The following is a 41,631-nucleotide window of genomic DNA, read 5'->3' as shown; positions in this document are numbered from 1 at the left end:
GGGCGCATCGACATGGCGGTGCTGCACGCCGGGCGGGTGTTCCTGTTCGAGTTCAAGGTCGTCGACCGCCAGGCGACGGGCGAGGCGCTGCGGCAGATCAAGGAGCGTGGCTACGCGGACAAGTACCGCGCCCGCGGCGAGCCGATCCACCTGGTAGGTATCGAATTCGGGCGGGCCGAGCGCAACGTCGTCGGCTTCGAGGTGGAGACGATCTCGGCCGCCTGAGGGGCGATGCAGGCCGCTTCATCCCTGCGGATTCAGGTGAGGTGCGGGGAAGGGTCGGTGACGGGGCGTGGCCTGCGCAAGTGCTTGATCAGACGTGTTTTTTGGTCCAGCCGGTCTCGATGGATCCGGTTTTATCTCAAAAAACACTGTCCATGATAATGAAACTTATCATGATCATGACTTCATCAAATCATCGAAAGATGACCCCCTCGGCATTGGGCTCAGGGCGATGGCCGCCAGCGACGGCGCACCATGGAAAACGCACGGCGCGGCCCCGATCAACGTGATAAGCCCTCTGTCCGACGTGCGTCAGGCATAGGTTTCGTCGGCCGTTTCTGATAGATCTGGCAGATCCTGAACAGGTCCGCTGCCCATGCCCGACATCACCGACTCGCCCCCGCCTGCCGTCGCCCGCGACATCGCCGCCTTGTGCGCCCATCTCGACCAGCGCGTGCCCAAGCGCCTGCCCGGCCAGAACCTGCTGATCGCCACCTGGAACCTGCGCGCCTTCGCCTCCCTGACCCGCGAATGGACCGCCCCCGCCAAGGCTTCCCCGAAACGCGACCTGCGCGCCCTGCTGGCCATCGGCGAGATCATCCGCCGCTTCGACGTGATCGCCCTCCAGGAGGTCAAGGGTGACCTGCGCGCGCTGCGCGATCTGCTGCGCTGGCTCGGCGATGACTGGGCCTTCCTGATGACCGACGTCACCCAGGGCGCCTCGGGTAATGACGAGCGCATGGCCTTCCTCTACGACACCACCCGCCTCAAGCCCTCCGGCCTGGCCTGCGAGCTGGTCGTGCCCCAGGAGTGGCTCCAGCAGGTCGGCCCCGATGCCCTCCAGCGCCAGTTCGCCCGCACGCCCTACGCCGTCAGCTTTCGCGCCGGCGCCACCACCTTCATCCTCGTGACCCTGCATGTGCTGTATGGCAGCTCCAGCACCGAGCGCATCCCCGAGCTCAAGGCCATCGCCCGCTGGATGCGCGACTGGGCCGACCAGACCAGCGACTGGTCGCAGAACCTCATCGTCCTGGGCGACTTCAACATCGATCGCCAGGGCGATCAGCTCTGGCAGGCCTTCACCTCCACCGGCCTGACGGTGCCGGATGCACTCAACAAGGTGCCTCGCACTCTCTTTTCCAACCCCGACAAGCCCGACCAGGGCGCTTTCTACGACCAGATCGCCTGGTTCAAGGACAGCACAGGCCAGCAGCAGATGCACGCACGCCTGCGCCAGGCCGGTCACATCGACTTCACGCCCTTCCTCTATTCCGACCAGAAGATGACCCGGCTGGCGCTCTCCCACCGCGTCTCGGATCACTTTCCTCTCTGGGCCGAGTTCGCACTCTGAGTGCGCCTGCGGGCCGTTTCTCCGCGACCTTATTTGAAAAATAAAATCATCACGGTTATCGTCGCGGAACGACACCGGCATGCTCACGACCTCCGACCACGACCTGTTCCGCCACCTTGGCGCCGACAAGGCTGACCTCTACCGGCGCATCCTGGCCGTGTTCGCCGCCGCCTTGCGCCAGTACCAGCTCCAGCTGCGCCCGGACGAGGTGCTTGCGCAAGGTGAATGGGCTGCGGGGGCGGTGCCGCGCATCGAGGACATCCAGGCGGCGCTGACACAACTGTCGGCCTGGGGAAACCTGGAAGCGCAGCCCGACATGGCCCGCGTGTCCAGCCTGAACGATTACTACCGGGCCCGTTTTCTCTACCGCCTGTCGGCGGGCGGTGAGGCGGTCGAGGCCGCGCTGGACGTGTTCGCTGCCAGCCTGCAGCGCCGGGCGGAGCTGCAGACGGTCGCACTCGAAGACATCACGATGCGGCTGCAGGCGCTGTGCCGGCTCGCGGCCGAAGGACGTGAAGGGGCGGTCCTTGATGCCGCCAAGGTCCACGAGACCCTGCGTGACCTCGCACAGCGTTTCGAGGAGATGACCCGCAACGCGCAGCACTTCATGGCCGGCGTGGCCCGTCAGCTCGACCTGCGCCAGGCGGACGCCACCGCAGTGGTGCAATACAAGCGGCGTCTGATCGACTACCTGGAGCGCTTTCTGGGCGACCTGGTACGGCGCTCGGGCACGATCGCCGCCCACCTGAGTGCGCTGGAGTCGGACATCGATTCGCTGCTGCACGCCGTGGCCACGCGCGAAGCCCGTGACGCCGCGCCCGACGCCACGACCGATCTGGCTGCCGATCGGCTTGCACGTCACCAGGTCTGGCAAGGCCGCTGGCGGGGTCTGCGGAGCTGGTTCCTGCGCCAGGGTGACACGCCGCCTCAGGCGGAACTGCTGCGCGCCCGGGCCCGGTCGGCGATCCCGCAGCTGCTCGGCGCCATCGCTGCCCTCAACGAGCGCCGCAGCGGGCGCAGCGACCGCGCCGCCGACTTCCGCCTGCTGGCCGGCTGGTTCGCCGATTGCGAAGACGACGCCCAGAGCCACCGGCTGGCCCGTGCCGCCTTCGCGCTGCACCCTGCGCGGCATCTGGCGATGACGGTGTCGTTCGATGCGCCGCTGCCCGCCAGCACGCCGTGGCACCAGGCCCCGCCACTGGCCATCCAGCCGCGCCTGCGCGAACTCGGCGAAGCCGCGCCGCGCGGGGTCGCCCCGCCTGTGCACGACCGCGTCGCCGCCCGTGAGCACATCGCCCGGCAACTGGCGGAGGAATCCCGGCAGATCGAAGCGGCCCGCCAGCGCCTGGCCACCGGCCAGGTGCTGCGGCTGTCCGAGCTGTCGGCCGAGCGTCCGCTGGAGGGCGAATCGCTCGACCTGCTGCTGAGCCTGCTCGGTGAAGCCCTGGCGGAGCAGGCCGACCCCGACCAGCCCGTCGAGCGCCTGAGCGGCGACGGCCTGATGCGCATCCGCCTGGAGCCCCTCGCTGCCGACAGCCATGCCGAGATCGTGTCGGCCCGCGGCGTGCTCGGCGGCCGGGACCATCTCGTCACCATCACCCCGGCATGACCCCTCCCCAACGGGCCCATCCCCCCGCGAACGCCCGCCGCCCGGACAGCCTCGCCATCGGGCAGTGGCAGCAGCAGCAACAGCGTGAAGCCTTGCGCACCGCGTTGCGGGCGCTGCTGATGACCCCGCTGATGCCCGCCAGCCACGCCGACTTCGCGGTGGTGCGCCAGCATGCGCAGGCCCTGCGCGAGTGGTTTGCCCGGGAAGCGGGCTGGACGCTGCAGGTCGAGCGCGACGGCGCGCGGCTGTACAAGCGCATGGCCGACACGGGCGACGCCACCCGCGGCCTGCCCGGCTACGACCGCCGCCGCTATGCGTTGCTGTGCCTGGCCTGCGCGGTGCTGGAGCGGGCGGAGCCGCAGATCTCGCTGCGTCAGCTCGGCGAGCGCCTGCTGACGCTGGCCGCCGAGCCGGCGCTGGCCGAGCGCGGCTGGGGGTTCACCCTCGGCACGGCGGGCGAGCGGCGCGAGCTGGTGGCCGTGTGCCGCACCCTGCTCGGGCTGGGCGTGCTGGTGCAGGTGGCCGGCGACGAAGACGGGTTTGTGCGCCATGCCGATCCGACCGACGCCGCCGCAGCAGCCCAGCACGATGTCCTCTACGACGTGCAGCGCCGTGCCCTGGGCGGGGTGTTCGCCGCCGTGCGCGGGCCGTCCACCTGGCCCGCCGGCGAGGCCCCCGACACGCTGGAGGCTCGGCTGCAGGCCCTTGGCGCCGACGTGGTGGCCGGCGGCACCCTCGACAGCGACGAAGCCCGCCGCACCGCCGGGCGCCATCACCTGGCGCGCCGCCTGCTCGACGACCCGGTCGTCTACTTCGACACGCTCGACCCCGACCTGCGCGCCTATGCGGTGCAGCAGCGCGGCCCGATGGCGGCCCGCCTTTCGGAGGCCACGGGCCTGCAGCCCGAGCAGCGGGCCGAAGGGATTGCGCTGGTGGACGAGGACGGCCGCCTCACCGACACCGTGCTGCCCGGCGAAGGCACCGATGCCCACGTCGCCTTGCTGGTGGCGGGTCATCTGGCGTCTCGCGAAGGGGTCCATCGTGACGAGGTGATCGACTTCGTGCGCGGCTGCATGGCCCAGCACGGCCGCTTCTGGCGCAAGTCGGCCCGCGAGCCCGAGGCCGCGCCGGAGCTCGCCGCGCTGGCGCTCGACCGGCTGGAGCGGTTGCACCTGATCACCCGTACCGGCGAGTGGCTGCATCCGCGCCCGGCACTGTCCCGTTTCGCCCCCCCGCTGGCCACCGCGCCGTCCCGTCCGACAGGGACCGACCTGTTCGCCTCGCCGCACACGACATGATGGACTGCCTGTTCGACAGCCCCGCCCCCGCCCGTCCCGCCTTGCCCGAGCCACGGCGCACACGCTGGCAGCCCCTGCGGCTCGGGCTGGTCGAGCTGTTCCGCTACGACAGCGAGGAGTTCTGGTTCCGGGACGGCCACCTGCTGCTGCGGGGCAACAACGGCACCGGCAAGTCCAAGGTGCTGTCGCTGGTGCTGCCCTTCCTGCTGGACGCCCAGATCAAGTCCTCGCGCATCGAGCCCGACGGCGATCCGGGCAAGAAGATGGCGTGGAACCTGCTGCTGGGCACCTACCCGCGCCGCACCGGCTACACCTGGATCGAGTTCGGCCGCCGCGACGCCGACGGCACGCCGCACTACCTGACGCTGGGCGCCGGGCTGCACGCCGTGGATGGCCGCGCCCAGGTCGAGAGCTGGTTCTTCCTGCTCGAAGCGGCGCGCGAGCGCCCCGCTCCGCGCGTCGGTCAGGACCTCTGGCTGGTGAACGCCCGCCGGCAGGTGCTCGCCCGCGACAAGCTGCGCGAGGCCATCGACGGTCGCGGCCAGGTGTTCGAGACCGCGCAGGCCTACCGGCTCGCCGTCGATCAGCGCCTGTTCGGCCTGGACACCGAGCGCTACGGTGCGCTGATGGACACGCTGATCCAGTTGCGCCAGCCCCAGTTGTCCAGAAAGCCGGACGAGGGGGCGCTGTCGAACGCGCTGACCGAAGCCTTGCCGCCCTTGTCGCCCGACCTGCTCGGCGACGTGGCCGAAGCGCTGCAGCGGCTGGAAGAAGATCGCCTGGAACTGGAGGGCCACGAGGCGCTGGAGCGAGCCGTGCGCCAGTTCCAGCGCCGCTACGGCCAGTACGCCGCCACCCTCAGCCGACGCCAGGCCCGGCTGCCGCGGCAGGCGCAGACCGAGTTCGATCAGGCCAGCCGCGCCAGCACCGAAGCCCGCGAGCGCCTGCAGACGGCCCGGCAGCAAGAAGCAGCCGCGGAGGCGGCCTTCGAGCAGACCGAGCTGTCGGTGCATGCCTGCCGGGCGCGGCTGGACACCCTGCGGGCCGACCCGACCCTGCAGGACGCCAACCGGCTGGCCATCGCCGAGCGTGAAGCCCGGGCCCGCGAGCGGGCCGCGCAGGACACCCAGCGCGCCCTGGAGGCCCTCGAACACCGCATGATCCAGGAGGCCAGCGAGACCGAGCGGCTGGCCGGACAGCTGAACGCCCTGCGCCAGGCGTGCGACCAAGCGCGCCGCGAGGCCCTGCATCAGGCGTCTGGGCTGGGCCTGGACGCCGAACACGCCGCTCACCCGCTGTTCATCCTCGACGACGAGGCGCTGGCCACGCTGGCCGCCCCGGCATTCGACGCGGCGTGCGAGCAGCTGCACCAGAGCGTGGCTAACCGCCGTGAAGCCATCGCGCGGTTGATGCAGCACCACGAAGTCCTTCGACAGGCGCAGTGGCAGCAGCAGGAACACCAGCGCCGCCGTGACGAGAGCCAGGCCGAGGCCGACGAGGCGATCGAACGGGCCGCCCGTGCCGACGCGGCGGTCGAGCAGCAGGCGCAGCACCTGACCGAGGCCTGGCACGAGCACCTGCACGGGTTGCAAGCCCTCCCGCTGTCGCCAGACGAGCGCACGAGCGCCTTGACCGCGCTGGCCGACTGGGTGCGCGATCCCCAGGCGCTGGCCCCACCTCGCCGGGCTCTTGAGGACGCGCGTCAGCGGGCGTTGCAGGCGTTGATCGCACAGCAAGCCGCCCTGGACCAGACCGCACGCACCCTGGCCGAGACACGCGACCGGCTCGACCAGGAGCGCCAACGCCTGGCGTCGGGGGAAGAGGTCACACCGCTGGCCCCGGCCTGGCGCGATCCTGCCAGCCGCAGGGACCGCCCGGGGGCGCCGCTGTGGCAGTTGATCGAGTTCAACGACCCCGTGCCCGATGACGCCCGCGCCGGCCTCGAAGCCGCGCTGGAAGCCAGTGGCCTGCTCGACGCCTGGGTCTCGCCCGACGGACAGCTGCAGCACGACCCCCGGCACGACGGCGCGCCTTGGCAGGACACGCAGGTGCGGGTCATGGCGGACGCACCGATGGTGCCGCGCGCGCAGTCATTAGCGGGCTGGGTTCGCGTGGCGCAGGTCGGCGCTGTTGAACCGCCAGTGGCCGCCGCGGTGGTGGAGCGGATCCTCGGCGGCATCGCCTGCGGTGGGGACGATCCGGGGAACGCGGTGGCCTGGGTGTCGCCGCAGGGGTGTTTCAGGCTGGGCGCGCTGGTGGGGGCGCACACCAAGGCCGCCGCCTGCCACCTCGGCTTCGCCGCACGCCTGGCCGCGCGTCAACGCCGTTTGGCCGAGATTGCGGCCGAGCAGCACCAACTGGCCGTGCAGCAGCAGGCCCACGCGCAGCACGTGCAGCAACTGGCCGTGCACCGGGCTCGGGCCGACGGCGAGTGGCGCAGTGCGCCCGCCGACGATGCGCTGCGCCAGGCCCATCTGGAGGCCCAGGCGAGTTCCCGCACCCTGGCGGCGGCTCGCACGCGCCTGCAGGCCGCCGAAGACCGGTGCCGCGCGGCCCGTCAGCAGGTGGACGCGGCCCGACAGGTCTTGCACGACGACGCCACGGACCTGCGGCTGCCCGAGCGCGCCGAGGCCCTCGCCGCCCTGCGCGAGCCGCTGGAGCAGCTCGCCCGGGCGCAGGGTGCGCTGGTGCGCGCACTGCAGGCGGCGCGCCTGCTGCATCCCGAACACCAGCGTCAACAGGCCCGGCAGGCGCGCACCGCCCAGGACCGCGCCGAGCGCCAGACCCAGTGGGACCTGCAGCGGCAGGAGGCCGAGGAAGCCCGTGCGCGCTGGGAGACCTTGCGCGACGCCGTCGGCGCCGAGGTGGACGCCCTGCAGCGCCAGATCGCCCAGGCCGAGCAGCAGGTGCAGGCCCAGGAGCGGGCCCTGCGCGAGGCCAGCCAGTCCCGTCAGCAGGCGGGCGAGGCGCGGGCCGTCGCCGACGCTCGGGCCGAGACCACCGCGCAGGCGTTCGCGCGCAGCACGCAGGCCCGCGCGGCCGCGGTCGCCCAGTTCCAGCGCTTTGCGGACACGGGCCTGCTGGCCGTGGCCCTGCCGGCGCTCCCGCAGCCGGAGGGCCGACAGCCCTGGACCATCGATCCAGCCCTGACGCTGGCCCGCTCGGCCGAGCGTGACCTGAGCGAGGTCCGCGACGACGACGAGACACGTGACCGCCTGCAGCGCCAGATCTCGCAGGATCTGACCGAGCTGCAGGGCGCGCTGACCGCCCTCGGCCACCGGGCGCAGGCTGAATCGAGCGACTTCGGGCTGGTCGTCAGCGTGCTCTACCAGAACCGCGCCGAGCGGCCCGACCAGCTCGCCGCCCGGCTGGCCGACGAGATCGCGCAGCGCCGCGAGCTGCTGACGGCCAACGAGCGCGAGGTGCTCGAAAACCACCTGCAGGCCGAGATCGCCGCCGAGGTGCAGAAGCTGCTGAAGGCCGCCGACCGCCAGGTGGAGGCCATCAACGCCGAGCTGCACAAGCGCCCGACCTCGACCGGCGTGCGCTACCGGCTGCGCTGGGAGCCGCTGGTCGAGGGCAGCGAAGGCGCACCGGTCGGGCTGGAGACGGCGCGGCGCCACCTGCTGCACACCAACGCCGACCTGTGGTCCGCGGCCGACCGGCGCGTCATCGGCACGATGCTGCAGCAGCGCATCCTGGCCGAGCGGGCGCGTGCGGAGGCCGCGGGCACCGGCAGCCTGCGCGAGCAGCTGGCCCGTGCGCTCGACTACCGCCGCTGGCATGTCTTTCGGGTGCAGCGCTGGCAGGACGGCCAGTGGCGCAAGCTCAGCGGACCGGCCTCCAGCGGCGAGCGGGCGCTGGGTCTGACGGTGCCGCTGTTCGCGGCGGTGGCGAGCTTCTACGGCAGCGGCCCGCAGGCGCGTGCGCCCCGCCTGGTGCTGCTCGACGAGGCGTTCGCCGGGATCGACGATGCCGCTCGGGCGCACTGCATGGCCCTGATCCACGAGTTCGACCTCGACTTCGTCATCACCAGCGAACGCGAGTGGGCCTGCTACGCCGAGCTGCCCGGCGTGTCGATCTGCCAGTTGCTGCGTCGCGAAGGGGTGGACGCGGTGCTGGTGTCGCGCTGGAGCTGGGATGGTCGCGCCCGGCGCCGCGAGGACGATCCCGACCGACGCTTCGAGCCGGCCGAGGCATGAGCGCGGACCGGGAGCGGCTGCGCCGGGTGCTGGGCGGCGAGGCGGGATCCGGGCTGCGGCAGCGGCTGCGCCAGCGTTTCGAGCGCAGTCCGGCCGACGCCCCGCCGACGCGGATGCGATTGACCGCCTTGGCGCCGCATGAGCACGAGGTGCTGGTCGGGCTGCTCGGGCAGGCCGCCCGGCACAGCGGGGCGCTGCAGATCGATGTGCTCCGCATCGACGAGGCGCTTCGGCGTGCCGGGCTGGCCGCTTCGCTGCGCGACGCGCTGGAGCAGCTCGACGGGCCGATCGTGGACCGCGCCGCCGAGCAGGCCGACCTCCAGGACCGCTGGAACGGCGTCGTCTCCGGGGTCGCGCCTGGCACCGGGCTGCACCGGCTGCTCCAGCGACCGGAGGGCCGGGGGCTGCTCAAGCGTCTTGCGGGCGCGCAGCCGCAGCGCGCCGAGCGCTTGCTGCAACAGGCCCAGGCCGTGCTGGCGCGTCTGCCCGCGCAGGGCCTGACCCGCGCCCAGCTCGCCGCCGAGACGCTGGGTGATGCCCATGCGCTCGATGACGGACAGCCGCTGGCCACGCTCGTGCTCGCGGGTGCGCCGGAGGCGGAAGACGATCCGGACCACGAAAGCCGGCGGGCACGCTGGGCGCGGTGGGGCGTGCTGGTCAATGAGCTGGCCCGGCCGGTGCTGCACCTGAACCTGCCGACGGCTGTGGCGCCTGACGCCGGGCCCTGCCCCGGCGAGCCCGCCTACACCTCGCTGCGGCAACTGCTGCGGGCGGCACCCGTCTGGGCGGTCGAGCAACGGACGGTATTCGTCTGCGAGAACCCGAATGTCGTGGCCATCGCGGCCGATCGGCTCGGGCGCGACTGCGCGCCGCTGGTCTGCACCGACGGCATGCCCGCGGCCGCGCAACGGGTGCTGCTGAACCAGCTGCGCGACGCCGGCGCATGTCTGCGCTATCACGGCGATTTTGACTGGGCCGGCTTGCGCATCGCTCGGCAGGTGCTGCAGGGACAGGGGGCCGAGCCCTGGCGCTTCGGTTGCGCTGACTATCTGGCCGCCGTGCAGACGCTGCCGCCCCTGGCCCGCGACCACGCGCTCGGGCTGGACGTGGCCGAGGCGCCGTGGGACGAAGCGCTCGCGGCAGCGATGCGGGAACAGGGCTGTGCGGTGGCCGAGGAGGCGGTCGTGGATCTGTTGCTGGACGATCTGCGCGAGGCTGCCTGAATGTCAAGTCCCGCCAGCTCATAAACGCGCTTGCGGAACAGTTCGGGTCGCTGGGCTTGCCACTGCTTGAGCGCCTGGACGGGCGAGCTTACGCTGCGAGGTGTGATCGAATCGCTCCGACATGAGGCCGCCGCATGAGTCAGATCCATCCACAAGCCAGGACCACGCCGCGCACGCGCGCCGAGATCAAGGCCTCGGCGTCGCCGCTGGGCGAACTGGCCGAGCGCTACAACATCACGAAGGCGACCGCACGCAAGTGGAGGTCGCGGGAATCGACCGAGGACCGCTCGCATCGCCCGCACCGGCTGTGCACCACGCTGACGCCGGCCCAGGAGGCGCTCGTGGTCGAGCTGCGCCGCCTGCTGTTGCTGCCGCTCGATGACCTGCTGGTGGTCACTCGGGAGTTCATCAACCCGGCGGTTTCTCGCTCTGGCCTGGACCGCTGTCTGCAGCGCCACGGCGTGGCGCAGCCTGCGCGAACTGCAGGCCGAGGCGGCCGGGGAGACGCAAGCTCCGCCCAAGTCGTTCAAGGACTATGTGCCCGGCTTCGTCCATGTGGACATCAAGTACCTGCCGCAGATGCCCGACGAGACGGCCCGGCGCTACTTGACACTTACGTGGGGGTCATGGTGCCTACTCGTGGGTTTGTGCAACAGAGCCCTGCAGCGACGCAATGAGCAAGACTATTTGCTGGCGACGGCATGGAAGACACGGGTATCACTGCCCTGATCAAGCAGATAGTCGATCCCACCTGTGAGGAAGTAGCGATGAACAGTCCCGCAGCCGCTATCGTCAACTGCATCAAAGGTCAGTTCTCGATCGTGGAAAGTGCGGTTGCGCCCTAGTTCCTTCACAAAAGCCTCGCCCTTCGCAAGTCCAGCCTCATCCAGAACTCGCTCGACTTGATATGCTACCTCTAGGCGATTCGCAACGTAGTCTGTACCGTCGCGCTGGCGCTCCTTGACTTCAGAGCAGTAGACATCCGCCCGCTCAATCTCCGCGACGTGGCTTTTCAGGAACGCCAAGAGCTGCTTCAGTCGTTGGCGATTGCGCTCCGTGCCACAGTAGGGGTCGCGAATGACCAGGCTCTTGACGTGCTGCCCCTTGATGGCTGCGAAGACCTCTGCCAACTGGCGCGGAGCGCCAACGGCGAACTCCCATATGCCCATCTTCTGTCCTTCCGCGAAGTGCTCGGGAGAGTAGAGTGCTGCTGCAGAAGCAGCCGTCTCTACTAACACCCGTGTGCCGGCATCCATCGCGCCAAGTTCAGCTGGTGCAGAAACGATGCCGTCGAGCAGTGCTGGCACAGGAAAGGCCTGCCTAAGAAGCATCGCACCGTCTTCAAGCGAGGCGAAGACTCGCGGAAGCTGACCGGCAATTCGCCCCTCAAGCTCTTGCAGTGCATGGACGCGAAGCTTCCCGGCTTGCATCCAAGGATACAGGTGCCGGTAAAGCATCAGCGTCTGGTAGTCCGCTGGATGCTGAACGAGCTTGTTAGCTACGTACAGACGCACCTCCTTGCCCGATTGGAGCCAAGTCAACAGCTGGTTCAGCTCCGCCTCGCGGTAGCCAGACGCGCCACAGAGTGAGGTCGCGATGATGGAGATCGACGAAGAGGTGGCTAGCCGCTCAGCGAGTCCGCTCAAACTAGGCTTAGGCCAAGGGACGTAGTTGCCTGGCCCCTCAACAGTGGAGCGCCCGTCAAGCAGAGCCTTGAGCCATGCCATGGCCTCCTTTCGCCGAAAGCTGTCCCAGTGCCGTTGGTTGCCGTAGTCACACAGGCAGGCCCTGCAGGCAGACTCACAGTCTTGGGGGCACTCAAGGCGGCGCAGGGCGCCGCCCATCAGCTCGCGGAAGCTGAACTGAGGGGACCCCAATCTGGCGCTGTATCCAGCCCCGCCAGGCACGCCGTCGTAGAGCACGATCTCGGCGATGCAGCCAGCGTTGGCGTACAAGCGATAAGTCGATCGCAGTTCCCCCGGATAGAGGTGAAGCATGTCCGAAGCCGCCAAGCGGCAAGCCTCCGCGACAGTGCGGGCCACATGCTCCTGGAAGCGCCTTTCGTCCGCGTCATCTTCCGGAGCCTCGGGCAGCGGCGCAAGCAACCTCAGTAGCCGGACGTCGGTATTGAACAGATGCGCAAAGTCAACGCCCATCTTCGGCATCACGTCGGACTTGCACGTTGAGCCGGTGCTCGGGTCCTTGTGCACGAACCTCCGAGTTGCAGCCCCGGCCGCAGCAGCCCCCTTCTTCGCACCCTCCTTGGTCTTCTTGGGTTTCGAGGCCGGCTGGCAGTAGTTGCAGAACAGACACCTGTAGTACCCCTCCCCGTACGCCCCACGGTTGGTCACGAAAAGGCTGCCGCGAAGCTCGTTGTCCTCTGAACCTCGCGCCAACAAGAGCGCCGTATTCAGAAACGGCAGTTCTGTCTCTTGAAAGTTCTCGGGCCTCGGCGTAGCAATCAGCCTGGCCTCATCGGCAGGTTTGACCCGGCGCCGGGCCGTCCCAGGGTCCTTGCCCTTGCTGTCGGCCATGCTGGTCACGAAGCCCTTGGGCTCCAGGAACATGCGCTTGCGGCGGGATGGCTCGGCGTAACCACAGTTGCTACAGCCATCAGGGAGGTCCTGATGAGAATCAGCCACGTCGACGTGAAAGCATTCCGGGCACGCGGCGTACCACCGGGTTGGCATGAACGCCTTGGGGTAGCTGGCAAGGCCTGAGCTCTCCCAGATTCGACCGTTGGCCACCACCTCCGCGCCTGGTGCGTACTCGCTGATGCCAAGACTGGCATCACGGTTCAGTGAGACGTCCGCCTGGTTCTGGTAGCGGTTGAAGGTGCTCCCGTCCTGCACTTCCAACGTCAGCGAGTGCACGGGGAAACTGTAGGTCGGGATGAGGCCCCGGCGGGACAGCTCATTGACCAAGAACTGGTCCATGTACTGCTTAAGCTGCTCCTTCCAGTAGAGCGCATTCTTGAGATCGTCGCTCTCTGCAGCTGCCGTCTTCTTGGCAACGTAGGACTTGCACCGCTCGGAAACGTCTTCGGCGAACTCTTTCAACCGTCCAACGATGGCACTCCGCAGGTAAGCCCCACGGCACACGATAGAGCGCAAGTCGGGCGGTAGCTTGTCTCCGAGAGACTCCGCCTCGGCGAATGCTTTTGTGCCTGAATCGCCTTCGACCCATGAATTCAGCTTGTCGTAGAAGTCCTCCTTGGCCTTGTCATGCAGCACGTCACCGAACAGATGCTTCAGAGACGGAGCATTCACATCCGCCTTGCTCAGCGCGTAGCGAAGGAAGATAGACAGCACCACGGAGATCTGATGCCGCAGGAACAGTTCCGCGTTACCGAGATTGATGAAAGGGGTCGTTGGAGATGAGACCAGGTAGTCCTTGAGCTCGCGGAAAACAATCTGGTCGTAGTTCGTGTTTCTCGCGACCGTGACACAGAACGGAGCCGCCTGTGCGCGCCGGCCAGCTCGCCCAGTTCGCTGCTGGTAGTTGGCGATGCCTGGCGGCACGTTCAGGTTCACCACAGCCTCCAGGTCACCAAGATCGACCCCCATCTCCATGGTGGTCGTGCAGCTCAGCAAGTTAATGCGCCGTTCAGCAAACTTGCGCTCGATTTCCTCGCGGAGCTCAGTCGACAGGGAGGCCGTGTGCTCACGGGCGCGCAGGGTCAGGTGGTTGGTCTCCTCGTAGGAGGCCAGGTAGTGGTTCTCGCGGTGAAGTCTCGAGCGCTCTTCGACATCCAACATCAGGACGTCACCCCGGCATCCAAACGCCGTGCACTTGTCTGCAACGACGTGTCTTTGCAGGAGACCACAGCTCTTGCACTGGTAGAGGGGCACATTGAGTCCGCTTCGGACACGGATGAGTTCGCCATCCATCCCGAAGCCAGGCGGGAACTTCTTCAAGATAGTCGCGGGCGGTTTGGTCATTGCGCCCCAGAAATTCCGCAAGAAGTCCGCCGCTTCCGACTTGCTGAGATCGAGTTGCTCCACCAAGTACCAGGAGCGGCGGTTGTGGCGGTTCACCTGCTGGCTGGGAAGCCACTTAAAGCGGACACCGGTGTCACCTGTCTCGATATCGAAGGTTCGATGCTGGTTGTAGTCGCCCCAGACTGCTTGGTCGTTCATGGCCAGACCGGACAGGCTCTCCAGCGCACGCTCACGGCGTACGGTCTCCAGAAGGATGTGGCACAACGACTCAAGTGCAGCCGGGTCGCTTGGCAACTGCTTCGGCCAGAAGTTCTTGACCTGCTGGTACAGCGCCTTCAACCTGGCCTCGTCATAGGTGACGAACGCGACCCCCAGGCTCTCCAAGGAGTTTCGGCGGCCTCCAGGCGTGCAGAACTCGTACCCTAGAGCACCGAGCAGCAGCCGCGAAACAACCTGCTTGTCCTCCTGCTTGCCAGCCTCGTTGTGCGGTTGACCGCCGTTGCGTCGCCAGTTCTCGAACACACGCTCTGCAAGCTGGGGCATGCCCATCGGAGCCGTTGAATCCGCAAGCACCGCGCGGACAGCGGCTCGCAGAGCCACGTTCGCGGATGTGCGCTCGAAGTACGGGGCGAAGAACGCGGCGTCCTGACGGTTGTCTGAGAAGGTCAGCAGGTTGCGACCGAACGATGGCCGCGGGTCGGAGTGGTCGATGACACCTGGGGGCAGGGCTTCCAGGACTCGCTGTGCAACCACGGCACCGAGCGCCTCATTGCCAGGGTGCATCCTGGTCACTACCTCGGCATCAGCGCCAGTGGATCGACCACCACAGGCTGGACAACGCTTGACATAGCGTGCCCGCTCGACGTCGTCTTGCTCCGTGTGCACCGGGTACAGCGGAACAGCATCATCCGCAGCAACTATCGCTCCGGTCTTCAGTTGTACGAAGATGCGTTCGTGTGCCGACACTGGGACCTGCCCGTCGCGGCTCTCGTCCTCCTCGTCCTCAGTTCCCGTGAAAGGAGCGCCGAGCCAGAAGACAACCCGCTCGGCGCCGTTCTCGCCCGTATCGGGCCGGTGTGGGTGAACATGCAACTTGTCTTTCCATCCCTCCAGGAATGGCTGTCCGCACTTGCGACAGGTCAACAGCGGGTAGTAATGTCCCGCGTCGTCCTTGAAGCTCCGGCCCACTTTGGCCTTCGCCCATCCTTCGTCGCTGGTGTCTGGCCTGACCACAACGCCTTCGATGCTGTTCACAGCCAGGTGGTATCGGCCGGGGAGCAAAGGGAAGTCTCCCTGACCTCGACGGGCGACCATGCCGCACTGAATCACAACGCTCAATGCGTTCTGTGCTTCCTGGGGCTCAAGGTCGTACGTGTCGAAGACCTGCTGAGCCAGGTGAGCGTAGCCCACCACGCGGCCACCTCCGAGTGCCTCGGCTACTCGACGCACCTGAACGCTGCGCGCAAACGTTTCAACCAAGGCCTCGCCCGCGGGGCCGTCCGGATTACCCTTCGCAACGAGGGCAGTCGGTAGGTCGTCCTGGAATTGGACATAGCGATTCCAGCAGTCGACCGTCTGCTCGTTGCGGTCAAGCTGGAGAAACTCACGGAGCACTTCGCCGAGCATCACCCACTGACGCGGGCCCATTGAGAAATCGGTGTCGACAGGATGCGCCAACGCCGCGTGGGGAATCCGCTTGCCCCGAATGACTCGATTGACCGGCTCCCCAAGAAGATCTGTGGCGAACTTCTTCAGTTCCTCGTCGGCGGTCTCTGACTCAGACAGGCTCGCACTGGTTCCAAAAACGCGGATTCCCTTATCAGCACCGAGGCGGGTCTTCAACTTGCGCAGAAGGAATGCAACCTCAGTCGCCTGCGCCCCGTGGTACGTGTGGATCTCGTCGAGAACGATGAATCGCAGCGAGTTCGTCGCAAACAAACCAGCGTTGCGCGGAAGCAGGAGCATGTGCTCGAGCATCGCGTAGTTGGTGATCAGCACCTTCGGCGGGTCGGCCAGCATCTCATCGCGAGTCAGCAGCCAGTTCTTCGGGATGGTGGAAGGATTACCCAGGGCCTCCATCAGCTTCGGGTTGTTCCAGATTCGGGCCTCTTCCTCGTCGCGCTTGGCCGTTGACTTCACTTGCCCGGTGTAGCGCCCGAAAGTAATGCCGTAGTCCTTCAGGTACCGAGCGAACAGCGGCGCAACGCGGTAGTAAAGCTGGTCGTTCGCCAGCGCGTTCATTGGGTAGACCAGCAGGGCACGGACACCTGGCCGCTTGGGGTCCGGATCCGAGAGCAGGTCATGAGCGATGGGATACAGGAAGGTTTCGGTCTTGCCGCTACCTGTACCCGTTGCGGTCAGGAAGCTGTCCTGGTCAATGATGGCGTGACGAAGGGCCTGCTCCTGATGAAGATGCAGTGGCCGGTTGGCTGTCGGCAACAAGCCCAGTCCGTCGTGCAGGAATCCTCCAGCCTTCTTGAGCAGTCCAGCGAGGGGCTTGCCCTTCTCGAAGTCAGGAAGCGCCTCAACATAGGGTCCTTGGACCAGCTGCTCCTGCTCGAGCAGTAGGCGGAACTCCCGACCAAGCTTGGAGTATCGGCGCGAGATCGGCAGCGTGGTCGCGATGTACCGAGCGAGAACCTTCTTAAGGTCTTGGGAGAAAGAGATCGGATTCGTGTCAGACATGCTGGACAACCGGGTCAAGTTCAACGGTCTGAACCAACTCCCACAGGAGTAGGTAGAAGGCGAACGTCGCTGGAGCTACCTGGAGGTAGTAGGCGATGCAGTCCGCGATGGTTCCTCCAGGGACTTCAACCTGCTTGCGCAGATTGCCAAGCAGGCTATGGAAGCCGCTCAGAACCCCAGGCTGACGATGCTCAAGCCGACAGAACCAGGCAAGCCAAGCACTCGCAAGCGCGATGTGCTCCATATGCTCCCACTTCAGTTGCTCGTCATCATCCAACTGCTCATCGAGGTGCTTTCCAATCCGAAGAAGCAGCGACTGTCCCTTTAGGCCATTGCATACGGTCTGGTCAAAGGTACAGCGATGCAAAGCCAGCTTCTTGGCAAGCGCCAAGGCGGTGCTCTTGCGGTTATTGGGCATGAGCTGGCTGGAGGCAAAGCCACGCTCAAGGTCTCGCCAACAGTGCGCAAGGTGTAGTGGCCCGAGTAGTTCACCTTCCTTCGGCAGGAAGAGTTCATCCTCTAGCTGAAAGGCCCCTTCGAGCTTCGTCTGCTGCAGCGCGGCACGATAAGTGGCTAAATTGAAGCCCTTGGGGCGCCGTCCTTGCATTACCTCTGCAAGGTTCGCGAAGGGCAAGGCAGCTGTCGGATGCAGGATCGTGCCGAACGCCGGGGCCACCGCGCCCTTGAGTTCAGTCGTTGCCCGAAGCGCAATCGACAAAGGATGCGGTTTGATGTTCACCCGCTTGTACGTCGCTCTCTGCTGGCTGAAGGCGTGGTTGAGCCAAGCAGGTGCGAACTGCATCGACAGATACCCAGGTCGACCATCCTCTGGCGGCCGACACATCGCCATGTCGACAAGTTCGGTCACGTAGTCAGCCTCGCTATCCCTGAGCCGGTCAACCAGCGCCGAGAAATACGGTGTCAGCCACTGCTGCTGCTCCCAACAAACCGGCGACCAACACTGACGGAAGTGCTCGTTCAGCCGGGTCAACCGCGCCGCGACATCGGGCAACTCCAACGTGTCAGTCGTTGCAACAACCTCCTTGCCGGGAATTTCTTTGCCTACGCTGTCGACAGAAAAAGCAACGGCGATGCGCCCTTCATCAGCGTCCTGCAGACGCCCCCACACGCCACCGATCCGTGCACCGAATCCAAGAATCCAGATGCCCGGCTTAAAAGTCTCGACGTCGATGAGGACGTGAACGACATGGCTGTTGCCAGCAGGCGCGGCATAGACCTGCATACGAGCCAGGTCGTTGTTGTGCCAGGTACCTGCCATCAGTTCATGCTCGGCACGCGCCTCTCGCCCCGATGACAGTTCTCGGCCGGTTACGGCGACATCCGTCGGCTCGCCAGTGACGACCACCCGAACCTCAAACAGGTTCGCAAGCCGCTCTGTCTTAACGTTTGTCGCTACGTGGGGCTGAGACAAGATGAGCAGGTCAACAGCGGCCTGGCCTGAGGCTGTCTCGTACCTAAGGGTGCGAGCGCCCGGTTCGAGCCGGCTTGCCAGAAAGCTCGCGGGGAACGCTTTGCTGGCCTTTTGGGAGAAGTCGACAAAGGTCCGCATACTTCCTAGACAGATGTACCCGGGTTCGGATGCGCTGACCACAATCGTCTTCGGACTGGTCAGTGAGACCGTTTCGGCTACTCCTAGCGGCCGAGCTATGGAGGTAGTAGTGCCGTCGGTGCATGGCATCTGAACCGCTACAAAGACTCCGGGTCGGTGCCAGCTGAAGTGAACGAACCTCCCGCCGCCTACGTCGAATGCCATCCGAATGAGACGACTATGGTCATCTGTCGGGTCCATCTGCTGTGGCCCGACCTTGAGTCCGGCACAGGATGAGGCAATCAAGTTCTTAGGCGGGCTTTCGTAGAAGAACTTGAGTCCGTAGGACACATTCGTCAGTCCGCCCCAGTAAAGAACCGACTGGCGCTGCGCAGCGCGAGTCTCGCCAGTTCGCCTAAGCTCCAAAACAACACGCCATAGACCGCTACCCAGACCAAGGTGCGCGATTGTTTCGGACAGCCTCACAACCGTACGACGACTTTCGTCGAGCCTCACGGGAAGCAACGCTTGGCGGTCGCCGTGAGCCACCCTCACTTCAAACTGGTCGGCACCGTTTTGTAGCCAGTCGGCTGGTACTTCGATATGAGCCTCAACGTCGGCGTACCAGAACTCCATCCCCTCGAGGCTCCCCTTTGACGGCCCACGGAGCGACAGTGATGGCTGGTTCTGCCCCACCACAGCAATGGCTGCGGGCCCATTCCTGATGAGCACCTCTGCGCCCGGCCGGACCTCCAAAGGCACCTCGACCAAGAGCGGCGACTCGTTGACCTCATACCAGTCGTCGCGATTACTCGGCTCGAACCGGCAAAGAGCAAAGTATCGACCTGGTGCGAGTTCGACAGGGTCTCCCTGTGCCAGCCGCGCATACGCGCGCAGGCGTCCTTCCGCACTAAAAATTAACAGCCTGTTTGATAGGGAGTCAGGCCAGAGACGCGTGGAAAGAACTCGTTCCCCGTCGTCTCGCTGGACGACGACCTCGCGATGAAGACCGCCAGGCAGCGGTCGGAAGCCCCCTTCCGCGTCGAGCTGCACTGATGCGACCTGCCCGCCAAAATCGAGCTTGTAGCCCACTGACTTGTCAGTAGGCGGGAAGAGAACTCCAAGCGAGCCATCGCGGTAGATCAGCTGCGGTATCGCGGCCCTGCGCAGATGAGACGATCCCCCAGTTGCGAACGCCTTTGAGAGAGCTTGCTCGAGAGGGTCCTTAGTTGCAGCCTGCCCCCCGTTCAAGTAAACACGAACAAAGGCCCGCGTGTAGTAGCCGAGGGAGTCACGCTCTACTGCTCGGCGCGCTATCGCGCTAAACGGCGGCACCAACTTGGTCAGGAGAGTGGCTTGCCACGCAAGCACCCCTTCCTGGTCGTCCTCGTCAGGTAAACCAACTCGCTTAGCCGCCTGGAGCATCCGAAGCGCAAGGTCGTCAGCGAAGGCGATGGGTACGCCGGCTTGGCGGACATACTCGTCTGCCATGAAGTGAGTTCCGGAGACGCGCGAGAGCGGCTGGATGCCAAGCCTGAACATCGCTCGACGGAATGCCCTCCACAAGAGCTCCTTCTCCCCTGACGTCAGCTCAGTCGATACGCCGATGGCCTTCTGAAGGTGCGGGTACAGGCTGAAGTGCCCATCTTGTCCAAGGCCCTGCATGACGTGCTCAGCGAGCCAGACCCCAAACAAAGCGGGGTACTTCTCTAGCCTCTGAGAGTAAGCCTTGGCACTTGGCATGACGCCCAAGTCCCTGCGGATGGCGTCTCGCGCATCAAGCGGCAGCAGAGTTCCGAGTAGGCCTAGAACTGGCGTCTCGGCGCGCTTCACCAGCGCCTGTAGGCGCTCTTCGTGTACTTCGAACATTGGATTCCCTGATTAATCTGTTCTTCTTGCTCTTTTAGTCGTGGTTTTCGCCAAGCCATCCAAGATTGCTTGGACCTCGGGGCGAGCTTCTCTGTCCCGGCTTAGTCCAAAACGCTGCAGTACGTAGTAAAGCATCGCTTGCCGCGTCTCAAGGATGACCTGCCCGCCTGCCATAGCGTAGTCCAGCTCTATGGCTCTTCTCTTCGAAGCACTCAAGCCAGTGCGGGGCTCTAGAGCCAACCATTATTTTAAGACCCCCCACTTGACCCACTTGTGGCAAGAGGCCGATGGTGCCCGCTGCGTTCGATTCCATCCTCCCCCGACACACTCGCCGCGAACGCGGTCATTCTCGTATTCGGCACGGTCACGGAAGGTCGAGGCCTGCCGAGCACCAGCCCAATGCGTGCAAGTTGCACAGACTTGCCAGTTCGCTGGCTTGCTGTTGCTCATGTCGACTCCTTGTACAAAGTCAGGGTTTCACCCCATTCGACCGGTGCAGTCGCCAACTCAGGCAGGACCCACATTACCGGGTAGGGTGGACTTTTCTGGGGCGCACGCCCCTTGCCATCGGTGAGGAAGATCAGCGCATCGGGTGGATCCTGGGCCGCCAAATCAAAGGGCGGGCGCAGATCCGTACCGCCGCCGCCACGCAAGCGCATGCTGGCGAGCGCACTCAAATCTTCGCCGGATCGGAATGTGCGGGCCCGACGGATACGGGTATCGCATTCGACCAGAGTCAGTTCCAGCGCGTGATCGACGCTCATCAGTTCGGTGATCTCTGCCATGAACAGCGGCAGCAGCCGGCGGGTGCTACCGCTGGTGTCCAGGGCGAGCATCAGACGCAAGCCGTCCGGGCGCAGATCTGGCAGCCACAGGCCGCGATGCCAATGGCGGCGAGAGGGGCGCTCCCATCCGCGACGCCGCGCCTGCCGTCCGAGCATGAAATCCCGCAGCACGACACGCCAAGGCAGTCGGGCCGTGGCAGGCGGAAGATCAAGCAGTTGCGCCAGTCCATCGGGAAGATCACCCTGGTGGCGGTGCTGCTTGAGCGCGTCGCGCAGTCGCTGCTGCCATTGTGCTCGCAGCAGCTCATCCATCGGTTCGCCCAACCCTTCGGGCAGTTCATGCAAATCGAAGGAAGTCGGCAGATCCCGCGTCGATCGGTCGAGTAGAGCGCTGTAGACCTGCTCGGCACTGCAGCCGCGCAGCGAGGGGAAAAGCACGGCACCCGGCGGCAGTTTGAATCCATCCTGGACCAGCAGCCAATTCACTTCATGGTCGATGGCCAGGTTCCAGCGCCAAGTCTGGCGATTCTGTTGCCGCCCCAGATGCCCGGCGACGCAGTGCCAGACCTCATGCGCCATCACGAACAGACGTTGCGCAGCATCCAGCGTGGCCAGAAAGTTCGGATTGAAGTAGATCCTGCGCCCATCGGTGGCAGCGGTCGGCAGGCGTGGATCGAGGACCAGCTCGACGGCCAGATGCAGCGTCAGCGACGCGGTGAAGGGGTGCCGCAGCAAAAAAAGCGAACGATCTTGCTCAAGCTGCTGCAACCAGCGCCGGCGTCCGGCATCGTCCAGCTCGGTGAGGGCAGGATCAGACGTGCTGCCGCAGGGAATCGGCTTCAACGACGCCTCCGCTGATGTGGGGCGGCCGATGCAGCAGGCAAGGCGTCGTGGGTCACCAGCGCTGCACCATGGTGCTCGGTCCAATGGGTGTAGAGCGGGTGAGAGAACAACGCGCGGGCCTTGTCTCCCTGCGGATCCTCCTGCTCGATATGCTTCAGCGCTGCCACCATCGACATCACCGCAAAGTCGCTGCCAAAGGTCAGCCCGGCGCGCAGGAAATGGGTCAGCCGCAGCTCGCGCTGTTCCACCGGCCCGCTCCACAGATGCTGGGCCAGTCCAGTGGCCACGGCGTGGCGCAGATCCATGCGCTCGGGCAGGTCAAAGGGAATCTCGCCAAGCAGCATCGCATCCAGATCAGGCAGCTCCTGGTGCAGTCGCATGAAGGCGAGAAACTCGGTGGCCGCTGCGGTGCCCACGAGGCCGTGCACCAACAGCTCCAGGCTGATGGCATCGAGGCCATCACTGCGGGTCAGCACATGCGCCACCCGCTCCCAGCTGCGCGGGCTGGGCCAGCCCCGCTCGATGCTGCCACTCATGTCGAGAAAGCAGTGCGGGCGATACTTCAGGAAAGCGATCACCATCGGATGCAGCTCACGCTGCTGCGCCCAGGCGATCCAGCCCGGCAGATCCACCTTGAGCTCAAGGTGACAGAAGCGGTTGGCCAGTGCGCTCGACAGCGGCTGGCTGACAGCCCGGTCTTCGCGCCGGTTGCCGGCCGCGCAGATCAGCCAGCCCGGTGGCACCTGGTAGAGATCGCCCAAGCGCCTGTCCAGGATCATTTCGTAAGCGGCCACCTGCAGCATCCGGTCGGCCGAAGTAAGCTCATCGAACAGAAGGATGCCGCGGCTGTTCGGGTCACGCGGCCATTCGGACGACAGCAGCCAGCGCACCTGATCGCCGTGCGGAACCGGCAGACCACGCAGATCCACCGGTTCGCGCTGCGACAACCGGATGTCGATGAAGCCGATTCCCTCCTGCGCGCACAGCTCGCGGATCACCGTGCTTTTGCCGACGCCAGGGGCGCCCCAGATCATCAGCGGCGCCATGCAGGCCGCACCGCCGGGCTGCTCGAGCTGGCGCAACTGGTGGCGCAGCAGCTCCCGCACCTGCGTGATCGTGGCCGAGGGCGCCAGGGCCGCTTCTTTGCGGGACGAGCTGGACTCATCGTCGTGCATCAATCGAGGCAAAGACATCAGGCGGCCTTCCAGAGGGTGTGAGGAAAAGGGTGGTCCGGGGTGGATACCGGCTGGAATCTGTCTGGCAGTCGGCCACTCAGGATCAGGATCTGGGCCAGCTGCCCGAACTCGGGGCCTGACAGCAGGGAGTCCCCCTGGTGGGGTGGATCAGCCAGCAGCCGCACCAGATCGCAGCGGACCTGGACCGGGTCGTGCCTGATCTGATGGGCCAGAAGCGCCAGGACCTGGCACCGGGGCAGATGCTTGAGCAGAAAGTCGTGGGCAGCCCGGCGCAGCGGGGGATGACAGCGCACCGGTGTGGCGTCGGCTTGCAGCATCTGGATCGAGAGACGAGCCAGATGCTGGCGTGTCAGCAAGGGCATCGGCCTGTGATCGCGAGCATGAACCAGCATCGCTGCGAAGAATTCCGGGAAGGCCGGCTGATCCTGGCCGCTGTGCATCCACCACTCCAGCATCTGCTCGAGGATGTCGGTCTGATAGCAGAGGTCAGCGGCCATCGCGTCGCCCATACGGGCGGCCTCGGGAAGATGACGACAGCCCTGCCACAGCAGCCAGTCGGCGCGCCAGCCATCGGCCCCAAGATCGGCGGGCATGCTCCAGCGCCAAGCCGAATGATGACCGGCGCGCCGGCGCGACGAATGCACCATCAGCCGATGGGCCAGTCTGCATCGTTGCTTCCAGACCGTCGCAGCGTCTATGCCCGACTGCAGCGTCTTCAGCAATGTCATCAGCACGCCGGGCAGCAGATCGTTCGTGTACATCGGCAGCACATGACAGAGCAATGCCCAGGCGTCCCGATCACCCGCAGCACAGGCCTGCTGCAGCCGCCGAAACGTGCCGTCATCGATTCCCGCCATCTCGACCGCATCGAGCGACAGGGGCACATGCCCAACGCACCAGACTCGCGTGCCCGTCGCCAGAAGGGTTTTCTGCAGATGGAGACAGTGCTCCAGCCGCAGCCGCGAAGGCTGGCGCAAGACCAAGGCCTGCAGGGGGCTGTCGGTCAGATCGATCTGGCCAGCCGCCAGGTCGATCTCAACCCCAGTACGAGCCCCGCTGCCTCCGCGCAGATTCAGGCGATCGGTCGCAGCCGTGCCGGTGATGTGCGCCAGCTGCTCGCAGCCAGTGATCTCGATGCGCCCGACCGGAGCGTGCAGTTCCAGCCGCTGCAGTGCGGGAGCCTGGCTGATCTTCAGCCGCTGCAGCGGCACGTCACAGCGCAGTTGCTGCAGCTCCGGAAGATCGATCAGCAACAGCTGCTGCAGATCCGGGCTGTCGCACAGATCCAGGGCGCGCAGCGTCGGATGAACGATGCGCAGCACGGTGGCCTGCACATCGCAGACCCGTGCACCACCGGCTGCGTCAGGCTGCGGGCTCAGGATCTGTTCGGTCCGGTGCCGCATCGGCATCAGCCCTGAGGCGGCACCGGCACGGTCTGCTCATGCTCCGCCTTGCCTTGCAGACCGTGGAGCAATTCCCAGACCTCGCCGTAGACATGGGCGCGCTCACTGCCCTGGGTGCGCCAGACCCGACTCTTGAAGTTGTCGTAGTCCAGCGCCTCGATGGCGCGACTCATGGCCCGAGCCACCGCCTCGCGCGGCGCGCGTGCCCGGTAGCGATAATCGTTGCCTCGGGTGACGAGAATCTCGCCGAGCTCCGGCAGCCAGTGCTCGCGCAGGTTCTCCAGGTCGGCCTGATTGCGCGAGCGCACCGTCAGCATGCCGTCGGAGCCATCGTTCGGCTTGCAGACGATGCTGAAGAAACCAATCGGGGTCAGCAACCACATGGGTAGGTCTCCTGTTGCAAAGGTGGAGGTCAGGCGGCACGGCCGCGGCGGGCCCAGCCCATGACGTAATCGCGCTGCTCGGACGTTTCAGGTGATTCGGGGCGGCGCCTCGATTTCGGGCAGGTGGCCCACAGCCGTGCCAGCTGATCGAGTGCTGCCTGACCGCTCAGCCGGTGCTGCTCGGCCAGCCAGCATCCAACGATCACGCCCGTGCGGCCGATGCCGCCCCAGCAGTGCAGGTAGACCTGTCGCCCGGCGGCAAGATGCCGCTCGATCGCGTCGAGTGCACCTTGCGTGACCGCATCGCTGGCGGGCACCGAGACATCAAGAATCGGATGCCGCTCGTGATGGATGCCTTGCGGCAGCAGATGGGCGTAAGGTGCAAGCTCGTTCTCCTCGGTCAGGTCGATGAAGGCCTGAACGCCCGCCTCAACCATCGCGTTCACCTTGTGGCGGGCCGCCTCCTCATCAGAGGCGCCGGGATATTCGCCGGCGTGAAAGCGCCCCGGCAGGATCTCGTAGCTGTAGAAAGTCGGAACGGTCATCAGTGCCTCCAGCGTGGGATCAGTCCAGGGGATGGACGCAGACCTGCGCCGCGGTGACGGTGAAACACAGCCCGTTCTTCTTGATCACGGCTTCCCAGTTCGTGAATTCGGCCGGCGGCCGGTACATGAAGCGGCGCGTGTCGTACTGCCCTTCGACGCCGGTCATCTGGTGCATCGCCGTGGTGGCAGCCGCTTTCACGCCGTCATCGGTGGAGCGACTACCCCCGTAGAAGTCGTTGCCCGGCCAGGACACATGGTCCCAGGCCACCACGCTGAACAGGTCGCAGTCGGAGAAGTCGTCGCCGGCTTCCTCGTAGTCGCGGGGCGCGCAGAGCTGGGGCGTGTCCGGATGATCCTGGAGCGCACGGACCCGGAGCATCGTGGCGCCGAACTGGTCTTGGCTGTCGGGCGTGCTTCTGTAGGGATCGAAGCGCACCAACGCCACATGGGTCAGCCGTGCGGCATGCTTGTGCAGCAAGGCCTTCAGTGCTGCGATCAGGTGCGGTTCGATCTGCCCCTTGAATTCACCCGCAAACTGACCGCAGCCCAGTCCCGGCACCGTGATCAGGGCACGACGACCGCGCCGCGCAGCTTCCTGGTCGGCGTGCAGCAGCACCGGCAGCAGCCGACGCTCGTAGAGCTGGACGAATCCCGGGCCATGCAGTGCGTTGTCGCGCACGACCTCGTTCCAATCCGCTGGCGCGCAGTAGTTGCCGTTGTCCAGCAGCGCACCCGGCGTGAACAGCAGCGTCGCCTCGAGCGGTTCGGCATGGATGTTCGGCTGACGGTGCGTGCCGTCATCATGCACCTGCACCGGCATGGCCACGCTGATGTCCCCCAGCAGGCCGAGCTCTCGCAGAGACCAGTCGGAGCCATCCCCGCAGACGGCACTCTCGGCAAAGATCTGGGGCTTGCGGGTCAGGAACAACGCCTGAAGCATGGGAACCAGGTGGTCTGGTGCGCCTGCGGAGCCCAGCACGTCCGCCAGACGGGCGCCGGGTTGGTCTCGGTCTGCGCGCAGATCCTGGGCGTACTGCTGGATCCGCTGTGCCGTCAGATCGCTCAGCAGCACCGTGTAGCGGCGGGTATCGGACATCGTGTTGCTCATGAAGGCACCTCTTCTTTGTTGACGAGTGACGCCCCAAGGAAGCCAAAGGGCGAGAGAAACATCGGATTCAGAACGCCAGGCTTGACGTTCGTTCTCATGCGGAGATCGGTCCCGGCATGCGTTCATGGATGCGGCGCAGCAGCTCCAGCGCACCGCCTTGCAGGCTGGGCCCGTGGCCAGGGGGCAGACGCGAGCCGTCGGGGTTGAGCCGGATCCAGCGCACCCCGGGCCCCCTGGACAGGCGCTGGGCAAAGCTGCGCACCGAAACGATGGCCGAGCCCGCGCCGATCTCGAGCACCACCAGGCGGCAGCCCCGGACCTGCGTCAGCCAGTCGTCCAGCGCGTCGGCCTGGCGCTCGAAAGGCGTCTCGACCCAGGCGGCATCGTCGAACATCAGGATGGCCGGCCGCGCCACCGCACCGCAGTCCGGACAGCGCGGCAGCTCGCTGATCAGCCGGCACTGGGCCTCGTCCACCTCGGGCTGGACGCTGTCGGCCGACCAGACCCGCTCGCCGCAGGGGCGACTGCACTGCAGCAGGTGGATCGAGCCATGGCATTCATGCACGTGTGGCAGGCCAGCCCGCTGAAACTGCCCATCGACATTCGAGGTGAAGACCCGCCCGCCCAGCGCCCGTTCGGCCATCCAGCGCTTCAGCAGCGCAAAGCCCTCGTGCGGCACGGTCTGGCGGTACAGCGCCAGGCGATGGCCGTAGAAGCCCCAGGCTATACGCGCATCACGGCGGAAAGCCGCCGGACTGGCGATGTCCTGGAAGCGCAGGCGCTGGCGCCCCAGTGCCGGATAGGCGCGCCAGAAACCCCGAGTGCCACGGAAGTCAGGCAGGCCGGAATCGACACCCAGACCGGCGCCGGCGGCAATCACCAGGGCGTCTGCCGCATGGATCTGCTGGGCGACGTCGTCGATCAGAGGCAGAAGAAGATCGAGATCGGTCACGACAGCATCTCCTGCATCGGGCTGGCACCACGTTCCAGCGGGCCCAGAAAACCGATGCCCCGGTGACTGCGGCCCTGACGCATCTCGCAGATCTGCGCCAGACGCTGGACCAGATCCTGGACATCGCGAGGCGCACTCAGCCGGCCGCCACGCCGCACCGAGGCAAAGTCGCCGGGCGTGAGTTCCTCCAGCGCCGCCACCCGGGCCAGGCAGGTTTCGTCGACCGACCAACCCCAATGCTGAGCCAGGTCCTGCAGCATCTCGCGCGCCTGGGTCGGCTTCAGCGGACCGAAGCGGATGCAGACATCGAAGCGGCGCAGGGCCGCACGGTCGACCTGATCGATCAGGTTGGTGGAGGCGATGAAGACGCCATCGAAGGCTTCCATCTGGGTCAGCATCTCGTTGACCTGCGTGATTTCCCAGGACCGCTGCGCACCGCGACGATCCATCAGGAAGCTGTCGGCCTCGTCGAGCAACAGCACTGCGCCTTCGCGCCGGGCCTGATCGAACATCTGTGCGATCTGCCGCTCGGCCACACCGACATAGGGCGACAGCAGATCCGAGGCACGCCGCACCAGCAAGGGCCGGCCGACCTCGCGGGCCAGGTGCCGGCCGAACTCGGTCTTGCCCGTGCCGGGGAGGCCCCAGAAGCAGAGCCGGCCTGCCCCCTCGCGCACCAGGCCGTCGCGCAGCCTCTGCAGGTCGGTGTCGGCGTGCAGCCAGTCGATCCGGTATGCGCCCTGGGCGGCGGAGCGGGACGGCAGACGGTCCATCTGCATGGCATGCAGGGTGTTGTTCATGACCTGGGTGAGGATCTGCTCCGGCCCCAGGCTGCAGGACTCGGTCCCGGCCACCGTGGCACAGACGCGTACCGCGCGTTCGATGAGCCCTGGCGCCAGACCTTCGTGGCGCGATGCCTGCTCGATCCAGGCGGGTGGCAGCGGCAAGGCATGGGTCTGAAGATGCCGCTCCAGCATGCGCCGGCGCACCGCCTGCGGCGGCACCTCCATCTCCAGCACATAGTCGAAACGGCGCCGATAGGCGAAGTCCAGCCCCTGCAGATCGTTGGTCAGCCAGAAGGTCGGCACCGGGTTGTGCTCGAGCGCATGGTTGACCCAGCCCTTGATGCCGCTGCTGTTGCTGTGACGCCCCTGACGATCACTCGACCAGTACTCGAAGACATCGTCGACCTCATCGAAGATCAGCGCTGCGGGGGTCGTGCCGCTCAGCAGGTTCTGCGCGAAGCGGAAGGATTCGAAGCGGGCCTTGCCGCCATGCGGCTTGCCGTCGGGCTGGCGCACGGGGATCTCCAGGGCCTGCAGTCCGGCCGCCTGTGCCAGCACACGGGCCAGTTCGGTCTTGCCCGTGCCGGATCGCCCGTGGATCAGGATGTTGATGCCGCGGCGGCCCTGGCGCACGGCCGCCTCCAGATAGGTCGACAGGACGACCAGGTTCTCGCGCAGATGAGCGAAGTCATCCAGACCCAGGGGCGATGCAGGCGCCGGGGTGACGGCGTTCGGGAACAGATCGATCAGATCCTTGTTCTCGACCCACAGCGCTTCCGTCAGGCCGCTCGGCAGGTCGATCTTGAACTCGAAGGTGTACGAGCGAGCATCGTCCATCGTCAGCAGCGCGCAGCGACACAGCCGCGACGTGGCACTGAGCGCCTGCTGAATGTCGGCCATCGACCGCGACAGGCCCGTCGACAGCAGACGCACGGTCTGTATCCGGTTCAACTCGCCTGCGGCGTTGAGCATCTCATGCAGTTGGCTGCACAGGCGCTGCAGCACGACGAAGTGCAGCAGTTCGCGCTCGACCGCTGTCAGGCCGAAGCGATCGCCAAGGCGGGCGATGTTGATCGCCAGCGTGGTGTCATCAGGCAGTTGGGGCGCAAGGGCTTCGAGCCGGGCGTGGGCCTCCTTCAGCGCGGTGATCGCCCGCTCGATGCGCGGCGCCTGTGCGCCCTCGTCGCTGTCGCCATCACCGACGGGCAGCTCAGCAAGGCTGTCCCGGAGCTGTTGCTCGACATCGTCCAGCGAGAACAGGATGCGCAGGATCCAGAGCTCCAGCACGGGCGCATAACGCTCGTCGAGCCCAAGACTCGCCACTTTGATGAAGGTGAGGCCGTCTGCGTTCGTGTTCATCGTGCGATCCGCTGATGTGTCCATATGTGTCAGTGTCTGCAGAGGTGCGACAGAACACGTCGCACCCGATGCGCGCCTCAATCGGGCTCGAATCGCTCCGTGAACGGCATCACGAACTGACCGTCGTAGATGTCGAGCGCCTGCTTCAGGCCCTGGCGGATGTCCTCGCACAGCGCCGATGGCGCCAGCACCTGCACGTCCGCGGACCGGCCGAGCAGCCACCAGCGCAGCTCCCAGGTATCGGCCACCGTCACCTGCACATGGCGGCGGCCGTCGTGCATGGACTCGATCTCCTGATCCGGCCCGAGGGGGGCTTCCCGCAGCATGTTGGCCATCATCTGGGAGCAGGCCAGGGACAGGTTCAGGGGCGGATCGTTCGGGCGCATGCCGAACTGGGCCTGACCGCTGGCGAGCCAGCCGTCCAGCGTCCATTCGGGGTCAGGCAGGATGACCGGCTGCCCCGTCGAGCGGGCCCGGCGAAACCGGTGCAGCGCGTAGAAGCCGGGGGGCTTGCGCCAGCCCTGGGAGGCGATCAGATAGGTGATGCTGCCGCGCAGCACCATGCCCAGCGGATGAAGGATGTAGCGCTGTGAGTGCACCCGATCCGGGGTGATCGGTGACACCCGTGCGTAATAGACCTCGACCTGCTCGCCCTTCAGCAGCGCGTGGGAGAGGATGTTGTGGATCCTGTCGTCCACTTCCGGCGCCAACTGCATCAACCCCGGTGAGACCACCCGCACCTTGTCCACCCAGCGCGGCATGCCCGCCGGCCCGTCGATCTTCTTGAGCTGCCGGCGAGCCTCCTCGAAGACGGTCTCGAAGCTGTCGGCCATGTGGCCGGGCAGTGCGGTGCGCAGGTGCTTTTCCGCCAGCGCCACCATCAGCGCCTCGTGGGCATTCATGCCACCAATGCCCTGGTCTGCCTCGACACCCCACCGCCAGCTGTGCGGCTTGCTGTTCTCGTTGACTTCCAGCGGAAAGTGCTCGCGCAGCATCTGCAGGTCTCGCTGGACCGAGCGGATCGTCACGACATGACCTCGCTCGGCCAGCCGTGTGTGCAGCGTCTGTGCCGACACATAGGAACGCCTGGGAATGGCCTGCAGCAGGTCGAGCAGTCGGGTCAGGGTCTTGGGCTTGGATTGCGCGGGCATGGCGGCGATCGGTCGGGAAGGCAGGGGGCACGACCCGCGTGCGGGTCACGGTCGGTCGATGAGGCCCGAAAAAGCCGTCAGCGCCGCACCGATGAATTCGACCGTCACCCGGAGCCGCTGAAGCGGATCGGTGGGGGTGGCAGCACAGTGTCTTTGCCCGTCAGCCCGTGTGCCCTGCGCCGCAACGTTGCCGCCAGACCCGCCCGCCAGAAAAAGCACAACCCGCTCTCGTCGCCGAGAAGCGGGTTTCGGAAGATCTCTTCAACTCATGGAGGTGGGTCGTCCGCAGGCGACAGCTCGACTCGCCACACCACGGACCCGCGGTTCAGCGTTCGGACGCGCTCCCATCTCAGCCCGTGGCGAAAGAACACCTGCACCGAAGTGTCGCCGTGACCCGCCGCCTGCAGCGCCCGGATCGACGTGTTCGATCCGTCGGAGACGATGAGTGCCGGATACGCCACTTTGCGCTTGATCACGTCCAGAAGATTCGACAGCGGCGCATGGTGCTTGTGCCGGTTGGCAAGAAAGAAGACGCCGGACCCACCCTCTCCCAGGCTGTCGCCGCGATGAAAGAAGACCCCCAGGGACTCGTCGGGCATTTCGTGCAAGGCGTACTGACCGAAGCCACGCCGAAAGACGACATCGATTGTCCGCCCGGTGGCCGCGTGGACATACTGGCTGTGCCTCCAGGCAGGCTTGATGTGGCGGTAGTGTCTTTGCCCGTCGAGGAAGACGGGACTGATGCCGCTGCGCAGCGGTCCCTCGATGAGGACCGAGTCCGGATCTTCATGCCATCCAGCGGGCTTTCTGACCTCGAAACGGCTGAATTGATACCGGATGTCGACAAAGACGAAGGTCTCCATCTGCTGCCCAAAGTGCTCGATGGGCCCGACCACGTCCGAGCCAGCGCAGGGGTAGATGAATGCAGAGCCTTTTTTCATGCTGTGTCTTTCGGTCCAATTCCGTCAGTTCTGAGATCTGCGTTGGCACCACGGTTCATGCCACCGGAATGGCCACGACTCGAGCCCTGGGGTGGGTAAGCGGTGGCGCAAGGTCGCAGGTGCGGATCACGATCCCGTCAGGCACCCGGGGGCAGCCGAACTCGTGGGCCTCGGCGTGCTCGGGCCAGCGGTAGACGCGAACATCGTCGACGCCCGGAGCGATCAGCGCTTGGAGCTTGCGCAGCAGTTGGTGCATGCGGGCCGCCGACGAACACGCTGTACTGCAGCGGCAGGCCCTGATCCTTCATGAAGCGCAGCACCCGCAGGCCGCGATGTACATCGCGAATGGGATGGTGCAGGCTCATGGTCAGGTTCTCCGATGCAGCTCGATGCCATCGTCGGACAGATGGGCGGCCACCCGGGCAGAGGCCAGGCCCTGCGCATGCAGCACGCGCGCCACGGCCGTACTGCGCCACCGTAACCAGCATCGCGGCGGGCTTGCCGCTTCTCCAGCCCAGCGGGCGTAGAAGATCTGGCGACCTGCCGTGCTGAGCAGGCAGACGCCGCCGGATTCCTCTGGCAGGGTGAGGTGGTCCTCGCGCAGCGTGCGGTCGCGCAGCAGCGCCGCCACCCAGGGGTCGATCTCGGCGCGCAGCAGCTCGATCAGGTCGCTGGCCAGCGACTCGCGACCGAAGGCACGGCGGTGGTAGAAGCCCAGCAGCGGATCGAGCGCGGCGGGCGCCGGTTGCGTCCGGCAAAGCCCAGCGCCGGCGGCAGCACCGCGGCCAGGCGGCCGGCGAAGTACGCGCGGGCCTGCCTGTCGCAGCTTGACCTGCACCACCGTCCGCGCCCAGGCGACACACCAGCCGGGATCCATCCCCCGCTGCGCCTGGGCCAAGCGTACCGTGGCCTCGTTGTGGGCCGGGCCGAGCACGATCGCCACGCGGCGCCCGGTGCACGAGCTCAGCGGCACGGTGCTGACCCCCGCTTCGGCCAGACTCAGCAGGAAGAACCGGTCGGTGCTGTCGTCGATAAGCCAGACGATATCGTCGAGCATGCGACGCTTCTCGGCCTCGGTCAGCCAAACCTCGTGCACCGATTTTTGACCCCCAGTGGCATAGCCGCGCAGCGTCTTGAGCGCAGCGGCTCGCCGGCAGGCAATACCCGCGACTCGGCGGTCGGAGCAAGCGGCTCGAACTCAGGGGTCAGCCCAGTCATCCACACCATGCGCCACAGGAAGCCGGTATAGGGGACCGTCGATCAGGCAGGCGGTGAACCAGCAGCGGGCCAACCGCAAGGAAGCGATCAGGGATTCAGCACCACGCCATGCGTGGCAATCAGACCCTGCAGCGACGCGGGCAGCTCATCGAGCACGCACACCTCGACCCGCCATGGAAGATCGCTGTCCTCCAAGTCTGCACGCAGAGACGCCAGGGCCAGGTCGGCCGGCTGTCCCGCCACGGCCAGGTCCAGGTCGGAGTGCGGCTTGACCCCCCGGCTGGCAGGCCAGCCCGCCACACGCGAACCGAAGACCCGGACGGCCACGCCGGGCAGGTGCCGCGCCAGCAGCGCGAGCAGCAGGGCCCGATCGGCCGGCGACAAATGGATCGGCGGCAGCAAGGCCTCAGGCATCGTGCGTCCCTTCGTCGCCGCCACGCCGCTGCAGGGCCTCCAGCAGCGCCTGCGCATCCAGCGCGAAGGCGGGCAGCACGGCGGCGACCTCGGCCGCCTTGCGGGCGTCGTAGGTGTGCGAGGTGATGTTGCGCTTGTCGCGGTAGACCCACCACGGCGCGACCTCGCCGATCAGCCCCTGCTCCGCCCCGGCCCGGATGAGCGCCCGAAAGCTCATCGCGTCCACCTCCGCCGCATTGGGCAGATCCAGCTCCAGCCGCCGCTTGAGCATCTTCCAGCTCAGCTCGAAGGTGAACTCGAAGCGCTGAATGCAGGCGTCGCGCAGCTCCTCGTCGTCCGGCGTGGCTTGCCAGCGGGTGAGGCCGCGCTGGAGCGAAGCCAGGGCACGCGACAGGGGGGTGAGATCGAGGGCGGTCACGAGAACTCCTTCAGGCACTGAGCCACTTCCGGACCCGCAGTGTGTCTTGATCGTCAGGATATTTCTCGGGATTCTTCTGTTGTCGGCGGATTCAACCGGTCGTCGCAACGCCATCTTTCAGGACGAGATGAAGATGGTCTGACCGGCTTCCCTGCTGTTGAACGGATTGAGACGGTCCGGGCGGCGGCTCACGCATCGCCCACCTGCCCCGCGATTTCCAGCAGCTGTTCCGGCGTCGGCCGGTCCCATCCGTCGCCGATGCGGGTCGTGGCGTAGAAGCGCACCATCTCGTGCAGCACCATCGGGTGCTGCCAGCCGTTGGTCTGCAGGCGCTTGCGGATGGTGGGGTGGACGCGGCGCGCCTCCATGTCGAGCAGCAGCGACTGCACCAGGCGATCCTGCTCCGCCGCCGGCAGGGCCTCCAGCTCAGTGACCACATGCGCACGCCGTCGGCGCTGCCATTCCTCATGCCAGCGCGCCTGCCGCTTCTGCTCGGCCAGCTTCAATGCCGCATCGGAAAGATCCCGGCGCGCCGGGGCAGCCGCAGCCGATGAGCGCTCGGGCACCGACGGCGGCGCAGCCTCGGGCGTCCGCCCGAATTCCTTGCTGCGCTCGGCCGCCAGCACGGTGCGCAGGTAGCGCGCCGGATCGCGCAGCGGCTCGGGATAGGCCGAGGCCACGCGCCGCGCCAGCATCTCGACGGCCGAGCGCATCAGCGCGTCGCCGTGCTCGGCATGCAGCTGCGCCGCCGTCAGGTCATCGATCTCGAGCTGGTGCAGCCGCGCCGCCAGCGCCGGATCGATCGCGGGATGCGCACGCGCCGCGGCCGCCGGCCCGCCGGGCTGCTCCCGCAGCCGCACCTTGAACTGGAGGTCCGAGATGAATCGCCCCGACCGGGATTCGACCAGTTCGACCACCAGATCGGTCACCGCGTTGACCTCGGCGAGCGCCGGCTTGAGCACGTCGCGCTTGAAGAAGCGGTATTCCTGGCGGCGGGTCTCGTCGGTCTCGGGCTTGCCGCTCAGCACCGGGCGCCACCAGGACCACGGCTGCCGCGCCGTCTGGCTGACATCGCGGTAGCGCGAGCAGATCTCGTACAGAGCGATCGCCCCATGCGAGCACAGCTGCGCGATGATCTCCAGCGACAGCTTGGCGAACACGCTGGGCCGCAGCAGCTCCTGGCGCAGCTTGACCGAATACGACCACTCGAGCCAGACCTGCCCGCGCACCTTGCGCAGCTCAGCTGCTCGATGAGCCCGCTGACCGCCCAGGTGCCATGCGACGGCTGCAACGTGAGCTCAAATCACCTCACATTGCCAGGGCTGTGGAACCGTTCCACAGCTGTTTCCTCACCCGAGCATGTGGAACCGTTCCACACGGTGGCCGGGAATTCAAGGATGCAGACGGGCTCAGGACCGATCGAGGAACCCTGTCAACAAGTCGAGCAACTCGGCCCGACGCGCAGGGTCGATCGCTCCGGACTCGATGGCGATACGCGCATCACCATGGTCGCCCCAGCGGACTTCCGCACGCCGCCCCTGACGATCGATGCGGACGACTGCCACGGGCGTCGGAGCCGCCAGGTTCATGAGCCGCTCGAAGATGTCCTTCGGCGTCAGGCCCTGGCCTTGCTGGCGCAATTCGCACAGCTGTGCCGCGCGAGCGATCATGCCGTTCGGATCCGCTGCACAGGCATTCGTCAGGGGCTGAGCCCAGCGGAACTGAAGATCCAGCGGAGAAGCAAACGCCTCGACGACGTGCGCGGGCAACTTCGCGATCGAGACCGCCTTGGCCAGCGCACTGTGGTCGACACCCAGCGCAGCGGCCAGCGCACGCTGCGAAGCGAACAGCCCGGAGTCGAGCGCGCGCTGGTACATCACGCCCTGCTCCCAGGCGCTCAGGTTCTTGCGTGCCCGGTTCTCCCTGTCCATCTCGACGAAGAGTTCCTGATCGTTCAGCGGCGCGACCAGCGCGAGAACCGGCAGCGACTCAAGTCGGCAGGCCTCATGGCGGCGGTGACCGAAGACGATTTCGTAGCGAGGTGCCATTTCGCCTGGCCGGGCAGCGACCGTAGCAGCCAGAGGTCGTACCTTGATGGGCTGGACATTGCCGCCGGCATGCCGGATCTCGGCACGCAGCGCGTCGAAGTCCTCGCTGTCGAAACTGGCCTCATGGCGATTCGCCCAGCGGCTGCGGATGATCAGCCGCGGGTCGAGCTTTTGCGCCATCTGGACATGCTCGTCAGGCCCGGGAAGCGGACGAGCAGCAGCGGCAGTGGCATCACGCTCCAGAGCCGGCGTTGCCGCACTGGTGAAAGAAGGCAGGCGCTTGACAGCCATCTCCATGCGGCGCTCGTGCTCGGAGCGGGCATCTCCACCGAGCAGGCCGGAGGGCTTGACGTGAATGGGGCGGGGGGTCGGACTCATGGCAGGAAGTTCTCGATTCAGCCCTTGCGGCGGGAACGCTGGGTGTCAGGAATGACCGGAATCTGCTCGGCCAGCTTGACGTCGTAGAAACCGATCAGCGAACGGGTCAGCTCGATGATGGCCTTGGCCGCCGGCGAGTTGGGCTCGCGCTCCAAGATGGGGCCGCTTTCGGCGTCGCTGTACAGCGAGACCTGCCGCGCGAAGGCTGCATACCTGGGAATGATGCAGGGATCGATCATGCCGGGATAGGCCGCGCGCAGGATCTCCAGCGATGCCTGGCAGGTGGTCTGCCGGGCATCGAAACCGTTGGCGACCAGGTGCACGCCGGCATGCAGGTCAGGGTAGGCGCGATTGAGCTCATGGATGTTGTGCGCCAGCACTTCCATCGCCTTGATGGACTGCCCATCGAGCATGACCACCGCCAGCACGCAGCGCGCCGCATACATCAGCGCGTTGCTGAGCTGAGAGGATCCGGGCGCCGAGTCGATGACGATGACATCGTAGGCCGACCAGAACTCGACATAGCTGCGGAAGAGTCGATCGACCACCGCCTCGCGGTTGAGCACCGTGGTCAACCACGACTCGATGTTGGCCAGCGTGATGTCGCTGGCGATCAGGTCGAGCATGCCATCGGCATAGATCGGTCGCACGATCGACTCGTCGAACACGACCGGATAGCCCTGCTCATGATCACGCAGCGCGTGGCCGACGTGGCGAATCTTCTCGACCGTCCAGTCGATGCCGAACATGCTGGTCAGCGAGGCCTGTGGATCGGCGTCGATCATCAGCACACGATGCCCCTGCATCGCCATGCACGACGCAATGTTGGCCGCGATCGTGGTCTTGCCGACACCGCCCTTGGCCATGCGGCAGTAGATGATCGGAGGCATCAGGTCCAGAGGACGCCAGACCTCCTCCTCGACACCCAGCATCTTCAGCCGCGCCTGGCGAATCTGCAGCGGCGTGTAGAGGTTGTGATACGCGCTGCCCGCTTTCGCCACTCCGGGAAAGAAAGATCGGAACGACTGGGGAGATCCCGCCCAGCGGCAGAGATCCATCGCCAGCTTCAACCGGATGCCCCCGCGCAGCGGCGAAGGCTCCGTCACGTCGTCATCCGGCAGCACCGGTTCAGCATCATTCCGTGTCTCTGGGTTCATTGAGGCGTCTCCTGTTGCCCTGATCAAGATATCATACATTTTTTTGTTGTTGTGCAATAAATCTATTTTCCATGGGATTTCTGCCTTGTATGCGCCATCCAAATGCACCAAAACGTCTTGATGTGAGCTAGATTGAGTGCCATCAGACGCTGGCCGTGAGCAAAGCACCGTCGGCCAGACCTTGACGGGGAACGCGACACTCACCCTCAACCCAGCTCACAGAAGGCAGACATCGACCTCAAAGGAGCTCACACCAGTCCTCAATTTCACTCACATGAAGCCTCAACGGAGCTCACGCAACACCACAATCCGTCTCACGTAAAACAACGCAAGTCATTGATATAAAAGGGTTTTTCAGAACACCAAAATTTCAAAGGTATTCAAATAAATACAACAACAACGCGCGCGCGAAGCACGTCTCCAGAAGCTACAGACGTGCGGAGGAGAAAGCACCCAGCAACAGCGACGGCCAACGCTGTAGAATTGTGAGAATGAGGAAAGAAAAGCTCACAGAAGACAAGGAGCTGGTACGCAAGGCCAATCCTGCGATCGCGATTCGCCCGACGTCAGGAAAGCTGACGCTAGTGTCGCGCCGCATCTACAACCTGCTGCTGTATCACGCACAGCAGCATGCCAAGGACTGCGACGAGTACACGCTGCCCTTGGCACAGGTCGTCGGCAACGTCAGCAGCAGCGAGAACACCGAAGCGATCAAGAAGCGCCTGCGGGAGATGGCCTCGACGACCATCGAGTGGAACTCGAGCACGACGGACGATCTGGCTGATCAGGAGTGGAACATCGCAAGCCTGCTGGCAGCGAAAATCACACCTGCGCGCAAGGGCAGACCGATGATGCTCACCTGGTCCTATGCTCCCAGCGTTCGTCGAGAACTCATCGAACCGAAGCAGTACACACGACTGCTTCTGCAACTGACCTCCCGCATGACGCTCTACAGCGCAGCAGTGCTGCTGGAGATCGGATTCCAGTACCTGTCATCTCCTGGACAGCTGACGATGAGGCAGCCTGTTGACTGGTGGGCAGCAGTGCTGCGAGGACAGCCACTGAGCCGTCCTGTGGACTACCGGTTTTTCAAGCGCGACACGCTGACTCCAGGACTGAGGGAGGTCAATGAGGTTCAGTCGGAGTTCGAGCTCGATCTGATCGAGCATAGAAACGGCCGCAAAGTCGTCGAGCTGCAGTTCAAGGTCATCCGACGATGTGCGGACGCTGCCGCTGAACACGCGAGTAGCGTGGACAATCTGGCGGACAACGGAACCCCGGACGCAACCGACATGCTGTCCAAGCCCTTGAATCTAGAGCTGCTGGAGTCGCTGATGAGCCTTGGCCTGAATGAGCACGATGCGGATCTGCTCGTCAGCAGGCATGACAACGATCGTGTGACTCGTGCAGTCGCCTATGTGAAGAGCAAGCTGGCTGCAAAAAGCCCCATCGACTCCCCTGCAGCCTATCTGCAGCATGTGATCAAGCATGGCTATGCGGACAGCCCGGCCGTTTCCGCACAGACAGAGCAGGTCGAAGCAGATGGTCAGCCCGACGTCTCGGAAGCGGCGCGCCAGGTGGTGTCCCAGGTCGAGAGCGAAGAGAGACGCAGACGCCACGAACGGCAGCTGATCGACGAGGTCCGTGCCGGTTTCGAAGCCTGTCCCGAGCAAGAGCAGAGCTTGCGCATCCATGCCTTTGGCCAGACGCTGCGCGCACCGCGTGAGCGGCAGACTTGGAACAGCCTGGGGCTGGCATCTCGACCGCTGTCCGCACGATTCTTCTGGTGGATGGCTACGCAGGATCCCCGTTGGGAAGAGTCGCAGACTCCTGAAGCGTAAGCTCACCCGTCAAGCAGACAGTTGATTCCCAGAGTCTGCGGCGGTTGTGGTGATCAATCGGGGCATGAACTGCCTGGGTGGCTTGCCGCCCAGAGCGTCATGCGGTCGGTACTCGTTGTACTGGGTCAGCCAGTCGTCGGCGATGGCCTGGACCTGCTCGATGGAATTGAACAGCCAGGCGTCGAGCACTTCGGTCCGGAAGGTGCGGTTGAAGCGCTCGACGTAGGCGTTCTGGTTGGGCTCGCCGGGCTCGAGCGCTTGGTGCACCCGGGTCTGCAGCTTCTCGAACTCTGCCGGGCCGGCACTGCCGGCGGCCCCGGCCCGACCGGCGATGCGCTCGAAGTCGCGCAGCAGGTGCGCCCAGCACACCTGGCGCCGCTCCGGCGCTACGCAGTCGTACACCGCGTAGCGGTCCGTCACCAGCACGCCGGCCGGGCGCTCGCCCGCCAGCGCCTGTGCCACGTAGCGCGCCCGCGAGGGCAGCACCTGGTAGACCACCACCTGCGGCTGCATCGTCGCCCACACCCAGTGCCGCGTCGGCGAGCCCGCCTGGCGCCAGCTCGTCTCGTCCATGTGCAGCACCGCCGCGCTCGAGCAGCTCGCCGGCGCCTGCAGCGCCCACGCCACCACCCCTTGCGCCTGCGAGATCGCCCCCAGGCTGAACCTCACCCCCAGCACCTCGCCCCGATCTGCCCGCGCGGCACCCCGGCCGGCAGCCGGCTCTCGTGCGTCTTGCGGCAGTGCCCGCACACCCCGCGGTACAGCCGGTACTCCTGCACCTCTGCCCGCACCGCCTGCGCCAGGTCCGTCACCTGGTGGCGCAGTGCTCGTCCCGGCTCGACCGGCCCGCCGCACTCGCACACCTCGGGCGGCCGCAGATCGTGCACTGCATCGACCTCGCCCTCGTCCAGCAGCGCCCGGTACGTCCCCTTGTGCCCGGGCTGCGCACCTCGCTTGCGCTCGCTGGCCCGGCGCGGCCGGCTCGTCCCCTTCACGTCCGCCGACGGCGGCTTCGACGAGTTGCGCGAGTCCAGCTTCACCCGCTCCTGCAGCCACGCCACCTGCTCGCGCAGCTGCGCCAACTGCTGGCCCAGCGTGTCGATCACTTCATGGCATTGCGCCAGCGTCTGCGGCTTGGCGGGCAGGTCTTCGGGCTCTGGAGAAGGGGGCGAGTTCATCGAGCCTGACTCTCCCGCCGCACTCGCGCGCTGTCTACGCAGGCTTCAGCGGTTTGACGGGCTTGGCGGGCGTGTCAAGGAGGGGGGGCTGAACACGTACTGTGCAACGGAGCCGGTCGGCCAGCGCCTTGATACGGTGCCAAGATGGAAAGATATCAAGATCATGGGTTCATGAGGGTATCCGTTGCGTATGGCGCGCATGCACCCGGACCTTTCCATGCTGACGGCTTGCATGTGCATCGGAAAAGCACAAAAAAGAACATGAAAAGCGCGATATAGGCAGATCTGCAGCACCGGGGAATGCGATCAGCGATCGCCCGGGCATACGAGAAGTTCGCATCGATTAATATGCCGGCCTTTTCACCTGCCCCGAGCGAAGAATGTTCTTGAACGTGCACGAGAACACGGCTGATTCCAGACTGCCTCACCCTGACGATTTCGGGGTGGGCTTTTGCTTGCGAGGCCAGACCATCACGAGGGTGGATTCGCGTCGCCGCGAGCAGGCGGTTGAAAAGCTGATGGCCGAGCGGGGGCTGTCACGATGCCAGGCGATGCGCCTGCATCGTCAGCAGCGCAAGGACGACATGCGCCCTGCGCGCGACAAGATGCGCGAGGTCTTTCGCCACAACCTGCGGCGCGACCACGAGCACCATCGCTGCCGCAAGCCCATCGATGCGACGCGGTCCGGGCTCAATCAGATCCTGATCGGACCTGCTTGCCCCGACCAGGCCACTGCACACTGGGAGGCTCTGGCCGGTGAGCGGCCCTTCCGCACCAACGGCGTGCTGGCCCTCGAGCATGTGATCCAGTCGCCGCCTGAGCTCGACATTCCCGCTTTCTGGGCCAGCGTCCAGACCGTGCTGTGTGCCCGCTTTGACCATCCGATCTCGTTCGTCATTCACCGCGACCAGTCGCGGGTGCATGCGCATTTCGTGGCGATGCCGATCATCCAGGGTGTCTGGGTCGGCGCGGACGGACTGCGCCTCGCGCATCACCCGGACCGCGTTGCCGAAGATGTTCTTCGCCATCTCCAAGATTCGCATCGAGTTTTCTTTGATGTGCAGGTGCTGGCGCGTCATTCCCAATTGGGTGTCCCCTCTTGTGTCACTGCACCTGACGCTTTCTGCTGCCCAGCAGACTGGCACTCCCTGCTCATGAGTGCGGACGCGCGCAATTCGCACGTCAGTCCTACCCGTTTCGATGCCGGTACGGACTTCTTCAGAGAGCGTGACCTCCAGATAGTGCAAGACCCCGAATTGGCCTGTGAAGACGCGCTGTCGAGCGTCCATGCACTGGGGTACTTCGATTCGCCGGATGCCCAGGGCGATTGCATGAAGCCCGATCCCCTACTTCGGGCTGATGCCGAGCACGGTCTCCAGATACTTCGGGCTCCAGGCGGCCTTCTGGCGCTTGATGTTGAGACTGGTCTTCCTGGATTTTTCCTGCCTGAGCAGGTTCAGGCTCATGCGTCTGAGGATGGCGAAGTTCTCGGCCCCGTCGCCCACGCGGATGCGACAGTCGTCTTCGGAGAAGGTCATGTCCAGCACCCAGTGGCACTGGTTCTCGATGCCCCAGTGCG

Annotated in this window: 29 protein-coding genes and 3 pseudogenes; 9 read left to right on the top strand and 23 right to left on the bottom strand. The window is 65.8% G+C overall.

The window, feature by feature from the left end:
• The 7 genes and pseudogenes from BW996_RS19900 to BW996_RS21490 form a co-directional block, all read left to right on the top strand.
• Positions 1-225 (top strand): PD-(D/E)XK nuclease domain-containing protein (locus tag BW996_RS19900; RefSeq protein ID WP_175619150.1); only part of this gene is annotated, 225 nt, incomplete at its 5' end.
• A gap of 373 nt (positions 226-598) precedes the next feature.
• A complete protein-coding gene (locus BW996_RS19895) occupies positions 599-1,573 on the top strand; it encodes an endonuclease/exonuclease/phosphatase family protein (RefSeq protein WP_037480155.1) in 975 nt (324 codons plus the stop codon).
• Positions 1,574-1,652: 79 nt separating this feature from the next.
• Positions 1,653-3,182 (top strand): TIGR02677 family protein, encoded by a 1,530-nt coding sequence (locus BW996_RS19890; RefSeq protein ID WP_037480156.1) that lies wholly within the window; start codon positions 1,653-1,655, stop codon positions 3,180-3,182.
• Positions 3,179-4,480: a TIGR02678 family protein gene (locus BW996_RS19885; protein WP_051631753.1), complete on the top strand. Its 1,302-nt coding sequence runs from the start codon at positions 3,179-3,181 to the stop codon at positions 4,478-4,480. The genes BW996_RS19890 and BW996_RS19885 overlap by 4 nt, the downstream gene beginning before the upstream one ends.
• Positions 4,477-8,682 (top strand): TIGR02680 family protein, encoded by a 4,206-nt coding sequence (locus BW996_RS19880; RefSeq protein ID WP_037480157.1) that lies wholly within the window; start codon positions 4,477-4,479, stop codon positions 8,680-8,682. The genes BW996_RS19885 and BW996_RS19880 overlap by 4 nt, the downstream gene beginning before the upstream one ends.
• Positions 8,679-9,905 carry a TIGR02679 family protein gene (locus tag BW996_RS19875; protein ID WP_037480158.1) on the top strand — a complete coding sequence of 409 codons (1,227 nt, stop codon included), beginning with the start codon at positions 8,679-8,681 and terminating at the stop codon, positions 9,903-9,905. The genes BW996_RS19880 and BW996_RS19875 overlap by 4 nt, the downstream gene beginning before the upstream one ends.
• Before the next feature lie 134 nt (positions 9,906-10,039).
• Positions 10,040-10,514, top strand: a pseudogene (locus BW996_RS21490) (transposase family protein); the annotation flags it as partial.
• A gap of 74 nt (positions 10,515-10,588) precedes the next feature.
• Here BW996_RS21490 and BW996_RS19870 read toward each other — a convergent pair.
• The 20 genes from BW996_RS19870 to BW996_RS19780 form a co-directional block, all read right to left on the bottom strand.
• Entirely contained in the window at positions 10,589-16,531 is a 5,943-nt protein-coding gene (locus tag BW996_RS19870; protein WP_037480159.1) for a DEAD/DEAH box helicase family protein, read from the bottom strand.
• Entirely contained in the window at positions 16,524-19,949 is a 3,426-nt protein-coding gene (locus BW996_RS21485; protein ID WP_139330972.1) for a hypothetical protein, read from the bottom strand. Before BW996_RS21485 ends, BW996_RS19870 begins: the two co-directional genes overlap by 8 nt.
• 12 nt (positions 19,950-19,961) lie before the next feature.
• A complete protein-coding gene (locus BW996_RS22580; RefSeq protein ID WP_510637470.1) occupies positions 19,962-20,189 on the bottom strand; it encodes a BrxR family transcriptional regulator in 228 nt (75 codons plus the stop codon).
• A 206-nt stretch (positions 20,190-20,395) separates the two neighbouring features.
• Positions 20,396-21,577 (bottom strand): vWA domain-containing protein, encoded by a 1,182-nt coding sequence (locus BW996_RS19860; protein WP_076459071.1) that lies wholly within the window; start codon positions 21,575-21,577, stop codon positions 20,396-20,398.
• Entirely contained in the window at positions 21,574-22,770 is a 1,197-nt protein-coding gene (locus BW996_RS19855) for an ATP-binding protein (protein ID WP_206539505.1), read from the bottom strand. The genes BW996_RS19860 and BW996_RS19855 overlap by 4 nt, the downstream gene beginning before the upstream one ends.
• On the bottom strand, positions 22,770-24,176 hold the full coding sequence (locus tag BW996_RS19850) for a hypothetical protein (protein WP_139330971.1): 1,407 nt from the start codon (positions 24,174-24,176) through the stop codon (positions 22,770-22,772). The genes BW996_RS19855 and BW996_RS19850 overlap by 1 nt, the downstream gene beginning before the upstream one ends.
• Before the next feature lie 5 nt (positions 24,177-24,181).
• Positions 24,182-24,559, bottom strand: a complete 378-nt coding sequence (locus BW996_RS19845; protein ID WP_051631754.1) for a hypothetical protein — start codon at positions 24,557-24,559, stop codon at positions 24,182-24,184.
• Between the two features lie 29 nt (positions 24,560-24,588).
• Positions 24,589-25,104: a protein-tyrosine phosphatase family protein gene (locus BW996_RS19840; RefSeq protein WP_037480165.1), complete on the bottom strand. Its 516-nt coding sequence runs from the start codon at positions 25,102-25,104 to the stop codon at positions 24,589-24,591.
• A 19-nt stretch (positions 25,105-25,123) separates the two neighbouring features.
• Complete coding sequence (locus BW996_RS19835; RefSeq protein WP_051631755.1) at positions 25,124-26,212, bottom strand: ADP-ribosylhydrolase MavL family protein; 1,089 nt, start codon at positions 26,210-26,212, stop codon at positions 25,124-25,126.
• A 94-nt stretch (positions 26,213-26,306) separates the two neighbouring features.
• Entirely contained in the window at positions 26,307-27,164 is an 858-nt protein-coding gene (locus BW996_RS19830; RefSeq protein WP_206539506.1) for an SIR2 family NAD-dependent protein deacylase, read from the bottom strand.
• Positions 27,161-29,479 (bottom strand): AAA family ATPase, encoded by a 2,319-nt coding sequence (locus BW996_RS19825; protein ID WP_139330969.1) that lies wholly within the window; start codon positions 29,477-29,479, stop codon positions 27,161-27,163. The genes BW996_RS19830 and BW996_RS19825 overlap by 4 nt, the downstream gene beginning before the upstream one ends.
• Entirely contained in the window at positions 29,386-30,459 is a 1,074-nt protein-coding gene (locus BW996_RS19820) for a helix-turn-helix transcriptional regulator (RefSeq protein ID WP_037480166.1), read from the bottom strand. The genes BW996_RS19825 and BW996_RS19820 overlap by 94 nt, the downstream gene beginning before the upstream one ends.
• 266 nt (positions 30,460-30,725) lie before the next feature.
• The gene (locus BW996_RS19815; RefSeq protein WP_037480167.1) at positions 30,726-31,400 is read right to left on the bottom strand and encodes a hypothetical protein; all 675 of its coding nucleotides are present in this window, start codon (positions 31,398-31,400) and stop codon (positions 30,726-30,728) included.
• A gap of 55 nt (positions 31,401-31,455) precedes the next feature.
• Positions 31,456-31,656 (bottom strand): hypothetical protein, encoded by a 201-nt coding sequence (locus BW996_RS19810; protein WP_037480168.1) that lies wholly within the window; start codon positions 31,654-31,656, stop codon positions 31,456-31,458.
• Positions 31,657-31,767: 111 nt separating this feature from the next.
• Complete coding sequence (locus BW996_RS21480) at positions 31,768-32,457, bottom strand: CRISPR-associated endonuclease Cas1 (RefSeq protein WP_076459069.1); 690 nt, start codon at positions 32,455-32,457, stop codon at positions 31,768-31,770.
• Between the two features lie 248 nt (positions 32,458-32,705).
• Positions 32,706-33,032 carry a nucleotidyltransferase family protein gene (locus tag BW996_RS19800; RefSeq protein ID WP_051631757.1) on the bottom strand — a complete coding sequence of 109 codons (327 nt, stop codon included), beginning with the start codon at positions 33,030-33,032 and terminating at the stop codon, positions 32,706-32,708.
• Complete coding sequence (locus BW996_RS19795) at positions 33,025-33,450, bottom strand: nucleotidyltransferase substrate binding protein (protein WP_037480170.1); 426 nt, start codon at positions 33,448-33,450, stop codon at positions 33,025-33,027. Before BW996_RS19795 ends, BW996_RS19800 begins: the two co-directional genes overlap by 8 nt.
• A 188-nt stretch (positions 33,451-33,638) precedes the next feature.
• Entirely contained in the window at positions 33,639-34,679 is a 1,041-nt protein-coding gene (locus BW996_RS19790) for a replication initiation protein (RefSeq protein WP_051631758.1), read from the bottom strand.
• Between the two features lie 180 nt (positions 34,680-34,859).
• Positions 34,860-35,876, bottom strand: coding sequence for a ParB/RepB/Spo0J family partition protein (locus BW996_RS19785; protein ID WP_081838029.1), 1,017 nt, complete (start codon positions 35,874-35,876; stop codon positions 34,860-34,862).
• A gap of 17 nt (positions 35,877-35,893) precedes the next feature.
• The gene (locus BW996_RS19780; RefSeq protein WP_139330968.1) at positions 35,894-37,090 is read right to left on the bottom strand and encodes a ParA family protein; all 1,197 of its coding nucleotides are present in this window, start codon (positions 37,088-37,090) and stop codon (positions 35,894-35,896) included.
• A 434-nt stretch (positions 37,091-37,524) separates the two neighbouring features.
• Here BW996_RS19780 and BW996_RS19775 point away from each other — a divergent pair, with 434 nt between their 5' ends.
• Positions 37,525-38,874, top strand: coding sequence for a replication initiation protein (locus BW996_RS19775; RefSeq protein WP_076459068.1), 1,350 nt, complete (start codon positions 37,525-37,527; stop codon positions 38,872-38,874).
• Between the two features lie 9 nt (positions 38,875-38,883).
• On the opposite strand, the pseudogene BW996_RS22340 reads toward BW996_RS19775, so the two are convergent.
• The 3 genes and pseudogenes from BW996_RS22340 to BW996_RS21840 form a co-directional block, all read right to left on the bottom strand.
• Positions 38,884-39,135 (bottom strand): annotated as a pseudogene (locus tag BW996_RS22340) (integrase core domain-containing protein); the annotation flags it as partial.
• 66 nt (positions 39,136-39,201) lie between these two features.
• Positions 39,202-39,501, bottom strand: a pseudogene (locus BW996_RS22335) (IS66 family transposase); the annotation flags it as partial.
• A gap of 38 nt (positions 39,502-39,539) precedes the next feature.
• Complete coding sequence (locus BW996_RS21840) at positions 39,540-40,052, bottom strand: DUF6444 domain-containing protein (RefSeq protein ID WP_037480174.1); 513 nt, start codon at positions 40,050-40,052, stop codon at positions 39,540-39,542.
• A 380-nt stretch (positions 40,053-40,432) separates the two neighbouring features.
• Here BW996_RS21840 and BW996_RS22550 point away from each other — a divergent pair.
• On the top strand, positions 40,433-41,631 hold a 1,199-nt coding region (locus tag BW996_RS22550; protein ID WP_217694728.1), incomplete at its 3' end, for a plasmid recombination protein.

This window comes from Sphaerotilus natans (genome assembly GCF_900156335.1).
Classification (GTDB): Bacteria; Pseudomonadota; Gammaproteobacteria; order Burkholderiales; family Burkholderiaceae_C; genus Sphaerotilus; species Sphaerotilus natans.
This window is presented reverse-complemented; position numbering and strand designations above follow the sequence as displayed.

Bases quoted from the DNA above. Each gene is read 5' to 3' on its own strand.
- BW996_RS19895 (WP_037480155.1), top strand. From the start codon at position 599: ATGCCCGACATCACCGACTCGCCCCCGCCTGCCGTCGCCCGCGACATC.
- BW996_RS19890 (WP_037480156.1), top strand. From the start codon at position 1,653: ATGCTCACGACCTCCGACCACGACCTGTTCCGCCACCTTGGCGCCGAC.
- BW996_RS19885 (WP_051631753.1), top strand. From the start codon at position 3,179: ATGACCCCTCCCCAACGGGCCCATCCCCCCGCGAACGCCCGCCGCCCG.
- BW996_RS19880 (WP_037480157.1), top strand. From the start codon at position 4,477: ATGATGGACTGCCTGTTCGACAGCCCCGCCCCCGCCCGTCCCGCCTTG.
- BW996_RS19875 (WP_037480158.1), top strand. From the start codon at position 8,679: ATGAGCGCGGACCGGGAGCGGCTGCGCCGGGTGCTGGGCGGCGAGGCG.
- BW996_RS19870 (WP_037480159.1), bottom strand. From the start codon at position 16,531: ATGTCTGACACGAATCCGATCTCTTTCTCCCAAGACCTTAAGAAGGTT.
- BW996_RS21485 (WP_139330972.1), bottom strand. From the start codon at position 19,949: ATGTTCGAAGTACACGAAGAGCGCCTACAGGCGCTGGTGAAGCGCGCC.
- BW996_RS19855 (WP_206539505.1), bottom strand. From the start codon at position 22,770: ATGTCTTTGCCTCGATTGATGCACGACGATGAGTCCAGCTCGTCCCGC.
- BW996_RS19850 (WP_139330971.1), bottom strand. From the start codon at position 24,176: ATGCGGCACCGGACCGAACAGATCCTGAGCCCGCAGCCTGACGCAGCC.
- BW996_RS19845 (WP_051631754.1), bottom strand. From the start codon at position 24,559: ATGTGGTTGCTGACCCCGATTGGTTTCTTCAGCATCGTCTGCAAGCCG.
- BW996_RS19840 (WP_037480165.1), bottom strand. From the start codon at position 25,104: ATGACCGTTCCGACTTTCTACAGCTACGAGATCCTGCCGGGGCGCTTT.
- BW996_RS19835 (WP_051631755.1), bottom strand. From the start codon at position 26,212: ATGAGCAACACGATGTCCGATACCCGCCGCTACACGGTGCTGCTGAGC.
- BW996_RS19820 (WP_037480166.1), bottom strand. From the start codon at position 30,459: ATGCCCGCGCAATCCAAGCCCAAGACCCTGACCCGACTGCTCGACCTG.
- BW996_RS19815 (WP_037480167.1), bottom strand. From the start codon at position 31,400: ATGAAAAAAGGCTCTGCATTCATCTACCCCTGCGCTGGCTCGGACGTG.
- BW996_RS19810 (WP_037480168.1), bottom strand. From the start codon at position 31,656: ATGCACCAACTGCTGCGCAAGCTCCAAGCGCTGATCGCTCCGGGCGTC.
- BW996_RS21480 (WP_076459069.1), bottom strand. From the start codon at position 32,457: ATGCTCGACGATATCGTCTGGCTTATCGACGACAGCACCGACCGGTTC.
- BW996_RS19800 (WP_051631757.1), bottom strand. From the start codon at position 33,032: ATGCCTGAGGCCTTGCTGCCGCCGATCCATTTGTCGCCGGCCGATCGG.
- BW996_RS19785 (WP_081838029.1), bottom strand. From the start codon at position 35,876: ATGAGTCCGACCCCCCGCCCCATTCACGTCAAGCCCTCCGGCCTGCTC.
- BW996_RS19775 (WP_076459068.1), top strand. From the start codon at position 37,525: ATGAGGAAAGAAAAGCTCACAGAAGACAAGGAGCTGGTACGCAAGGCC.
- BW996_RS21840 (WP_037480174.1), bottom strand. From the start codon at position 40,052: ATGAACTCGCCCCCTTCTCCAGAGCCCGAAGACCTGCCCGCCAAGCCG.